We start from the raw sequence: 55,782 nt of genomic DNA on the forward strand, positions 1-55,782 counted from the left end.
AGTGACCACCCTCTATACCGGAGCTCCGCTGCTTTACGCCTCAGACACGCCTTGACGATCCGCCCAACCGCTTAACTGAACGGCGTTGGTACTAGCCCACCTGGCTGCCTCTGGATACCGACGCCGGGGGCGCCAACCGCGCCACGGGCGGGAGCGGCGAGACATCCGGGGAGGCTCGGAGGGCCGCGATGGCGAGCGCGGCGAAGCGCCGGGAGGCGCTGACCTGAGCAGTCGGCGAGGTCACGCGGATACCGCTGTTGGCCATCAGCACGAGGATGACGTCGTCCAGGACGAAGTCGGGGCGAAGTCGACCCGCTTCCTTGGCGCGGCGAGCAAGTTCGTCGATCGCTCTGAGCGCGTATTCGCGGCGCGCCTCGAAATCAACTGCATGGGGAAAGGTCGACATGAGAGCTGCGGTAAAGCCTCGGTCGCGTGCGTGCAGTTCACACATTTTCTCGATCACGAGACAGAAACCGTGCCACGGATCCGGATCGGCAAGGCCCTCGTCGACAACGCCGCGACACGCGTACATCTGTTCTGCGAATGCCTCGGTGACCAGCATCTCCTTGGTCGGGAACCGGCGGTACAGGGTGGCGGGTGCAACCCCGGCGCGCCGGGCAACCTCCCTCATCGGCACGTCCAGGCCGTCAACGGCGAAGACCGCGCGGGCGGCCTCGAGGATGCGCTCGCGGTTGTCCAGGGCGTCGGAGCGAAGAGCGTGAGGCAAACGATCGGTCACCACTCTCACTTTAGCGAGGCGGACAGCGGCGTGCGTTAGCGTCCGGATGCATGAGGGCTTTGCAATTTTCGAAGTACGGTCCCGCGAGTGTCCTTGAGGTATCGGAGAAACCGGAACCCCACGCCGGACCCGGCCAGATACGGGTGGCGGTTCGGGCGTCGGGTGTCAATCCGGCCGACACGTACGTTCGCGCCGGTCGATTCCAGGAGTGGATTCCGCTCCGCCTGCCGCACGTGCCCGGTGTCGACGCTGCCGGCGTGGTGGATGAGATCGGTGACGGGGTGACCACAGCTCGGGTAGGCGATGAGGTTTTCGGGATCACGGACTACGCCCAGATGGGCGGAGCGAACGCCGAATACGCCGTTCTGGCCGCGTGGGCACGGAAGCCGACCACCCTGACCTGGGAGCAGGCCGGGGGCGCGGCGGGCAACATCGAGACGGCCACCCGGGTGCTCGACCGGTTGGGCGTCAAGGACGGCACCACGCTGTTGATCGAGGGCGCGGCCGGCGGGGTCGGTACGACCGCGATCCAGCTCGCTGTCGCTCGCGGGGCGGCCGTCATCGGCACGGCCAGCGACCGCAACCATGAGTTCGTCGCCTCGCTCGGGGCGATCCCGACCACCTACGGCCCCAGGCTGGCCGAGCGTGTCCACACACTGGTGCCCGGCGGGGTGGATGTCGTACTCGACTGTGCCGGCTCTGGCTCCATGCCAGACCTGGTCGGCCTGGTCGCGAGCCCGGACAGGGTGGTGAGCATCGCCGACATCAACGCCGCGGCCTACGGCGTGCACCTGTCGCGCGGCTCTGGCCCCGGCGCGGACACACCGGCTCTCGAAGGAATCGCCGCCGCCAGCGAACTCGCCGAGCGGAGTCGTTTCACAGTGCCGGTCGCGGCCGTGTTCTCTCTGGAAGAGGCGGCCGCCGCCCACGAGTTGAGTGAGTCCCACCATGCGCGAGGCAAGATCGTGCTGAAGCCGTAGGTGCCCCACCCAACATCTGTCCACCTGACCCGAGCACGCGCGGCCGACCATCCGGTGTGGTGGGCGAGCGCCACGCAGGCGCGGTCCGTGGGACGGGTGCTCAGCGGGCGGCCAGGAAGGCCAGCACGCGTGGCCAGGCCGCCGCTGTGGCGTTCGGCGAGTACTCGGCCAGTTCCGGGTCGCTGAACAGATGGCCCACGCCCGGATAGCGGAAGACCGTCAGGTCGGCACCGGCGTCGGTCAGCGCCTGCTGCCACTCGTCGACCTCGTCCGGCGCGTCGTACGGGTCCGGGTCGGCGAGGTGCAGCTGCACCGGCAACCCGGGTCGGACCGCGTCCGGGGCGCCACCGGTGCCGTGCAGCAACAGCAGACCGGCGGCGTCGGGGCGCTCGGCCAGCAGCGCGCCAGCCACCCCGGCGCCCATCGAGAAGCCGGCGAGCACCGTCTCCGGTGGCAGGTCACGCAGCGCGGCCCGGGCCCGGTCCAGAACCACCTCGTGGCCGATCTTGTCGAGCAGCGCGAAGCCCTCCTCGACGGTGTCGGTGGCCGGGACGCCGTACAGGTCGGGGGCGCTGACCTGGTGCCCGGCGGCGCGCAACCGGTCGGCGGCGGCGCGCACGGCGGGCCGCAGCCCGTACACGGAGTGGAACAGCACGACGTGTCGCATCCGGTCATCCTGCCGCAGCCGATCGGCCGTCCGGTGTGGCCACGCGGGGTGGGACCATGATCATGGTCGAGTCATCGGGTCCGACCGGGTTGCGTGAGTCCGACTGTTTGCGGCTATGGCCGATTCAGTCGAGTCAGCGTCCCAGTCAGTAGGCGGCTGAGCTGCTCGACGGGGACAGAACGCTCGGAGGCAGGTCGTCATCGCGTCCGTTCTGGGGTAGCCCAGCCGAAGCGGCGATGGCGTTGACGGCCTCGTTCAGTCCGGTGGTCTCGGGTAGGACGAGTTCGTCGGGCCAGTCCAGGACGTCATGGGCGGCGTACCAGCCGCTCATGACCTCGGCGGTGAACTCACCGGCCTGCGGGCGGGTGAGGTGCCGGCGCAGGGTCTCGGCCAGGGACACGTCGAGGTAGCAGAACAGGGACCGCCCTCGGTGGCTCTCCCGCAGGGCGGTCAGCATGCCCCGATAGCGGCTGGTGTGCATGATGCCCTCCAGCACGACGTGATAGCCGTGGTCCAGCGCGAACCGGACGGTCTGCCCGATCAACGCCGGTGCCGCACCGCCGGGATTGTCCCGCTCGCGCAGCAGGATGCGGCGCAGGTAGTCCTGCTCGACCAGGGCGCAGCCTCGGCCGTGCCGGCGTCGTAGCTCGCGGGCGATGCTGCTCTTGCCGGAGCCGGAGTTGCCCCGGACGCAGACGAGAACCGTGTCCGAGCTGCCAGTGGGTTCAGCGAGCACGACGCCTCCTCGGCTTCAGTCGTTGCGCACGGTGAGGTCGAGGGCGGCGACGATCAGCCGGGTGAGGTCAGGAAGTTGGTCCTCGCCGAGGGTGACGCCGCGCAGGTTGTCCAGCGGCGTCTTGAGTCCCTGGAGCCGGCTACCCCGCAGGTCGACGCCGTCGAGGTGGCAGGAGACCAATTCCAGTCCGGCGAGGTCACATGACCGCATCGCGACCCGCGGTAGTCGGCAGGAGGACCACGCGCCGTCGGTGAAAGTGCAGTCGGTGAAAGCGACCGAGCCGGCGACGGCGACGCGTTGGAGGGTGGCGTAGTCGAAGCGGCAGCCGTCGAACAGGACGTCCTTGAGGCGTACGTCGGTGAGTCTTGTGCCGGTGAACCGGGAACCGGTGATGGCGCAGCGTTCGATGGTGATGCCGGTCAGGGTCGCGCCGGAGAAGTCGGTGCGGGTGATCTCGCAGCCGTAGAGGCTGCCGGCCTCCCAGGTGCTCTCGCTCACGTCCACGCCGGTGATCAGACTGCTGCGGATGCGGGCATCATCCAGGTGCGAGCCTTGCCACGCCGCGCCCTCGACCAGGGCCTCGGTGAGGCCGCCGTCAAGGTCCGACGTGGTGTCGAGGTCGTCCGGTTCGAGGTCCGGTAGCAGAATCTTCACGTCGCCGATCGTGGTGGTGCGCATGTGTCCTCAACCTGTGTGGGCGCGGGGCGGGCACGCCATCCCTGCGATCCGTCGTCAGGACGTGACCCGCCGATCAAAAGTCAGACCAGCGCCGCCAGCCGCGCGACCAGGTCGGTCGGTGCCGGCATCGCGGCGATCTCGCGGCTGACCTGCGCGGCAGCGGTCCGCAGGCGTTCGTCGGTGAGCAGCTGGGTCAGTGCCCGCGCGGTGATGTCCCGGGGGCGCAGCGCCAGGCCGGCACCCCGGCGGGCCACCAGCTCGGCGTTGTGCCGCCGGTCCCCGGGACCCGTGGTGGCCAGCTGGGGCCGGCCTGCGGCGAGGGCGCCGAAGGCACTGCCCGCACCACCGTGGTGCACCAGCGCCGCGCTCGCCGGCAACGCCTCGTCGAGCGGGATCCAGTCGACCACCCGCACGTTGCCGGGCACCGAACGGGCCGACCGCTTGTCGGGGCGAACCAGCACGATCTCGGCGTCCACCTGGGCGGCGGCGGCCACCACGGCGGGCATCGGCCCCCTGTCGCCGGGGCCGGTGAGGGTGCTGCGGGTGACCAGGATCCGGGGGCGCTCACCCGGCTCGCGCAGCCAGGCCGGCAGCTCGCCACCGCCGACATAGGACATGTAGCGCATCGGCCAGCCGCCCTGGTTGGCGACGCTGGGTGGGGCCACGGCGAGGGCGGCGGCCGGCGCGGGCAGCTCGGTGAGGCCGTGCCGGCGCAGCGCCGCGCCGAGTCGGGCGACGGTGGCGCGGACCAGGTCCCGGCCGTCGAAGAGGGCGTTCTCCTGACGTACGGCCGGCACGTCGAGGCGCGCGGCGGCCACCGCACCGGCGACCGCGAACGGTTCGTACAGCACCAGATCCGGCCGCCACTGGGTGGCCAGCGCGACCACCGGATCGGTGAGCTGGTCGTTGAGCGCGCCGAACAGCAGGCCGGCGCCCCGGGTGCCGGCGGTGCCGGCCATCTCCGCCCGCGCGATCAACGGATGGCGGGGAAAGACCCGCAGCGCGATCCGGCCGAACTCGAAGCCCGGCGCGATGTCGTGCACCGGCAGACCGGCATCGGCGGCGGCCAGGGCACCACCGCCGGTGGCCACCAGCACGTCGTGGCCGGCGTCGCGGAGCGCGACAGCGAGCGGCACCAGCGGGAAGACGTGCCCGACGAGCGGGGCGGAGACCACCAGCACGCGCATGGACCCGATCCTATGTCGACCACTGCCACACCTGGGGGGCCTGCTCGCTGCCCTTCGGCGTCACCTACCGGTCGTCAGCTCACCAGGCGTAGGACTGCGGGGCTTCTCCCGGCCCGGGCCAGATCTGGTCGAGTCGCTCCATGACCTCGTCGTCGAGCCGCACGGACAGGGCATCGAGGTCGAGTCGCAGCTCGTCGACCGACGTCGCGCCGACGATGGTGGTGCAGACGACCGGGTTGCGCAGCAGCCAGGCCACGGCCACGGCCGCCGGCTGTGCGCCAAACTCCCGGCACAGCCCCTCGTAGGCCGTGAGCTGGTCGCGGTGCGCCTCGACGCGTTGCCGCGTCGAGGGGTCGGTGGTGCGGCAGTGGTCAACGGCGTCGAGCGCGCCAGCGAGCAGGCCAGCGTGCAGAGGGCTGTAGGGAATCAGTCCGACGCCGAGGTGACGCAGGGCGGGGACGAGTTCCTGTTCGACGGCGCGCACGGCAAGGTTGTAGAGGCTCTGCTCGCTGGTCAGGCCGAGAAAGTGGCGTGCCGAGGCGGCGGCCTGGGCGAGTGCCACGTCCCAGCCGGCGAAGTTGCTGCTGCCGACATAGGTGATCTTGCCTTCGCGGACGAGCTGCTCCATCGCCTGCCAGATCTCCTCCCACGGCGTGGCCCGGTCCACGTGGTGCATCTGGTACAGGTCGATGTGGTCGGTCTGGAGTCGCCGCAGGCTGGCCTCGCACGCACGGCGGATGTGGTAGGCGGACAACCGGCGGTCGTTCGGGCCCAGCCCCATCGGCTGGTACACCTTCGTGGCCAGGACGATGTCGTCACGGTGCCCACTGCGCCGTAGCCACCGGCCGACGGTCTCCTCCGCGATGCCATAGCCCTTCCGCATCCCCGGAGACTGTGGCCCGCCGTAGACGTCGGCGGTGTCGAAGATGTTGATGCCGGCGTCGACGGCGGCGTCCATGACAGCGAAACTGGTCGCCTCGTCCACCGTGTACCCGACGTTCATGGTGCCGAGGCCGATCCGGCTGACCAGCAGACCGGAGCGGCCCAGGCGCCCGTACGTCATGGTGTCCACCAGCCGAGGGTAGGGGACGTGGGTACGTCGGGCAGCGGTCAGGCGGACGGTCGCTGGTCGACGATGCGGCGCATCTTGCCCATCGACCGTTCCACGGTGTCCGGGGCGAGGACGTCGACCGCCACGCTCACCCCGATGGTGTTCTTGACCAACTGGACCAGCGCGTCGCCGGCCCGCTCGGCGGCGTCCACGTCGATGTCGGCTCGCCGCTCCACCCGCACCGTCAGGGAGTCCAGCCGGCCGTGCCGATCGAGGACGCACTGGAAGTGCGGCGAGAGCTGCGGGGTGCGCAGGATCAGCTCCTCGATCTGGGTGGGGAAGATGTTCACCCCACGCAGGATCATCATGTCGTCGGTGCGGCCGGTGATCTTCTCGATCCGGCGCATCGGCCGGGCGGTGCCGGGCAGCAGCCGGGTCAGGTCGCGGGTGCGGTAGCGCACCACCGGCATCGCCTCCTTGGTCAGGGAGGTCAACACCAGCTCACCCCGCTCGCCGTCGGGCAGCACCGCCCCGGTGACCGGGTCGATGATCTCCGGGTAGAAGTGGTCCTCCCAAAGGTGCAGCCCGTCCTTGGTCTCGACGCACTCGGTCGCCACGCCGGGGCCCATCACCTCGGAGAGCCCGTAGATGTCGACGGCGTGGATGTCCAACTGCTGCTCGATCTCTCGGCGCATGTCCTCGGTCCACGGCTCGGCGCCGAAGATGCCCACCTGCAGTGAGGTGGCCCGCGGGTCGATGCCCTGGCGGCGCATCTCGTCGACGATGGCCAGCAGGTAGCTGGGCGTGACCATGATGACCTCGGGCTCGAAGTCGCGGATCAGCATGACCTGACGCTCGGTCATGCCTCCGGAGACCGGGATGACGGTGCAGCCCAGCTCCTCGGCCCCGTAGTGCGCGCCGAGGCCGCCGGTGAAGAGCCCGTAGCCGTACGCGACGTGCACCCGGTCGCCGGGGCGGCCGCCGGAGGCGCGGATCGAGCGGGCCATCAGCCGCGCCCAGGTGCGCAGGTCGTCGCGGGTGTAGCCGACCACAGTCGGCCGGCCGGTGGTGCCGGAGGAGGCGTGCAGGCGGGCCACCCGCTCCCGGGGTACGGCGAACATGCCGAACGGGTAGTTCTCCCGCAGCTCCGCCTTGCCGGTGAACGGGAAGCGTGCCAGGTCGTCGAGATCCCGGCAGTCGTCGGGGTGCACGCCGGCCGCGTCGAACGCCCGCCGGTAGTGCGGCACGTTGTCGTACGCGTGCCGCAACGACCAGCGCAGTCGGTCGCGTTGCAGGGCGCGCAGCTCGTCGAGGCTGGCGCGCTCGATCGGCTCCAGCTCCTCGGGACGAGGGGTGCGGTCCTGCATCGGCTGCCTCCTTGGCGCGGCGGTCCCGGTGGGGCTGCGGGTACCGTACGCCCGCTGTCGCCGGGGCCGGCGGGGCGGTCAGCGGGTGGCCGGCAGCCGGTGCAGGGCGTCGACCAGCGGCGCCAGCTCGGGGGTGGCCTCCGCCTGGGCGAGCGCGTCGGTGAGCACCCGGTCGTGGGTGGGTCGGGTCTGGGCGAGCAGCTCGGAGCCGGCCGGGGTCAGCTCGGTGTAGATGCCGCGCCGGTCGTCGGCGCAGAGGATGCGGGTGAGCAGCCCCCGCTGTTCGAGGCGGGTGACCAGTCGGGTGGTGGCGCTGCCGGAGAGCGCGGCGGCGCGGGCGAGCTGGCTCATCCGCATGTGCCAGCCGTCCTGGCGCGAGAGGGCGTCGAGCACCGTGTATTCGACGACGGAGAGATCGTGACCGGCCTGTAGGGCCCGCTCCAGGGACGTCTCGATCAGCCCGTGCAGGGCGGCGAGGGTGCGCCAGCCCTGCGCGCGGATCTCGACCGCGTCGTCGGCGATGCCCATGCCGGCCTCCTCGGTGTGATCTGAACGGACCCCAGGTTACCACGCTTGCGCCGATATAAAGCGCGTGCAAGTATTTCGTTGCCAGCGCGCGTAGTTGCACGCGCCGCATATCTGACCCCTCCCGATGGGAAGACCATGTCCGTACGCCACAAGTCCCTGCCGCCCGGCCTGATCGCGCTGGCAATCGGCGCCTTCGGCATCGGACTCACCGAGTTCGTGATCATGGGGCTGCTGCCCGAGGTGGCCGCCGACTTCGCGGTCACCGAGCCGGTGGCCGGCTGGTTGATCTCCGGCTACGCGCTCAGCGTGGCCGTCGGCGGCGTCGCTCTCACCGCGGCGGTCACCCGCCTGCCGCGCAAACCCGTGCTGCTCGGCCTGATGGTGCTGTTCATCATCGGCAACCTGCTCTCCGCCGTCGCCGGCGACTACGCCGTGATGATGGCCGGTCGGATCGTCGCCGCGCTCTGCCACGGCGCGTTCTTCGGCATCGGCGCCGTGGTCGCCGCCGGCCTGGTCGCACCGGCCCGCCGGGCGGGCGCCATCGCCATGATGTTCGCCGGCCTGACCATCGCCAACGTGCTCGGTGTGCCGTTCGGCACCTTCCTCGGGCAGCACTTCGGCTGGCGGTCGACGTTCTGGGCGATCACCGCCATCGGGGTGGTCGCCCTGATCGGGTTGGCCCTGCTGATCCCGGCTGCCGACACCGCCAACGCCGACCGCCCGGCCGGAGGGCTGCGCGGCGAGTTGCGGGCCTTCACACACCCGCAGGTCTGGCTCTCCCTGGTGATCACCGTCCTGGGCTTCGGTGGGATGTTCGGCGCGTTCACCTACATCGCCTACACGTTGACCGAGGTCAGCGGCTTCGCCACCAGCACCGTGCCGTGGCTGCTCGTCCTCTTCGGCGTGGGGCTCTTCGCGGGCAACCTGCTCGGCGGCCGGGCGGCGGACAGGTCACTGTCGCGCACGCTGGTCACCGTCCTGGCGGTGCTCACAGTGGTGCTCGTCGGCTTCGCGCTGACCGCCACGAATCCGGTGCTGACCATCGTCGCGCTGGTGCTGATGGGCGGCTTCGGCTTCGCGACGGTGCCGCCGCTGCAAATGCGGATCATGCGGTACGCGCACCAGGCGCCGACCCTGGCGTCCGGGGCGAACATCGCCGCGTTCAACCTCGGCAACGCGTTGGGCGCGTGGATCGGCGGGGTGACGATCGCCGCCGGACTCGGCTACACCTCGCCGATCTGGGCCGGCGCCGCACTCACCCTCATCGGTCTGGGCGTACTCCTCGGCGCGCTGCGGCTGGCCCGCCGCGACGAGCCGGCTCGGGCCGACGCGAGCCTGGTGGACGCCCCGGTCTGACGTCGTCGGAAGGGGGACGCCGGGCCGGGCGGATGCCCGGCCCGGCGTCACTCTGATCATCGCCCTGCCATCTTCTCGCAATTGCAAAAGATGTGCAACAAGGTCTGGACAACACGCTCGTGCCGTAACTAGCCTGATCGCTATGAGTCCTTACATTGTGGATCCCTGGGCCTGGCAGGAGAGCTGGGACCGTCAGCAGGAGGCCTACCTCCCGGACCGGGAACACCGATTCACCGCCATGCTCGACACCGTCGACGCGGTCCTCGACGGCCGGCCGCCGCGCGTGCTCGACCTGGCCGGCGGCACCGGCACCATCTCGCTGCGTACGCTGGCGCGCTTCCCCACCGCCGAGACGACACTTGTCGACCTCGACCCGGCGCTGCTCGCCATCGCCGACGCCTCGCTGGCCGACCGGGCCACCATCATCACGGCCGACCTCGGCACCCCCGAGTGGCGCTCCACGCTGCCACACCAGGAGTACGACGCCGTGCTCACCGCCACCGCCCTGCACTGGTTGCCGGCCGACCGGCTCGGGCAGCTCTACGCCGAACTGCGTGACGTGCTGCGACCGGGCGGCGTCTTCGTCAACGCCGATCACATGCCCGACGACACAGTGCCGGAGCTGACCAAGCGGCTGATGGACCGGGCCCGGGACCGGCGCAACGCCCGGTACGCCGCCGGCTCGGTGCTGTCCTGGTCGGACTGGTGGGAGCGGGCCGGCGCCGACCCGGCGCTCGCCCCGCTGGTCGCTCAGCGACACGCCATCTACCCGACCGGGCACAGCCCCGAATGGAACCCGCCGGTCTCCTGGCACCTGGCCGCGCTCACCGCGGCGGGCTTCAGCGAGGTCGGCACGGTCTGGAGAGGCGGCCCGGACGCCGCCGTCGCGGCGGTGCGCTGACGCGACCCTCGCCGACAGTGCGCTGACGCCGCTGTGGCGGCACTGCGCTGACGCCGCCCCCGCCGGCACTACGCTGGGGAGCCGTGCCAGAGTCGTTCGAGCCGCGTACCGACCCCGACGTCGACCTGCGCGTCCCCGCCGACCGCCGCGAACTGACCGCGCGCCCCGCGACGGTCCTCGCCGCCATCGCGGCCGGCGGGGTGCTCGGCGCGCTGGCCCGGGCCGGCCTGCAACACGCCGTTCCGCATCCACCGGCCGGCTTCGGTTGGGCCACGTTCACCATCAACACGTCCGGCTGCCTGCTGATCGGCGTGCTGATGGCGGTGCTCGGGCACCTCGACGGTGGACCTCCGCTGGCTCGCCCGTTCCTCGGGGTCGGGGTGCTCGGCGGGTTCACCACCTTCTCCACCTACGCGGTCGATGTTCAGCAGGCGATCGTCGTGGGCGCACCGGGCACGGCGCTGGTGTACCTCGCCGCGACGGTGCTCGGGGCGCTCGTCGCGGTCGCCCTGGGCGACGCCGTCACCGCCGGGCTGCTGCGTCGGGTGACCCGATGACCGCGCTGCTCATCGCCCTGGGCGCGGCCGTCGGCGCGCCGTTGCGCTACCTCACCGACCGGGCCGTGCAGTCCCGGCACGGCTCCGCGTTCCCCTGGGGCACGCTGCTCGTCAACGTGGCCGGGTCGCTGCTGCTGGGCGTCCTGGTCGGGTGGCCGGCCGGCCCTGCGGTCAGCGCGTTGCTCGGCACCGGGTTCTGTGGCGCGCTGACCACCTACTCCACCTTCAGCTACGAGACGCTGCGGCTGGCCACTGACGGTCATCGACTCCTCGCGCTGGCCAACGTGCTCGGCAGCGTGGCCGCCGGGCTCGCCGCGGCCACCGCCGGCTACGCGGTGGCCCGCGCCCTGACCGGCTGACCGCACACCAGCCGCGCCGCGCCCGACTTCATCCCCAGCAACGCCTGAACCACTGCCGATCCACCACACACCGAGGGTATATACGCGGGGTATACCCTCGGTGTAGTCTGCTGGCATGAGCGTGCCACTGACCCTCCTCGGACTCCTCGAACGCGAGCCCAGCCACGGTTACGACCTGAAGCGCGACTACGACGCCTTCTTCGGCCGCGGCAAGCCACTGCCGTTCGGCCAGGTCTACTCCACCCTCAGCCGGCTGGCCCGCGACGGCAAGGTGGTGATCAGCGACGTCGCCCCGGGCTCCGGCCCGGACCGCAAGCGCTACATCATCACCGACGTCGGCGCGACCGAGGTCGAGCAGTGGCTGACCCAACCGGTCGACCCGGAACCGCACCTGCAGACGGTGCTCTTCGCCAAGGTCGTGCTCGCGCTGATGCTCGACCGTCCCGCCGACGAATACCTCGACACCCAGCGCAGCGCGCACCTGCACCGGATGCGTGAGCTGACCGAGATCAAGCGCGCCGGCAGCCTGGTCGACGCGCTGCTCGCCGACCACGGCCTCTACCACCTCGAGGCGGACCTCCGATGGATCGAGATGACCGGCGCCCGCCTGGACGCCCTGCGGAAAGAGGTACGGCAGTGAACGCCGTGATCGAAGCGCGCGACGTCGAGTTCTCCTTCGGTCAGACCCCCGCCCTGCGCGGCGCCAGCGTCGCCGTGGAGGCGGGCGAGATCCTCGCCGTCATGGGCCCCAGCGGCTCGGGCAAGTCCACCCTGCTGCACTGCCTGGCCGGCATCCTGGTGCCCGACTCCGGCGAGATCCTCTTCGACGGGGCCCACGTGCACGCCATGGCCGAGACCGAACGCAGCAGCCTGCGCCGGGACCGGTTCGGTTTCGTGTTCCAGTTCGGTCAACTCGTCCCCGAGCTGACCGCTGTGGAGAACGTCGCGCTGCCGCTGCTGCTCAGCGGCGTACACCGCAAGCAGGCGCTGCCCCGGGCGCGGGCCTGGTTCGCGCGCCTCGGGTTGGACGGCCTGGAGCAGCGGCGTTCGGGTGAGCTCTCCGGCGGGCAGGCGCAACGGGTCGCCCTGGCTCGCGGCCTGGTCGCCGAGCCGCAGGTGCTCTTCGCCGACGAGCCGACCGGCGCGCTCGACTCGCTCACCGGCGAGCAGGTGATGGACCTGCTGGTCGGCGCCGCCCGCGAGCAGGGCACCACTGTCATCCTGGTCACCCACGAGCCGAGGATCGCAGCATACGCCGACCGCGAGGTCATGGTCCGCGACGGGCGCGTGAACGCGCCGGACCGGATCGCCTCGTGATCCGCTTCGGGCTCCGCCTCGCCGTGGCCGGCGGCCGTGAGGCGCTGACCCGCCTTGTCGTCATCGCCGCCGCCGTCGCAGTCGGCAGCGGGCTGCTGCTGACCACCCTCGCCGGGGTCAACGCGGTAAACGCCCAGCTCACCCGATACGCGTCGATGTATCCCAGCGCCTCGGCCGGCGACGCCGACCCGCTGTGGTGGTCGAACCGGCAGGACTTCTTCCACGGTGAGCAGATCATTCGGATCGACGTCGCCGCGACCGGCTCGACAGCGCCCACCCCGGTCGGCATCCCGACCACCCCGGGCCCCGGCGAGTACTACGCCTCGCCCGCGTTTCGCGAACTGCTGGCCGCCCACCCGACCGACCAGCTGGCGGACCGCTACCCGGGGCGTGACCTGGGCACCGTTGGTCCGGCCGCGCTGACCTCGCCGGACACCCTGCTCGTCATCGCCGGCGGCGCCCCCGACCAGGTCGCCAAACTGCCCAACGCGCAGAAGGTCACCAGCGTCGGCGAGACCCCCGCCCTCCCCGAGGCCACTGTGAACCTGATCCTGGGCGTGATCGCCGGCGGTTTGCTGTTTCCGGTGCTGATCTTCATCGGCACCGCCACCCGGCTCAGCGCCGCCCGCCGGGAGCAGCGCTTCGCCGCGATGCGCCTGGTCGGCGCGACGCCCCGGCAGATCTCGATGGTCGCCGCCGTGGAGGCGGCAGCCGCCGCCGTCGCCGGCACCACCGTCGGCTTCGGCCTGTTCTACGCCTTCCGCGACCCGCTCGCGGCCATCCCGTTCACCGGCATGCCGTTCTTCCCCAGCGACATGTCCCTGGGCGTGCTGGACGTCCTGCTGGTGGCGCTCGGCGTCCCGGCCGGCGCGGCGCTGGCGGCCCAGGTCTCGCTGCGCCGGGTCCGGATCTCACCGCTGGGCGTCACCCGGCGGGTCACTCCCAAGGCTCCGCGCGCGTACCGGCTGATCCCGATGGTGCTCGGCGTCGCCGTGCTGGTCTTCGCCATCGGCTTCCGGCCCGAGACGTCCGACGGTCAGGCCGCTGTGTTCCTGCCCGGGCTGCTGCTCATCATGGCCGGCCTGGTCTTCGCCGGCCCGTGGTTGACGATGGTCGGCGCCCGGGTGATGGCCCGGTACGCCAACCGCCCGGCCACGCTCATCGCCGCGCGACGCCTCGCCGACAACCCGAAGGCCGGCTTCCGGGCGATCAGCGGCATCATGCTGGCGCTCTTCGTCACGAGCGTGTCCGTCGGAGTGATCACCACGATCGTCGCCAACCGCGGCCCGTCACCCACCGGCTCGACCGACGCGGGCACTGTGACCACCGTCTTCGACGAGCAGACATCGTCGGTGCCCGGCACGCTCTTCGCCGAGCTGCGGGCGATCAACGGGGTGCGCTCCGCGACCGCCATCCGCGAGAACCCGGTGGTGACCGACTCCGGCGAGGTCGGGGTGATCGCGTGCACCGACCTGCCGAGCGCGTACGGCCGGTGCGCGGACGGCGCGAGCGTCATCGAGGTGCCGTTCGGCCTCAGCCGCTGGCGGGAGTCGGCATCGCCCGCGACGGTCTGGCCCGCCGCGTCGCTCACCCTCGACGAACTCCAACGGCTACCGGTCGGGGCGATGGTCGTCGGCACGGACGGCTCCGCAGCCGCCGTCGAGGGCACCCGCACCGTGCTGGAGGTTGCCTTCCCCACCTTCTGGGTGGGGCCGAACGTGCCCGGTGACTTCGAGTCGGACTTCGCGAACACGCTGCGGGGCTGGGAGCAACTGGCCAACGTCGTCATCATCGCCAGCCTCGCGCTCGGTGGGTGCAGCCTCGCGGTCAGCGTCATCGGCGGTCTCACCGAACGCCGACGTCCGTTCAGCCTGCTGCGCCTCAGCGGCGCTCCGGTGCGGATTCTGCGTCGGGTGGTGGCGTTGGAGAGCGCCGTGCCGATGCTCGCCGTCGCCGCCGTCGCCATCGGCATGGGCCTCCTCGCCGCCCATCTGTTCCTCAGGGCGCAGATGGACTACACCCTCGTCGCGCCGGAGCCGGGCTTCTACGTGATCGTCGTGGTCGGGTTGGCAGCCTGCCTCGGCGTCATCGCCTCCACCCTGCCGCTACTGGAACGCATCACCGGCCCGGAGACCGCCCGCAGCGAGTAGTCGTCACCCGGTCGGCCCGGTGGTGGCGAGAGCCACCACCGGGCCAAGGACGAAGACGGCGGGTGGGCCGACGCCCTCCCGGGTGGCGACGGCGCCGATCTCGTCCAACCGGGCGGGGACCGATCGCTGGTCGGGCAGCCCGGCGTCCTGCACAGCCAGCACCGGGGTCTCCGGGGCACGACCGTGCTCGATCAGCACGGTCGCGATCTTGGCGATGGTGTCGACTGCCATCAGCAGCACGACGGTGCCCCGGGCCCGGGCCAGCGCCGCCCAGTCGACGAGCGAGTCGGGGTGCCCGGGCGGCAGGTGCCCCGACACGACTGTGACGTCGTGCGCCACGCCCCGGTGCGTCACCGGCACGCCGGCGAGGGCCGGTGCGGCGAGCGCGCTGCTCACCCCCGGCACCACAGTCACCGGCACGCCAGCCGCCACGCAGGCCTGCACCTCCTCGTGGCCGCGCCCGAAGACGTACGGGTCACCACCCTTGAGCCGGACCACCCGGCGACCGGCGCGGGCGTGCGACACCAGTGCCTCGTTGATCGCCTCCTGGGCCATCGACGGACCACGGGGCACCTTCGCGGCGTCGACAACCAGCACGTCGGGACGCAGCCCGGCGAGCAGCCCCTGCGGGGCGAGGCGGTCCACCACCACGACGTCCGCCGCGTCGAGCAGCGCCTTTCCCCGTACCGTGATCAGGTCGTCGGGCCCCGGCCCGCCGCCGACCACGGCGACCGAGCCGTGGTCGTGCCCATGGTGTGCGTGCCCGTGGTCGTGGTGGTCGTGCCCGTGATGGTGGTGGCCGACCGGGTCGTCGGGGTGGTCGTGCGGGCGCTGCGGGCGACCCACCTTGTCCGCGAAGCCGGGCATCAAGACCCGGTACGCGCAGGTGTCGCAGTTCATCCGGATGTCACCGCCCAGCGCCTCGGCGTACCGCTCCAGGACGAGGTCGGCGAGGGCGTCACAGTCGCCGATCACCTCGGCGACGCGGACATCCAGGTCGGGGTGGGCGGCGGCGAACTCCGCCGACTGGGCGACGATCCGGTCCGGCAGCACCCCGGCGAACAGGAAGTACGGCGCCACCACGATCCGCCGCGCGCCGAGGCGGCGCAGGCGCTCCAGCACGGCCGGCACCGACGGCTGCGCCAGGGAGATGAACCCCGGCTCCACACCCGCGTAGCCGCGTCCCTCCCAGAGCAGCCGGGCGACCTTGGCGACCTCGGCGTTGGCGTCCGGGTCGGTGGACCCCCGACCGATCAACGCCACCCACGTGTCGGCCCGGTCGGCGCCGGACAGCTCCGTGTCGGCCCGGCCGGCGCCGGCCAGCGTGTCGGCCCGGTCGGCGCCGGCCAGTGCGGCGTCGATGCGCTGTTCGAGGGCCTCATGCAGCAGCGGGTGGGGGCCGAGCGGGCGGCCGTAGCGGTAGCTCAGCCCGGGATGGCGCTGCTGCTCCCGGGCCATCGCGGCGGGGATGTCGCCCTTGCCGTGACCGGCGCCGGTGAGCACCAGCGGCAGCGCCACCAGCGCCCGGTGCCCACGGGCGACGAGCGCGCCGACCGCGTCGGTCAGCGGTGGGCGGGACAGCTCGATGAAGCCGCCCTCGACGTCGCCGATGTCGCCGCGATCGCGGACCCGCTCGACGAGAGCGGCGAACTGCTCGACCCCGGCCGCGCTGCGCGTGCCGTGCCCGACGATGACCAACCCGGTCATGACTTCTCCTCGGCGTAGAGCAGGGCGTTGAGGGCGGCCGCGGCGACCGCCGAGCCACCCTTCTCCCCCACGTTGGACACGGCGGGCAGGCCGCTGGCCCGCAGCGCCGCCTTCGACTCGGCGGCGCCCACGAAGCCGACCGGCAGGCCGACGACGAGCGCCGGTGCGGCGTCCACTGTGAGCAGTTCGACAAGCGCGGTGGGCGCGCAGCCGACCACCCAGACCGCTCCGGCCCCGACCCGCTCCAGTGCGATCCGGACGGCCGCCGCCGAGCGGGTGATCCCGGCCGAGCGGCCCAGCGCGGCGGCGGCCGGCTCGGCGACCGGGCAGACCAGCTCCAGGCCGGCGCGGGTGATCCCGGCGGCGACCATGGCCACGTCGGTGACCACTGGCGCCCCGGCGCGCAGCGCCGCCAGCCCCGACTCCAGGGCGGCCTCGTCGCAGACCAGCTCGTCGACGTACGCGAGGTCGGCGCTGGCGTGCACCACCCGCTCGGTCACCGCGCGGCTCAGCGGCGGCAGGTGCGACAGGTCGACGCGCTCGCGCAGGATGCGGTACGACTCGGCCTCGATGGGGTGCACTACCCGGCTCATCGGGCTCCTTCACAGGGGTCGGGCTCGACGACGCGGATCGCGTCGACCGGGCAGATCTCCAGGCACTCCAGGCAGCCGGTGCACCTGTCGGCGCGGACCGTGAGGCCACCGGCGACCGGTCGGATCGCGTGCGTGGGGCAGGTGAGCAGGCAGGCGCCGCAGCCCTGGCAGGCGTCGATCGTCACGAGCGCCACCGGTACCCCCGGGGTGTGACCATCCGGCCGGCGACCAGCCGCGTGTCGCTGCTGCCGACGACCACGACGCTGTACATGTCGACGATGGCCGGGTCGAGCGTGGCCACCGTGGCGAGGTGCACCTGTTCGCCCTGGCGGCTGGCGTTGCGCACCACGCCCACCGGGGTGTCCGGTGGACGGTGTGCGGCGAGGATGCCGAGCGCCTTGCCGAGTTGCCAGTCGCGGGCCCGGCTGCGCGGGTTGTAGAACAGCGTCACGAAGTCGCCCTCGGCGGCGGCGGTCACCCGCCGCTCGATGACGTCCCACGGGGTGTGCAGGTCGGACAGGCTCAGGTAGGCGTGGTCGTGCCCGAGCGGCGCGCCGAGCAGCGCCCCGGCGGCGAGGGCGGCGGTGACGCCGGGCACGCCCACCACGTCGATGCGCTCGTCGGCGTACTCCAGGGCGGGGCTGGCCATCGCGTACACCCCGGCGTCGCCGGAGCCGATCAGCGCGACCGCCCGGCCGGCGGCGGCCTCGGTGACGGCGGCGCGCGCCCGCGCCTCCTCCGCGCCCAGCCCGCTGGAGAGCACCCGGGTGCCGGGGCGGAGCACGTCGCGGACCTGCTCCAGGTACTGGTCGAGGCCGACCACCACCGCGGCGCGACGTAGCTCCGCCACCGCGCGGGGGGTGCGCAGGTCGGCGGCGCCCGGCCCGAGGCCGACGACGGCCAGCCGGCCGCGTGGCGCGTGCCGGGCCACCGCCACTGTGGCCATGGCCGTCGCTGTCTTGCCCACCAGCAGCGTCGCGTCGTCGGCCCGGCCGTCCGGGCCGAGCAGGGCCGCGGCCTCCGCCACGCTCGGCGTGCCGACCGCGGCGCGGACCACCTCGCTGGGGTGCGGCACGTCGACCGCCGCCAGCCGCGTCGCCGGCCAGGTCACCAGGGGTACGCCGAGCGCGTCGACGGTGCTGCGGATGCCCGCCTCGTCGGCCTTGATGTCGGCGGTGGCCAGGCAGCGCAGGCTCGCCGGGTCGAGGCCGGCCTCGGCCAGCACCCGGTGCAGCAGCTCCGCCACCTCGGCGGCGGGTACGCCCCGACTCGCGCCCACGCCGGCGACCAGCGACGGCGGCCGCAGCACGGCGGTCCGTTCGTCGGGTGACACCACCCGGTCGGTGACCAGCAGCCGGTACCCGTCGTCCGTCGGGTCCTCGTCAGCCTCGCGCACGTTCGGGGGCAGGGCGGGCAGCGGCCAGTCGGCGTCGGCGATCAGCCGGACCGGCTCGCCGTCCAGGATGGCCCGGGACAGCGCGGCGACAGCGCCCTGCACGGGCCAGCCGAGGGTGTCCAGCCCCGGCAGGTCGACAGCGTCGGTGGCGGTGGTGATCACCGGTCGGGCGTCCAGCAGGGCGGCGACCTGCTCGGCGAGCGCGTTGCCCCCGGCGGCGTGCCCACCGAGCAGCGCCACGGCGTGCCGGGCCGCCTCGTCGACGACCACCACCGCCGGGTCGGTGCGCTTGTCGTCGAGGAGCGGCGCGACGATCCGCACCACCGCCCCGGTGGCCAGGAACGCGATCACGGCGTCGCACCCGGCCCAGGCGGTCCGCAGCGCGTCGGCGACGGTCTCCCCCTCGACCAGCCGGGCGTGCGGCCAGGCGGCGGTCAGGGTGCCGGCGTGCCGGCGGCCGGCGGCGGTGGCCGCCACCAGGCCGATCCGGGCGGGCGGATTCTGGTCGGTCACTGGCGCTCCCCGGTGAGGACGACCACCGGGTTGGTGGCCGCGAGGCGGATCGACCCGCCGGGCAGGTCGGCGAGGCGGGCGGCGGAGAGCTGGCTGCCCTCGACCGTGTAGCCGGCGGCGCGCAGCAGACCCACTGCCGGTGCGACCCGGTCGAGTGCGGCCAGTGTGAGCACCACCCGCTCGGGTTGGCGGGCAACCACGGCGGTGAGGACGTCGACGCCGCCACCGCCGACGAAGACCGCGTCGGGCTCGGGGAGGTCGGCCAGCGCCGCCGGGGCACGTCCGGTAACGAGCCGGACGTGCACGGCGTGCGCGGCGGCGTTGGCCTGGACGGTCGCGCCGGCCTCGGAGTCCTGTTCGACGGCGAGCACTGCCGCGCCGAGCAGTGCGCACTCGATGCCGACCGAGCCGCTGCCCGCCCCGATGTCCCAGATCAGCCGGCCCAGTCGGGGCCGCAGCCGGGCGACGACGAGGGCACGCACCTCCGACTTCGTGATCATGGAGTCGCGGTGGGCGTACCGGTCCTCCGGCAGCGCCCAGCCGCCGGCCGGCGCGGCGGCGGGCTGGTTGTCGGCGCGCATCCCGCCGGGTGCGACCGGATCGGGCGCGGCATCGGTGGGCGCGGCGTCCGCAGACCCGACGGGTACGACGTCGGCGTCGGCGGGCGCGGCCGGTACGGGGTCGGCGAGGCTGAGCAGGACGTGCGGGTCGGCCCAGGTCCCGGCGGAGGCCTGCTCGGGGGTGACCGCGCGGATCCGTTCGGCGGCGGTGCCCAGGTGCTCGGCGACCAGCAGGCGGCGGGACCAGCCGATCAGGCCGGCGCCCAGCTCGGCCGCGCCGGCGCCGGGCGCGGTGAGCACCGCGACCAGTGGCAGCGCCCGGCAGGCGTTCACTGCGGCTCGGGGGTCGCGCCCGTGCGCGGTGACCACTGCGGCGCCGTCCCAGGGCAGGCCGGCGCTGGCGAACGCGGCGGCCACACTGGACACCGCCGGCACCACCCGCAGCGGCAGCCCGGCCGCGCGCAGCCGCCGGACGATGCCGAACAGGCCGGGATCGCCGCTGGCCAGCACCACGGCCGGCACCCCGGCGTCGACGGCCTCGGCGAGGCGGCGCAGGGCGGGGGCGAGCGGCCCGAGGGTGACGGTGTCCGCGACGGCCGGTACGGGCACCGCGGCCAAGTGCCGGGCGGCCCCGACCACCAGCCCCGCGGTGGCCAGCACCGGTGCGAGCGTGGGGTGCGGCGGTGCGCCCGTCGCGTCCAGGCCGACCACTGTCACGGGGGTCACCGGCGTCATCGGGGCCATCCGCGTCATCGGGGCCACCGGCCGGACGAGGCGACGACGTGCGCTCCGGCGAAGTCGACCATCGCCACGTCGACTGTGACCGTCGGCCCGGCGAAGCGCCGCAGCACCTGGCGGACCCGCTGGCAGAGCAGGTCGCCGGCCGGGCCGAGCAGCCCGGCGGCCTCCCACAGCTCGTACGCGTGCCGCCCGGTGTTCGCCTCGGTCACGGCGGCGACGAGCGAGGGGTCGCCGCCGGCCTCGGCAGTCACGGCACCGAGCAGGGATAGGTCCACAGTAGAGCGGGTGTAGTGGGTCATCAGGATGCCGGCCGCGAGTTTGGCGAGCTTGCCGGCCATGCCGACGAAGACCACACCGGTCATCGCGTCACCCACGGCGGCAGTCACCGCGGCGCCGGTGAAGTCGCCGACCTCGACGAAACAGACCTCGGGCAGGTCGGGCAGGAGCGCGCGGGCGGCCCGCTCGGTACGCCCGCCGGTGCAGAGCACCACTGTCGGCTCGCCCTGGGCGGCCATCACGTGCACGGCCTGCACGACGCTGGCCCGCCACGACGCGGTGGAGAAGGGGCGGACGATCCCGGTGGTGCCGAGGATCGAGATGCCGCCGAGGATGCCGAGCCGCCGGTTGGTGGTCTTGCGGGCCATGATCTCTCCCCGGGGCACGCTGATGACCACCCCGACTCCGACCTCGCTGAGGTCGACCACCTCGGCGACCGCTTCGCCGATCATCCGGCGGGGGGTGTCGTTGATCGCCGGGCCGCCGACCGCGAGCCCGAGGCCGGGCTTGGTGACGGTGCCGACGCCGGCACCGCCGGCCAGCCGCAGCCCGGGGACGTCGGTCCAGTTCACGGTGGCGGTCAGCTCGGCGCCGTGGGTGACGTCGGGGTCGTCCCCGGCGTCCTTGACCACCACCGCCTCGGCCCGGACCGGTGGGGTGCCGGTCACCTCGCAGCGCTCCACCGGGAAGCGCACCCGGCGTCCGGCGGGCAGCCCGATCTCCACCTCCTGCTGGGTGGTTCCGGTGACCAGCGCGGTGACCGCGGCCTTCGCCGCCGCCGTGGCGCACGCGCCGGTGGTCCAGCCGGTGCGCAGCGCGGTGGGCCGGACCTTCGCGGTACGCGGCAGGTCCGGCTCGCGCAGCGGCGGCTCGGCGTACGTCATGGTGTGTGCCCCGGTGTGGCTGTCCCCCCGGTGCGGGCGCCGGCCTGGCGGCGCAGCTCGGCGCGGGCGGTCGGCTCGGCCCGGCGGAAGGTGTGGAAGTGCCCGGGGTGGTAGAGGTGCGAGCGGGTGCCCTCGGCGGCCAGGGCCGAGCCGACCAGGAAGAGGGTGTGCTTCCACAGCTTGTGCTGCTTGACAGTCGCCTCCAGGGTGCCCACGGTGCAGCGCACCACCAGTTCGTCGGGCCAGGTCGCCTGGTACGCCACCACGGCCGGGGTGTCCTCCGGGTAGCCGCCGGCCAGCAGCTCGGCCTGCACCTGCCCGGAGCGGGCGGCGGAGAGGAACAGCGCCATCGTGGTGCCGTGCCGGGCGAAGTCGCGGACCCGCTCGCCGGGCGGCATCGGGGTCTTGCCGCCTTCGAGGCGGGTGAGGATGACCGACTGGGCCACCTCGGGCACTGTCAGCTCGCGCCCGACGATCGCCGCGACGGCGGTGAACGAGGACACCCCGGGCACGATCTCGACGGCCAGGTCGAGCGCCCGGCACACGTCCAGTTGCTCCTGCACCGCACCCCACAGCCCCGGGTCTCCGGAGTGGATCCGGGCCACGCTCAGCCCCTGTTCTGCGGCGCGCTGGTAGAGCGGCAGCACACCCTCGATGGGTAGCTGCGACGAGTCGACGATCTCCGCGCCCGCTCGGGCGTGGTCGAGCACGTCGGCGTGCACCAGGCTGGCCGCCCAGATCACGATGTCCGCCTCGGCGATGACCCGGGCGGCCCGCAGTGTCAGCAGATCCGCCGCCCCGGGGCCGGCTCCGACGAACCACACCTTGCCGTCGCTGGTCACAGCTTTCCTCCTCGGTGCTCGCGGCGGGCCGGGACCAGCAGCGTCGACAGGTACGGCAGGTCGTGCTCGGTGTCGTCGATCGGCCCGATGCGTTCACCGGGCAGCCCCAGGCTGCGTCCGAGCACGGCGTCGTCGAGGCGGCCCTGCCGGCGCAGTTCGGCGAGCAGTTCCGGGTGCCGTCGCCAGCCCTTGTAGGCGACGACGGTGCCCGGCCCGGCTAGGGCGTCAGCGAAGAGCGCCAGGCCGGCGGTGGCCGGCAACAGGGTGAGCGGTTCGCGTCCCTCACAGAGCGGGGTGCCGCTGCGGGCCGCCAGCTCCTGCATCGCGGTGACGCCGGGAACTGTCGCCACCCGCACCGCCGGGCGCAGCGCGCGGACGCTCTGGGCCAGGTAACCGAAGGTGGAGTAGATGTTCGGGTCGCCGATGGTGGCGAACGCGAGGGACCGCGCGCCCGCGTCGATCGCCTCGACCACCATCCGGGCGGCGTCGTCCCAGGCTGCCGCCCGGCGCGCGGTCACCCCACCCCGGTCGTCCAGCGCGAACGGCAGTCGGCGCAGCCGCTCCGCCGCGACGTGGGAGCGCACAGTCGCCTCGGCCCGCCCGGCGTCCACACCCGGCGGCGTCGCACCGGCGGTCGCTGTGGGCGCGACCCGGTCCGCCATCACGGGTACGAAGACCAGGTCGGCCTCGCGCAGCAGCCGCACCGCCTTGACGGTGAGCAGTTCCGGGTCGCCCGGGCCGACGCCGACCCCGGTGAGCGTGGCGTCGGCGCTCATCGGCACGCCTCGACCAGTCGACGGGCCGCGTCCGGGTGGCCGGCCCAGTGGGTGTGCAGGTAGGACGCGTGCACCCGGCCGGCGACGAAGCCGTGCTCGGTGTCGTTCCAGCGCCACGCCGGTGCGTCGCCGTGCCCCGGGTCGGTGGTGGTGCGGTGGAACTCGTGGCCGCGTACCGGCTCGCCGGCGCGCGCCACCGGGGAGTCGGTGACGGCCAGTGCCTCGCGGTAGCCGAGGGTGAGCCGGTCGGTCATCCGGGCGGTCAGGTCCAGTCGACCGCACATCGGTACGCCGTCCAGGGACCGCCCGAGGTAGAGCAGCCCGGCGCACTCGGCCACGATCGGCCCGTCGAAGTCGGCCAACTCGGCGCGGAGCGCCGTGTTGTCGGCCAGCGTCTGCGCGTACGCCTCGGGGAAGCCGCCGCCGATCACCACCGCCCGGGTGCCGGTGGGCAGCGCCGGGTCACGCAGCGGGTCGACGGTGACGACGTCCGCGCCGGCCGCGGTGAGCAGTTCGGCGGTCTCCGCGTACGAGAAGGTGAAGGCCGGACCACCGGCGAGGGCGACCCGTGGCCGCTCGACGCCGGCCGGCCCGCCGACGGCGGCGACCGGGTCCCACGCCGGGGTGGTCAGCGGCGGGGCGGTCCGGGCCAGGGCGAGCATGGCGTCGAGGTCCACAGTGGCCTCGACGAGTTCGGCGAGCGCGGTGACGATCGCTACGGATTCGGGTGCCCGCTCGGCGACCGGTACCAGCCCGAGGTGCCGGGCCGGCGCGGTCACCTCGGCGGCACGGGTGACCGCCCCGAGCACCGGTACGCCGACCTCGGCGAGGGCGTCGCGCAGCAGCGTCTCGTGTCGGGGTGAGCCGACCCGGTTGAGGATCACCCCGCCGATCCGTACCGCCGGATCGAACGTGGCCATGCCGAGGGTGAGTGCGGCGGCCGACCGGCCCTGCGCGGTGGTGTCCAGCACCAGCAGCACGGGTGCCTCGATCAGCCGGGCGACGTGCGCGGTGGAGGCGTAGTCGCGGCGGCCCACAGCGCCGTCGTGCAGGCCCATGACGCCCTCGACCACGGCGATGTCGGCGGGCGTGGGGACGCTGGCGCCGTGTCGCAGCAGGGGGGCGACCCGGTCGGCTCCGACCAGGAACGGGTCGAGGTTGCGCCCTGCTCGCCCGGCGGCGAGGGCGTGGTAGCCGGGGTCGATGTAGTCGGGGCCGACCTTGTGCGGACTGACCGTCAGGCCCCGTCGGCGCAGCGCGGCGAGCAGCCCGGTCGCCACAGTGGTCTTGCCGTGGCCGCTGGCCGGCGCGGCGACCACCACCCGGGGCAGCGCCCACTGCGCGCTCACCACTCGATGCCCTTCTGGCCCTTCTGGCCGGCGTCCATCGGGTGCTTGACCTTCGTCAGCTCGGCGACCAGGTCGGCGGCGGCGACCAGGCGCGGGTCGGCGTCCCGGCCGGTGATCACGACGTGTTGGAAGCCGGGGCGGTCGGCCAGCGTGGCGACCACCTCGTCCACGTCCACCCAGCCCCATTTCATCGGGTAGGTGAACTCGTCCAGCACGTACAGCCCGTAGCGCTCGGTGGCCAGGTCACGCTGGATCTGCCGCCAGCCCTCCAGGGCGTCGGCGGCGTGGTCGGCGTCGCCGCCGCGCTGGATCCAGGACCAGCCCTCGCCCATCTTGTGCCAGGCCACCGGCGCACCCTGGCCGGTGCGCTCGTGGACCTCGCCGAGCGCCCGGAAGGCGTTCTCCTCCCCCACCCGCCACTTGGCGCTCTTGACGAACTGGAACACCCCGACCGGGAGCCCAGCGGTCCAGGCCCGCAGCGCCAGCCCGAAGGCCGCAGTGGACTTCCCCTTCATTTCTCCGGTGTGAACGATCAACAATGGCCGATGCCGCCGCTGCCGGGTCGTCAACCCGTCAGCGGGCACCGAACTCGGTTGTCCCTGCGGCATCAGCCCGTCCCCCGTCCCGCGAGCACTCCCGCGCCCGCCTCTCCCGCGATCTTGCGGTTTCGGTTGGTCATACGTGCGTTTGGTCCCTTATGCCGCGACAGGAAGTGCAAGATCGCGGGGGTGGGTGAGGGCTTCCACTGGGGTTCGGGGGGCCTTCAGCTGGGTGGCCAGGCGGGCGGCAAGGTGCAGGCGGACCGGGCCGGATTCGCAGTCGACGACCACGCACGGTGCGCCGGTGGCGGCCAGGACCGCCGCCCCTGCCGCCGCTCGATCGAGGGGACGAGTGCCAGCGGTGGCTCTCCCGTCGGTGACGATGAGGACCAGTGGGCGGCGCTTCGGGTCGCGCAGGCGCTCCACCCGCAACAGGTCCGCGGCGGCGAGCAGCCCCTCGGCCAGCGGCGTACGCCCGCCGGTGGGTAGCTCGGCCAGCCGGGTCGAGGCGGCCAGCACCGACGAGGTAGCCGGCAGCAGGGTCCGGGCGCCGGCGCCCCGGAACGCGATGACCGCGACCTTGTCCCGCCGCTGGTACGCGTCGGTGAGCAGGGCAAGCACCGCGTCCTTCACTGTTGCCATCCGCTGTCGGGCGCCCATCGATCCGCTCGCGTCCACCACGAACAGCACCAGGTTGCCCTCGCGCCCCTCACGAACCGCCTCGCGCAGGTCGTCGCGGCGCAGCCGCAGCGGACCGGTGAGCCGGCCCCGGGCCGCCTGGTGCGGAGCGGCGGCGCGGATCGTGGCCGGCAGGTGCAGCGCACCGACCCGACCCGCCGGTACCCGGGCACCGGTGGTGCGGCCGCGCCCGGTACGGGCCCGCGACCGTCTGCCCGGCACCCCGTCACCCAGGCCGGGCGCGGTGAGCACCCGCGCTTTCAGCCCGCCCCGGGGTACGGCCACCGGCTGGGACTTCCCGCCGCCGTTCGGGTCGTCGTCACCGGTCGCCGAAGGCCGGCCACCGCGCGGGCGCGAGTTCTGGCCGTCGCCGCCCCGGTCGCCCTGCTGGTGCTGCGGCCAGCCGTCGTCGTCACCCCGGGCGCCCTGCTGGTGCTGCGGCCAGCCGTCGGGGCCGTCGGTGCGCCCGTCCGGGCCAGCGCCGTTCCGCGCCGTCGAGTGCTCCGTCGACCCGGGCTCACAATCGTCGAAGCCGTTGCCGCCCTGCGGTCCGCCGCCACTCGGGCCGCCCTCGTTTGGTCCGCCACCGGCCGGGCCAGCACCGGCCGGGCCACCGCCGTCCGGACCGCCGCCCTGCGGTCCGCCGCCGTCCGGGCCACTGTCGTCGGGGCCGGCGTCGTCCGGGTCGTCGGGGTGGGCGTCCTGGGCCCGCTGCAACGCCTCGTCGAGGCGCTTCTCGTCCAGCCCCGGGGTGTCGAACGGGTCGCGGCGGCGGCGGTGCGGCAGGGCCAGCCGGGCCGCCACCCGGACGTCGTCGATGGTGACCCGGTCCCGGCCGTGCCAGGCGGCGTGGGCGAGGGCGGTCCGGGCGGTGACGATGTCGGCCCGCATCCCGTCCACGTCGAACGCCGCGCACACCTCGGCGATCTGCCGCAACGCGGCGTCCGGCAGTCGTACCTCGGGAAGTCGGCGGCGGGCGGCGGCCACCTGGCCGGCGATCTCCGCGTCGGCATCGGCCCAGCGGGCGGCGAAGCCGACCGGGTCCGCGTCGGCGGCCAGCCGGCGGCGGACCACCTCGACGCGGACCTCCGGGTCCCGGCTGGCGCCCACCTCCACTGTGAGCCCGAACCGGTCGAGCAGCTGCGGGCGCAGCTCCCCCTCCTCCGGGTTCATCGTGCCGACCAGCAGGAAGCGGGCCGCGTGGCTGACCGAGACGCCCTCCCGCTCGACGTGGCTGCGGCCCATCGCCGCCGCGTCGAGCAGCAGGTCGACGAGGTGGTCGTGCAGCAGGTTGACCTCGTCGACGTAGAGCACGCCCCGGTGCGCGGCGGCGAGCAGGCCCGGCTCGAAGGCGCGTACCCCCTCGCCGATCGCCTTCTCCAGGTCCAGCGCGCCGACCACCCGGTCCTCGGCGGCGCCCACCGGCAGCTCCACGAGGCGGGCCGGACGGGTCTCGGCGGCGGCGTCGGTCGGGTGCGGGCCGTCCGGGCAGGCCGGGTCGGGCTCGGCCGGATCACAGCCGAAGCGGCAGCCCACCACCCGGCGCACCGGGGGTAGCAGCGCGGCGAGGGCCCGCACGGCGGTGGACTTGGCGGTGCCCTTCTCGCCCCGGACCAGCACCCCGCCGATCGCCGGGGAGACCGCGTTGAGCAGCAACGCCAGCCGCATGTCGGCCATGCCGAGCACCGCGCTGAACGGGTAGGTCGCGGTCATGCCCGGTCCTCCAGATCGCCCTCACTGGCCAGGTACGTGTCGCGAAGCCGGTCGAGGGTGGCCGGCTCCGGCTTGGCCCACAGCCCCCGGTCGGCGGCCTCCAACAGCCGCTCGGTGATGCCACGCAACGCCCACGGGTTGGACTTCTCCAGGAACTCCCGGGTGGTCTCGTCGAAGAGGTACGCGGCGGCCAGGTGCTCGTACATCCAGTCGTCGACCACGCCGGCTGTGGCGTCGTAGCCGAACAGGTAGTCCACTGTGGCCGCCAGCTCGAACGCGCCCTTGTAGCCGTGCCGGCGCATCGCGGCGATCCACTTCGGGTTGACCACCCGGGCCCGGAACACCCGCCGGGTCTCCTCGCCCAGCGTGCGGGTACGCACGTCGTGCGGCATCGCCGAGTCACCCACGTACGCCTGCGGTGAGGTGCCGGTGAGGTGGCGGACCATCGCCACCATCCCGCCGTGGTACTGGAAGTAGTCGTCGGAGTCGACGATGTCGTGCTCGCGGGTGTCCTGGTTCTTCACCGCAACCGCGATCCGGGCGAACGAGCGCTCCATGTCGGCGCGCGCCTCCCGGCCGTCCAGGCCCCGGCCGTACGCGTAGCCGCCCCACACCGCGTACACCTCGGCCAGGTCGGCGTCGCTGCGCCAGGTCCGTGCGTCGATCAGGGGCAGCAGCCCCGCACCGTACGCGCCGGGCTTGGAGCCGAAGATCCGGGCGGTGGCCCGCCGCTCGTCGCCGTGCTCGGCGAGGTCGGCGGCGACGTGCGCCCGCAGATAGTTCTCCTCGTCCGGCTCGTCAAGGGCGGCGACGCGCCGGATGGCGTCGTCGAGAAGCGCCACCACGTGCGGAAACGCGTCGCGGAAGAAGCCGGAGATGCGCACCGTGACGTCGACGCGGGGCCGGCCCAGCTCGGCGGTCGGCACCACCTCGACGCCGGTCACCCGCCGGGACCTGTCGTCCCAGACCGGCCGGCAGCCCAGCAGCGCGAGCACCTCGGCGATGTCGTCGCCCTGGGTCCGCATCGCGCTGGTGCCCCACACTGTCAACCCCACCGAGCGGGGGTACGCCCCGGTGTCGGCGAGGTGCCGGGCCAGCAGCGAGTCGGCGAGGGCCACCCCGACGTCCCAGGCGTTGCGGCTGGGGATGGCCTTCGGGTCGACGGAGTAGAAGTTGCGGCCGGTCGGCAGCACGTTGACCAGGCCCCGGGTGGGTGAGCCGGACGGGCCGGGCGGCACGAACCGTCCGTCCAGCGCGCCGAGGGTGTTTGTCAGCTCGTCGGTGGTCCGGTCCAGTCTGGGCACCAGCTCGGTGGCGGCGAAGTGCAGCACCGCGGCGACGTCCGGGATCGAGCGACCGGTCACCTCGGCCACTACGGCGTCGACAGTGTCCACGGCCCAGTCCAGGGTCTCCATGCCGATGACCAGCCGCCGCGCGAGGGCCTCGATGAGGTCGATCGCGTCGGCGGCGGTGCCGGCCGGCCCGTCCACCACGTCGGTCAGCGCCGCGGGCAACGCCAGCCGTTGTCCCGGTGACGCGAGCAGTTCCTGCTCGTCGAGGGAGTACGCGACGGCGAGTGCCTGTCGCAGGCCGGGCAGGGCCCGGGCGCCGCCCCAGATCTGCGGGGCGCGCAGCACCGCCAGGACCAGGTTGACCCGGGGTTCGCCGGTGGGAGCGTCGGCGAGGATGTGCAGCCCGTCGCGGATCTGGACGTCCTTGACCTCGCACAGGTACCCGTCGAGGTGCAGCACGAAGTCGTCGAAGTCGTCCGCGTCGGGCATCGCCTCGGCGTGCAGGTCGTGGTGCAGTTCGGCGGCGCGCACCAGGTCCCAGATCTGGGCTCGCACTGTGGGCACCTTGGCCGGGTCGAGGGCCTGCACTGTCGCGTACTCGTCGAGCAGTTGTTCCAGTTTGGCCAGGTCGCCGTAGGTCTCGGCACGGGCCATCGGCGGGACCAGGTGGTCGACGACCACGGCGTGCGCCCGCCGCTTGGCCTGGGTGCCCTCGCCGGGGTCGTTGACGATGAACGGGTACACCAGCGGCAGGTCGCCGAGGACCGCGTCGGGCGCACAGCCGGCGGCCAGACCGAGGCCCTTGCCGGGCAGCCACTCCAGGGTGCCGTGCTTGCCCAGGTGCACCACGGCGTCCGCGCCGAAGCCGCCGTCCGCGGCCGGCGAGGCCAGCCAGCGGTACGCGGCCAGGTAGTGGTGACTCGGCGGCAGGTCCGGGTCGTGGTAGATGGCGATCGGGTTCTCCCCGAAGCCGCGGGGTGGCTGGATCAGCAGCACCACGTTGCCGAAGCGCAGCCCGGCGAGCACGATGTCGCCGCCCTCGGTGTACAGCTCGCCCGGTGGCTCACCCCAGTGCTCCCGCATCCGCTCGCGCAGCTCGGCCGGGACCTGGTCGAACCAGCGCCGGTACGTCGGCCCCGGTATCCGGGCCTCGGCGGCGGCCAACTGCTCCGGGGTGAGCCACTCCACGTCGTGACCACCGGCGGCGATCAGCGCGTGGATCAGCGCGTCGCCGTCGTCCGGCGGTGGCGTGTCACCCAGGTCGTAGCCGGCCTCGGCCAGCGCGGCGAACAGCCGGACCGCCGAGGCCGGGGTGTCCAACCCGACGGCGTTACCGACCCGGGAGTGCTTGGTGGGGTACGAGCTGAGCACCACGGCGACGCGCTTGTCGGCGTGCGGCACGTACCGCAGCCGGGCGTGGCGCACCGCGATCCCGGCGACCCGGGCGGCCCGCTCGGGGTCGGCGGCGTAGACCGAGAGGCCGTCGGCGTCGATCTGCTTGAACGAGAACGGCACTGTGACGATCCGGCCGTCGAACTCGGGGATGGCCACCTGCATGGCGGCGTCCAGGGGGGACAGACCGGCGTCGCTGTCGGCCCACTGCGCGCGGGTGCTGGTGAGGCAGAGGGCCTGGATGACCGGCACGTCCAGGGCGGCCAGGGCGCCCACGTCCCAGGCGTCCTCGTCGCCGCCACCGGAGGCGTCGGCGGCGACCGCGCCGCCGGCCGCGAGGACCGTGACCAGCAGCGCGTCACAGCGGGCGAAGAGCCCGAGTGGGCCGGTGCCCGCGGTCAGCCCGCGCAGCGAGCCGCAGAAGATCGGCAGCGGGTTGCCGCCAGCTCTGTGGACCGCGTCCGCGAGCACGTCGACGAAGTCGGTGTTGCCGGCCAGCGCATGCGCCCGGTAGAAGACGATCCCCACTGTGGGCCGGTCCGGAGCGGCGGGGTGTTCGCCGTGTACCCCGTACGCAGGGGTGGGCGTGGGTGCGGCGAACCCCTCGCCGGTGAGCAGCACCGTGTCGGAGAGGAACCGGGCCAACTGCCCGAGGTTGTCCGGGCCGCCCTCCGTCAGATACGCCAGCGACTGGCTGACGACCCCGGATGGCACTGTGGAGATGGCCATCAGCTCCGCGTCGGGTAGCGCCTCACCGCCGAGGACCACCGTCGGCACGCCGGTGGCGAGCACCGCAGCGAGGCCGTCCGGCCACGCCTGCCGACCGCCGAGCAGGCGTACGACGACGAGGGCGACCTCGTCGAGCAGGGCGGGCACCTCCTCGGCGGTAACTCGGGCGGGGTTGGCCAACCGGTAGTCGGCGCCGCTGGCGCGGGCGGCCAGCAGGTCGGTGTCGGCGGTGGACAGCAGCAGGATGCGCACGGCAGGCTCCGGAAAGTGACGCCCTGGGCCCTCACTGAGGCGACCGGGGCGATACGGGTGGGTACGGCGTCAGCCGGTACGACGGCCCGAGCGAACGGCGCACCGACGCATGGGTCGGGGCCGGTCAGCGCCGGGCGATCAGCTCAGCGGTGCCGGTGGCCGGTGCCCTTGGAATGCACTGCCTGGAGCGCGATACGACGATAATCGTCGATGAATGAGACGCCGTGCGTCATCGGGTCCTCCTCGGGTGTCCACGCCCTGGGGTACGTCCGACGGCCGAAGTATCCTGGCTTCCGGATCGACGCTCTCCCCCGGCCTTCCAACCGCAGACACACGGCCGTGACTCACGAGGGGGGATCGCTCCCCGGTGACAGTGGCGGGACCGCGTCGGAATCGCACCGACTTCCTTCACTGCCGTCAGGCCGCGAATGCTGCCACACCGCCGCGTCGCCGGTCAACGCGGACCCCGCCGTCGCACGCCCGTTCTCACCACATTGACCTGCGGAAATATCGGCGCGCGAGGTTGTCGTCCGCCGCTGCGGCGGGCTGCTGGGCTGGTTGGTCGTTGGCGGCGTGGTCCCCTGCCGGGGGCAGTGCGGGTGCGACGCCCTTTGGAGCTGATGTCGTGGACGATTCAGTCCGCCCCGGTCAGCCCTGGGCTACTCGTGCCCAAATCGGCGCGGGTGGCGGGTCAGCGACAGCCAGCCGAGAAGACGGCTGTGCATCATGGCAAGGTCGGGACGACCGGCGTCTACGACGAGCCCGTTCGCGCCAACGTGCTTTGATCGATGACCGGCTCTGCGTTGTTCAGCACTACCTACCGCAGATGCGGGGCGTCGACTGCCCGGCGACGGTCATCGAGCGCAGCACTGACCCCTCCGGCCTCTCCCCGATATTCGACGAGATGTTCAGCTCGCTCTGGGATCGCAGCCGCCAGCTATGACCGACCACGCCCGCCTCCTCCCCCTCGCACAGGAGGCCGTCGACCTGGCGCAGAACCTCATGCTGACACTCCAGCCCGGCGCGCTGACCTTCAAGGGTGACTGCGATGCTTCTACCCGCCGCCGGCACATCTGCGCCGGCCGGAGGACGGCCTCGGCCGTCGAGGGCGCCTGATCCAGGCCCTCCCGGTACCGAGTGCGGGCAGCATGGGCCGACACGCCGGGTCCCGTCAGAACGATAAGGCCCCGGCCACCAGCGTCCGGGCCGCATCCGTCCACCAGTAGAGGACCTCCCGGCCCGACCTGCGCTTCTGGAGCAGACCGGCATCCGTCAGCACGCGCAGGTGACCACCGACGGTACCGAGCGGCAGCCCGGTCGCGGCGACCACGGCCGTGGTGCTGATCGGCTCAGCCGCCTGCACCAGAATCGTGCTCCGTGCGTTTCCGAGCAGGCGGCGCAGTGGATCCGGGGTGGTGAGAGCCGCCTCCGTGAAGACCCCGGTCACCGGGTAGACGATCCCGAAGCGGTCGGGCAACCTCCAGGAGATCCAGCCTCCCCGGCAGTGGGCCGCGAAGAACGTCAGCGTCCCGCCGCGCACGTCGGACGGTGGGTAGGGCCGCTCCTCGACCTGCAGCCGGCCGTTGCCCAGCCAGCGCATGCCCGGCCGCATGTCGTTGATGACCCCGGACCATCCGTCCCGGCCCAGCCGGGAGATCCGGGACACCACGTCGGCACGCAGCACCGACTGCCGGCGCGGCCAGTCCGCCTCGATCGTGTGGTGCCAGACCCAGCGCACCAGAGCGGCCGTCCGACTCGCCAACCCCGAAGCGCGCAGTTCCGGGGCCAGCGGGGAACGTACGTGGGCCAGATCGGCACGGATTCGGTCATCCGGCAGCGACTCGAGCTCCACGAGTTCGTCGTCCAGCGTCATGTCCGGACGGGCGGGCGGCACCGTCAGGAAGTCGGCCATCCAGGAGGACGACATGGCGTGCGCCAGGATGGCCCGGGTCACCGGGTCACCGTCGAGATAGCCCTGGAAGGCATCGACATGCTGGTCCCGCCAGACCCGATGCCACGGAAGCGGCTGGGCCCTGCGCAGGATATTCAGCGCCCCCAACGTCTCGGTGAGCTGCGAGGTGCCGAAACGCGCCTGCGCCATCACTTCGGCGTCGACCAGGAACACCGCCATGTTTCGCCTCCAGTCGAAACTCTAGGGCGGCGCCGCGGGATGTCGCAAGCTCCTGGCCATGCACAGCGATGCTCAGCCAGGCGACCCGACGACAGTGAGCACGCGGAACTTCAACGCTCTGTGGGCCGGTGCCGCCATCACCAACCTGGCTGACGGCGTCGTCAAGCTGACACTGCCTCTGGCGGCCCTCTCGATGACGGACTCCCCTGCGCTGGTCGCCGGCGCCACCCTGGCCAACACCCTGCCCTGGTTACTGTTCTCACTGCCCGCCGGTGCCCTCGCCGACCGGGTTGACCGCCGGCGCCTGATCATGGCGATGGCCGCCGCGCGCGCCCTGGTCCTCGCCGTGCTCGTGGGCGCCATCCTCGTGGACGTCCTCCCACCGGCCGGCCTGTACGCGGGGGCGCTGCTCCTCGGCACCGCCGAGGTGTTCGCCGACACCACCCGGATGTCGGTAGTGCCGATGGTCATACCCCGCAATCGCATGGAATCCGCGTTCGCGAAGTTGACAGCGACCGAGACCGCGGCCAACGAGTTCATCGGGCCCCCGCTGGGTGGCCTGCTGGCCGCCGCCGGACTGGCCGTGGCGCTCGGCGCTGGCGGCGTCGGCTACGCAGGCGCCCTGCTCGCACTGGCAGTCATGACCGGTCACTACCGCAGCAGCGGTCATCCCGGACCAGCAGCGAACGCTCCGGGCCTCCGCGCCGACATCCGGGAGGGCATCCGGTACGTGTGGCAGGCAAGGATTCTGCGGTCTCTGCTGCTGGTGGCCGGTGCGGCGAGCGGGTGCTGGGCGGCCTGGATGGCGGTCATCGCCGTCTACGCGATCGCACCCGGACCGATGAACCTGAGCCACGCGGAATACGGCCTGCTGATCGGAGCCCTGGGAGTGGGCGGCGTCATGGGAGCCTCCGCCGCGCCCGCTCTCACCCGCCGCTTAGGACGGCGGGTCGTCCTCGCCGCGTCGATGGCGAGCTTCGCCGTACTGCTGGCGGCACCGGCGATCACCTCGTCGCCCCGGCTGGTCGCCGCGGCGACCGTCCTGGGCGGCGCCGGCTCCGGCGCGTGGAACGTCACCTACAGCTCGCTGCGCGCACTCGTCGTGCCCGACGAGATGATGGGGCGCTACAGCGGGGTCAGCCGCCTGACCAGTTGGGGTTCGATGCCGCTCGGGGCTCTGGTCGCCGGCCTCACCGCGGAACTGGTCAGCGTCAGAGCGGTCTTCTGGGGCGGAGCAGGTCTCTGCGTCCTGGTGCTCGCCGTGACGTTACGAACTGTCACCTCGCCCGAATTCCGACTGGCGCAGGCCCGCGCTACCGCCCTCCACGAACCCGTGCCGGCCCAGCCGCACTGACCTGGCCTCAGCGGGCATGGCGTTCCGGGTGGGCCCGGCTCCAGGTCCGCATCCGCTCCGGGTAGCCGGTGCGCGCCGCCTCGTACAGCGGCACCGCGTGCTTGCGGGCGATGGACCCGGCCGCGCGGGGCGTTCCGGTACGACGACGGATCCACTCGCCGTCGTGGGCGATCGCCATCACTGTGGTGTCCGTAGCGGTCGTCTCCGGTTCCAGGTAGAACTCCACCCCGCGCCGGGTGGCCACGAACTCCTCCAGCGCCGCGAGGTCGTCGCGGGTCGCCTCCCGGTCCAGCTTCGTCGGGGTCGCCTCGGCACCCCGTGACCGGCGGTTGAACCAGCTCATGCCCCGCCCCTCTCCTCGACGTCCCTCCAGTGCAGCACCGGTTCCTGGCAATACGCTGCACGCCGGATGGGAGAGAGCTGACCTGCATCGAGAAGTCCGTGTGGAACCCGCAGCGGGTGGGCGGTGTCATGAGTGTGATCCGAACGGAGGCCCCCCTGGACGACGAGGCACTCGTCACCCGCGCTCGGGCAGGTGACCTGGAGGCGTACAACCTCCTGGTCGCCCGGCACACCGCGTCCGCGTACCGGACCGCGGTGCTGCTCGGCGCGGGCTCGGACTCCGAGGACGTCATCCAGGAGGCGTTCGTGAAGGCGTACCGGAAGCTGTCCCGTTACCGGGGTGACGCGTCCTTCCGGTCGTGGCTGCTCGCGATCGTCGCCAACGAGACCCGTAACCTGCACCGCTCCCGTGGCCGGCGCGACGGGCTCGTCCTGCGGGCGGCGGCAGCGGACCCGACGTCCGAGGTCGCCGAGGACGACGCTGTCGGCGCGGTCCTCGCCGGGGAGCGCCGGGCATCGCTGGTGCAGGCCCTGCGACAGCTGCCGGTACGGGACCGTGAGGTGATCGTCTGCCGGTTCTTCCTCGATCTCACCGAGGAGGAGACGGTGGCGGCTCTGGGCTGGCCCCGAGGCACTGTGAAGTCGCGTACGTCCCGGGCTCTGGCGAAGCTTCGCGGCCTACTCGACGGTGCGGAGGTCCGGCATGGGTGACCTCGAACGGGAACTGCGCGACCTGTCCACCTGGCTGGACACCCCCGATCCGCCCGACGTGACCGCCCGCGTCCGCGTACGACTCGGCACGCCCGCGCCCCGACGGCGCCGGTGGCGGTCGCTCGCCGCGGTGGCGCTCGTCGCCCTGCTCGTGGCGATGTTGCCGCCGACGCGGGCCGCGATCGCCGACGCCGTCACGGGGCTGCTGCGCTTCGCCGGGGTCAGCATCGCCACCTCGCCCGCCCCGACGCCGCCCAGCGGCACCGCGTCGCCGCTGCCCGGGCAGCGGGCCGTCGCCCTGGGCGAGGCCCAACGGACGGTGCGGTTTCCGATCCGCCTGCCGGCGAGGCTGGGCACGCCCGAGCAGGTGCTGGTCGCCGACCCGGACGCCACTGGCCAGTACCGGGTGGCGACGCTGCTCTACGACGGGGGCGCACTGCGCGTCGACGCGTTCGACGGTCACCTCGACCTGGCCTTCCACAAGGAGGTGACTCCGCCGGGCGCGAACTGGGTCCAGGTGAACGGCGACTTCGCCGTCTGGGTCGACGGCCCACACGCGTTGTCCTACGTGGACCGGACGGGCGAGATCCGCAGGGAGACCGCCCGACTGGCCGCCTCGACCCTGATCTGGCAGGACGACGACGTGAGCTACCGGATTGAGGGCACCCTCACCAAGGCCGAGGCGATCGAGATCGCCCGCTCACTGGGCTAGGAACCCGGCGGGCGTGGGCGGTGTCGGAAGGGTGGACGAGTCGTCGACGCGTACCGGAAGGGGCGAGATGGTTTCCTGGGGCAGGTTGACGCTGGCATCCTCGGTGGTCCTGCTGGCGGGGTGCACGACCACGACCAGCGGAGCGCCGCCGACGGCGGGTGCGGCCACCACGGCGAGCACCGCGACCGCCTGCGCGGCGCGGATCGAAACGGGGTCCCTGCCGGACTGGGCGGACGCCGGGTTCAGCGGGGACGCCCGGGTTCCGCACGTCTTCGGCGCGAAGGGTGACATCGTGGCGGTGCTGTTCGCCCACCCACTGCGGCAGGTCCGGACGGACGGGTCGAACAACAAGATCCTTTGGGTGGCCAGCGCCGCCACGACCTCGCCCGACCCGACCGCACCGGCAACCCTGGTGATCACAGCGAGGCTGGACGGCACGGACACCCGGGTGATCCGGGAGGTCCCCGGCGGCCCCGGTCCGTCGATCATCGACCTGCCCGAGGCCGGTTGCTGGCGCCTCGACCTGCGCTGGTCCGGGCACACCGACACGATGGACCTGGTCTACGCCCCCTGACAGCACCTCGGGCCGCCTAGGCTGCCGATCATGCCCATGGACGCGCGGGTGGCAGCGGCCCGCAACAACGCCGAATGGTGCGACATCGTCTGCGGCAGCCACGGGCTGGCCGGTCGTACCGACGCCGACGCCTGGTCGGTCCCCCACCGTTCGCCACAGTGGTACCCGGACGCGGTCACAGTGCGGCCGGGCGTCGACGCCGAGGCCGTGCTGGCCCGCATCGACGCGGGGCCCGGCGCGTCGGTGAAGGACAGCTTCGCCGACCTCGACCTGTCCGGGTACGGGTTCCGGGTGCTCTTCGACGCCCAGTGGATCCACCGGCCACCGTCGCCACCACCTGTCGACACGCCGCTGGCCCCGGTCACCACACCCGACGAGCTGGTGGCCTGGGCGGCGGCTCAAGGTGGTGGGGACCTGTTCCGCCCCGCGCTCCTGGCCGACCCCCGCGTACGGGTGCTCGCTCGCCACGACGACCGGGGCGTGATCACCGGTGGAGCGGTGCTCAGTGGCGACGGCCCGTACGGCGTCTCCAACCTGTTCACCCGCACCGACAACCCCCGGGACATCTGGCGCGCGGTGTGCGCCACAGTGCCCAACGCGCCGCTGGTCGGCTACGAAAGCACAGCGGACCTGACGTCGGCGCTCTCCGCTGGCTTCACCACCACCGGCCCTCTCCGCATCTGGCTGCACGCCTAGCGCTCTGGCCACTGGCCCCACGCACGGACAGCTATGCTGGGCGGCATCGGCACCGATCCGGCCATCACCGGGGAGCCTCCGGAAGAACAGGCAGCTTCGCCGCCCCAGTAGAACCGGACGTCGCGGCACGTCACGCCGCGAAATCGAGCGGCGCCTGCATCATCGAGGCGCAAGCGGGGTGGTACCGCGGAGTCCTGGCCATACGCCCGGCGCTTCGTCCCCGCGTGGGCAGTGAGCTGCTGCCCGTGCGAGCGGACGTGAAGTGTAGGGAGAACGTCGGTGCCGGACGGTCCGTCGAAGTCACCATTCGTGCCACTGCCCACCAAGATCGACCTTGGTGGGATGGACCGTGCGGTCATCGAGTGGTGGCAGGCAAACAACGTGTTCAACCGGAGTCTGGAGCAGACGGCCGACGGTCCGCCGTGGGTGTTCTACGAGGGTCCGCCGACCGCCAACGGCACGCCGGGCACCCACCACATCGAGGCGAGGGTCTTCAAGGACCTCTTTCCCCGGTACCGGACGATGCGGGGCTTCTCGGTGCCACGCCGTGCCGGGTGGGACTGCCACGGCCTGCCTGTGGAACTCGCGGTGGAGAAAGAACTGGGGCTCAGCGGCAAGCCCGACATCGAGAGGATGGGCGTCGCGGAGTTCAACGCCCTGTGCCGCACCTCGGTGCTGCGGCACGTGGACGAGTTCGTCCAGCTCAGCGAGCGGATGGGTTACTGGATCGACCTGGAGCATCCGTACCAGACCATGTCCCCGGAGTACGTGGACAGCGTCTGGTGGTCACTGAAGCAGATCCACGACGGCGGGCGACTGGTGGAGGACTTCCGGGTCGCTCCGTACTGCACCCGCGACGGCACGACCCTGTCCGACCACGAGGTGGCCCAGGGGTACGAGACCGTCACCGACCCCTCCGTGTACGTGCGGTTTCCGGTGCGCGGGGACGTGGCCGGACACAGCGGTGTCGACCTGCTGATCTGGACCACCACCCCGTGGACCCTGGTGTCCAACACCGCCGTCGCCGTCCACCCCACAGTGACGTACGCCCTGGCCCGCACCGGCGAGGGCACATTCGTCGTCGCCGAACCACTGACCCAGCGGGTCCTCGGCGACGAGGCGGAGATCCTGGCGACAGTGCCGGGGTCGGCCCTTGAGGGTTTGCGGTACGAGCGGCCGTTCGACCTGGTGGACATCCCGGACGCGCACCGGGTGGTCCTCGCGGAGTACGTGACGACCGAGGACGGCACCGGTCTGGTGCACCAGGCGCCGGCCTTCGGCGCGGACGACCTCGCCGTCTGCCGCGCCTACGGGTTGCCGCTGGTCAACCCGGTCGCCCCGAACGGGAGGTTCGACGACGGCATCGACCTGGTCGGTGGTGTGTTCTTCAAGGACGCCGACGCGTTGCTCATCGACCGTCTCAGGCAGTCTGGTCGGTTGTTCCGGCATGAGCCGTTCGAGCACCCGTACCCGCATTGCTGGCGGTGTCACACGCCGCTGATGTACTACGCGCAGCCGTCCTGGTACATCCGGACGACCGAGGTCCGTGACGAGCTGACGCGGGAGAACGAGAACACCAACTGGTTCCCGGAGCACATCAAACACGGCCGCTACGGCGACTGGCTGAAGAACAACATCGACTGGGCGGTGTCCCGCTCCCGGTACTGGGGCACCCCGCTGCCGCTGTGGCGATGCCCTGACAACCACATCACCGCTGTTGGTTCCCGTACGGAGCTCGGGGAGCTGACCGGCGCCGACCTGTCCGAGCTGGATCCGCACCGCCCGTATGTCGACGAGATCACCTTCGCCTGCCCGGACTGCGGTCTGATCGCCACCCGGGTCCCCGAGGTGATCGACGCCTGGTACGACTCCGGGGCGATGCCGTTCGCGTCGTTGGGCTACCCCCACGTGCCGGGTAGCAAGGAGATCTTCGAGCGCACCTACCCGGCTCAGTACATCTGCGAGGCGATCGACCAGACGCGGGGGTGGTTCTACACGCTGATGGCGGTGGGCACGCTGGTCTTCGACCGGTCCCCGTACGAGAACGTCGTCTGCCTCGGGCACATCCTGGCCGAGGACGGCCGCAAGATGAGCAAGCACCTGGGCAACATCCTGCTGCCGATCCCGTTGATGGACACGCACGGCGCGGACGCGGTGCGCTGGTTCATGGCCTGCTCCGGCTCACCGTGGTCGCCGCGCCGGATCGGGCCCGGCCCACTCGACGAGATCGTCCGCAAGGTGTTGATGACCTACTGGAACACCGCGGCGTTCTTCTCCCTCTACGCGGCGAACTCGACGTGGGCGCCGCATCTGGCGCAGCCGGTCGCCCAGCGACCGGTGTTGGACCGGTGGATCGTCGGCGAGGTCCACGCCCTCGCGGCCGCCGTCGACGAACGGATGCAGAACTACGACACGGCGCGCGCCGGCCGACTGCTCGCCGACTTCATCGACGACCTGTCGAACTGGTACGTACGGCGGTCGCGGCAGCGTTTCTGGGAGGGCGACCCCGATGCCCTCACCACCCTGTACGAGTGCCTCGACATCCTCACCCGGCTACTGGCGCCGTTCATCCCCTTCGTCACGGAGGAGGTGTGGCAGCAGGTCGTCCGGCGCGGTGCCGAGTCGGCCCCCGAGTCGGTGCACCTGGCGACCTGGCCCACAGCCGACACGACAGTGATCAGCACGGAGTTGTCGTCCCAGGTGGCCACGGCGCGGGCATTGGCCGAGGCGGGCCGGTCCGCGCGTAAGGCGAGCAGCCTGCGGATCCGCCAGCCGTTGAGCCGGGCGCTCGTGGGGCTGCCGGCCGGCACCGTCCTCCCGCAGGCGTTGCTGGACGACATCGGCGACGAGTTGAACGTCAAGGTCCTCCAGCCGCTCGATGCACAGAGCGGGGTCATCGACGTGCAGGTCAAAGCCAACTTCCGGACCCTGGGCCGCCGGTTCGGCAACCGCACCCAGCACGTCGCGAAGGCGATCGCCGCCGTGACCCCCCGGGACCTGGTCGACGGGGTCCGGGCGAACGGGACGTATCCACTGTCGGTCGACGGTGCGCAGGTCGAGGTGGGCCTGGACGACATCCTGATCACGGAGGTGCCGCGCACTGGTTGGGTAGTGGAGTCCCAGCGCGGCGCGACGATCGCGTTGGACACCGAGATCACGCCCGAGTTGGCAGCCGAGGGCGTCGCACGCGACGTCGTCCGCATCATCCAGCAGGCCCGCCGCGACGCCGACTTCGAGGTCTCCGACCGGATCACGGTGTCGATCGCCGCGCCTCCGGATGTCGCGGCGGCGATCTCCACGCATCAGAAGCTCATCGCGCACGAGACTCTCGCGCTCCAGCTGACGATCGTGAACGCGTTGTCGGAGGGGTTCTCCGGCACGGTGGGCGACGGTCAGGAGATCGTCGTGCACGTCGTGCGGGCCTGAGACGGCGACCGTAACCAGTGCGGGTGCGCGGCGCAGTCGGCCGCGCACCCGCACCGCCCCGGCGGCGAGGTGGGTTAGTTCTTAGCTACCGACGGAGCAGTTTCAGCGGAGTGCGGCGGGCGCAGCACCGGCACCAGCAGCAGGGTCGGCAGCAGCAGCAGCGGCACCGCCAGCAGCGCGCGTAGGGTGCCGACCTCGTCGCCGACCAGCCCCAGCAGCGGCGGGCCACCGAGGAACGCGGTGTAGCCGATCACCGCGACCACGCTCACCCGCACCGCCGCGTGGGCCTCGTCGTCGGCCGCCGCGCTCATCCCGACCGGGAAGCCCAGCGACGCACCCAGGCCCCACAGTGCGACGCCGATGACGGCCACCGGCCCGGAGCCCGCCAACACGGCCAGGCCGGCGCCGACCACAGCGAGGCCGATGGTGCCGCTGAGCACCGGCACCCGACCCCACCGGTCCAGCGCGATGGTGCCGACGGTGCGTCCGACGGTCATGCCCACCACGAAGACCGCGAAGACCGCCGCGCCGGCGGCCTCGCTCAGGTCCCGCCCATCGATGAAAGCCACGGCCAGCCAGTCGTTTGCGGCGCCCTCGGTGAACGCCGCCACCAGCACGAACAGCCCGATCAGCAGGGTGCGCGGCTCACGCCAGGCGGCGAGTTGCGCCCGGCGGCGGGCGGCGGGGGTGGCGTCCGCAGGGTCGCCGGTGTGATCACTGCCCACGGGCAGGAACGTCCGGGCGGCGAGTGCGGTGCCGGCCAACACGACCACCGCCACCGCGACGAGATGCGCGCCGACCGACACGTCGAACCGGGCCGCCCCGGCACCCAGCGCCGCTCCGGCCACCGAACCGAGGCTCCACCCGGCGTGGAAGCGGGGCATGATCGTACGGCCCAGCCGCCGTTCCACAGCCGCGCCCTCGACGTTCATCGCCACGTCGCAGGCGCCGGAGCCGTAGCCGAGAGCGACCAGTCCCAGGGCGACGATGGCGAACGACCCGGTCATCGTGGCGCCCAGCCCCGCCACGCTCAGGCCGACCGCGACCAGAACTGTGGCCATGGTGACGGTGCGGGCCGCACCGAACCGTTGGGCGAGCAGGCCGGAGGTGGGCATGGCGAGCAGCGCGCCGACGCTCATCGCCAGCAGCAGCAACCCGAGTCGGCCGGCGGAGAGGTCCAACGCCTCACGGACCGCCGGGACGCGGGAGAACCAGCTGCCGACGGCCAGCCCGTTGAGGGTGAAGGTGACGGCGACGCCGTTGCGGGCGAGCCGCACCGTCCGCAGAGTCGGCGATGCGGTGTCCGGGGCTACGGGTCGACTGGTGGGGGCGCTCACGGGGGTAGGTCCTCTTTCTCGGGGTGATCTCCTGGCACGATCGCACACCTGAGAGCGCTACCACCACAACCGGGAACCGCCCCTTACCGCTGCTGGTCCGGCCGGGGCATGATGTGAGCAGGCGTTGGTCCGACCGGACGGGCCGCCGCGGGAGGCGACGATGACGACAGCGGCACACCGAGCGGCCACCCTCGAGGACGTGGCCCGGGTCGCCGGGGTGTCCCGGTCCACGGCGTCGCGGGTGATCGCCGGCACGGGGTTCGCCTCGCCGGCCGCCCGCAAGCAGGTCACGGCAGCCGTCGACCAGCTCGGCTACGTGCCCAATCCCGCAGCCCGCGCGTTGGTCAGCGGCGGCGGCGTACGCCTGGTGGTGGCCGTTCTGGGCACCAGCGCCGCGGTGCTGGACGACCCGTACGTGCACCAGGTGGTCGGCGCGGCCGCCCGGGTGTGCACGCCCGCCGGTGTCGGGGTGGCGCTGTACTGGCTGCCGTTCGGCGACCCCCGCAGCCTCGACCAACTCGACGGGGATCGCAGCGTGTGCGGGGTGATCCTGGTCAACACCACCGAGGAGTTGCTGGCTGCGGTGCCCCGGTCGCTACGCGGTCGGGTGGTCTCGATCGGCGTCGGCTCGGCGACAGTGCCGTCGTTCGACGTCGACAACGCCGCCGGCTCCGAAGAGGTGCTTCGCCATCTGTACGCCTCGGGTCGCCGCCGGATCGCCATGGTGACCGGCCCCCGGTGGCTGCCCTGCGCGCAACGCCCGGTGCAGACGTACCGCCGACTCATGGCCGAGGCCGGCCTACCGGAGCGGATACTGCCCGGGGACTTCCGGGCGGCGCGCGGCCGGACGGCGGCCGGCGAGGCGCTGCGCCGCTGGCCGGACATCGACGCGATCTACGCGATCAGCGACGACACAGCGCTCGGGGTGATCGCGGGCCTGCGCGACGCCGGTGCGCGGGTGCCCGGCGACGTAGCGGTGGCCGGCTTCGACGACATTCCGTTGGCCGGGATGACCGCCCCGGCGCTGACCACGGCGAGTCACCCGGTGGGGCGGATCGCCGTCGCCGCGGCCACCGCCCTGCTGGACGGGCGCCCGGCGGCGCCGGTGACCCTGTTCCCGTCCGCCCTGGTGGCGCGGGCCAGCGCCTGAGTCGACGCTCGATCGAGCACGCTGACGGTTAACCCCGTACGGGCCGGGTAACCGCGTCGGACCTTTCGTCCACCGTGAGGAGCGCCGACCCGTGTCCGACTCCGCGCCGTCGCACTGGGACCCGGCGCCGAGCCCCCGGGACGGCCGGTTGACCGCCCGCCGCCACCCGCCGGTGGCGCCGGGCCGCACCGGGCTGGTGCCGATGACCGGCCCCGACGGTGACCGACTGGCCCTGGGGTACGCCCCGGAGCGCGCGACCGACCGTTCGGCGTACCGGTTGGTGTTGCTCCTGCACGGTGCGGGCGGTTCGGCGCGACAGGGGCTGGACCTGCTGCTGCCGGTAGCGGACGCGCAGCACCTGCTGCTGGTCGCGCCGGACTCGTCGGCGGCCAGTTGGGACCTGATCGCCGGCGGCTTCGGGGCGGACGTGGGGCGCATCGACGGGCTGTTGGCGACCGTCTTCGACACCTACCCGGTGGCCGACGTGACGGTCGGCGGCTTCTCCGACGGCGCCTCGTACGCGCTGTCGCTGGGCCTGGCGAACGGGGATCTGGTCGACGCGGTGCTGGCCTTCTCCCCCGGTTTCGCCGCGCCACCGGTCACCCACGGCCGGCCACGGATCTTCATCTCACACGGCGTCGACGACCGGGTGCTGCCCATCGACGTGTGCAGCCGCCGTCTCGTCCCGCACCTGCACGACCTCGGCTACGACGTGACCTACCAGGAGTTCCCCGGCGGCCACGAGATCCCCGCCCCGATCCGCGATTCCGCCATCGCCTGGCTCACCGCCCATCCTCCACGGGCTGAGAACCACCGTTGAGCGGTGCGGACGTCAGACCGGCGGGAGGCCGAGGGCGTCGTCGACGCGGGCGAGGACGGCGGCGTCGTCCTCCGGGTTGACGCCGCGCAGCAGGTCGATGGCCGTGGCCCGAACCTGACCGATGATCATCGCTAGAGGAAGGGTCTGCGTGGGACCGAAGAGCTGCCCGGCGGCGTGCACCGCTGCCAACGCCGACTCGTCGGCCCGGGTGGCGTGTCGGTCGGCGGTCTCCTCCTGCCCGTTCAGGTCCGCGGCGAGGGCGGCGCCGGCCTGACGGACCGCCTCGGCCAGTGACCGCAGGGCGGCGCCCAGCTCGGGTGGGGCCGGAGTGTGCAGCCGGCTGAGGGTCACGCCCGCACGGGCCAGCACCCGGACGTTGCGAACCGCGTAGTCGATCTGCCGGATCGACTCGTCCACCGAGCGCAGCCGACCGATGTGCCGACGTCGACGGACGTTGAGCCGCAGCGCCTCACCGGCGGCCAGCACACCGTCGCGCAGCCCGTCCACCCGGGCGTCCATCCCCCGCGCCTGCCGCAGCGCGGCGACCGCAGCCGGCTCGTCGCGGCCGTCCAGCGCGTCGGCGATCCCGCCGAGCAGCCCGGCCAACTCGTCGAAGGTCCGCCGCACCTCGGCGACCAGCGGCGCGAGGGGATGCCGGGCGTCGACCAGCAGGCTGGCCGCGAGGGCTACCGCGCCGCCGACCAGCGCGTCGACGAAGCGGAACGGCACCAACGAGCCGTCCGGTGGTGCGACCACCACCAGGTAGAGCGCGGAGACCGCCGCCTGCACCAGCGTCACGCCGGTGGCGCCGAAGGCCACCGCGAGGAGGACGGTGAGCAGGATGACTGTGAACACCGTCCAGGTGCTGCCCGGGCCGAGCGCCTGCACCACCAGGTCGGCGACGAGCACCCCGGCGGCGACCCCGAGGATGACCTCGACGGCCCGGCGAATGCGCTGCCCCCGGGCCTGCCCGAGGACGATCAACGCGGCGGCCGGCGCGAAGAAGGGCTGCGGGTGCCCGAGCAGCCGGGTGGCCAGCAGCCAGGCCACGGTCGCCGCGACGGTCGCCTCCAGCACCGGCCGCCAGCCGTGCCGCAACCGCCCGCCGGCAGTCCGCAGGCCCCTGAACCGCACCATCGCCCAACCTCCCCCACCCACCCACCCACGCCGCCCGGCCCGCCGCCACGGCCCCGACCCCGACCCCGGCCCCGGCCCCGGCCCCGGCCCCAGCTCACCACACCCGCCACCAGCTCACCCCGGCACACCGCCAGCTCACCGCAGCACCCTGTCCGCTCGCCCTTTGGAGCTGATGCCGTAGACGAATCAGGCGCGATGTCGTAAACGATTCAGCTCCAAAGGGCCGGCCCACGACACCATGCCGGCGGCCCACGGCATCAGGCGCGATGTCGCAAACAGTTCAGCTCCAAAGGGCCGGCCCACGACGCCATGCCGGCGGCCCACGGCATCTCGGGGCGATCGTCTCCCATCACGCGGCGGACCTGATCACCGGGCTGCTCGCGACCCGCCCGGGTGCCAGCGCGCAGACGGGCCCGCACCCAGCCAGGCCCGCACATCACCAGGCCCACACACCGTCGGGTCCGCACGCAGCCAGGCCCACACACCGTCAGGCCCACACACCGTCAGGCCTGACGGCCCACCCGCCGACCGGCGCCGGGCGGGTCAGCTTCCGGTGAGGGCTCGCAGCAGCGTACGGACGGCGGCGCTCAGGTCGGCGCGGCTGGCCGTGGTGCCGGGCTGTGGGGCGCTGAGCGCGCCCGCGCCGGCCAGCCGGTCGAAGAGCAGCCCGTCCACGAACGCCACGAACTGGTCGCCCTGCCGGTCGGGGTCGGTGGCTCCGGCCCGGGTCAGCAGATCCCGGGCCTGCACCCGAAGGCCGGTGCCGTGTTGCAGGATGCCGCGCAGCTCGGGCCGGTGCACCGCCTCCAGCAGGCAGGCGTAGCGGGCGAGGCTCCGGCTGCGTCCGGTGCTCAACCAGCGGTCGAGCACCTCGGCGACACCGGCCGCGAGGGCGTCGAGGTCGCCGCTGTCGAGCCGGGGGGCGGACGTCGGGGTTGGCGGGCCGGTCGGCAGGTCGTACGCGGCAAGGTCGGCCCGGTCCCGTTCGGCGAGCCGTCCGACGACCGCCTCGATCAGCGCCTGCCGGGTCCGCAGGTACGCGGAGGTGGTGCCTGGCGGCATACCGGCGCGGCCGTCGACCGCCCGGTGGGTCAGGGCTCGCATGCCACCGTCGGCGATCAGTTCGATGGCCGCGTCGGACAGTGTCGCGATCCGGTTCACCCGCGCCGTCATGGCACTTCTCCCTCCTGGTGGTCCGGAGGTAGTATCACTCTTCTACAGGTGTAGAAGGAGGATCGACATGGACGACTCACACGCGGTGGTGGTGGGCGCCGGCATCGGCGGGCTGAGCGCGGCGCTCGCCCTGCACCGGCACGGGTGGCGGGTCACAGTGCTGGAGCGCGCCCCCGAGATGCGCGAGGTCGGCGCCGGCCTGAGCCTGATGGCCAACGCCGTGCGCGCGCTGGACGCCCTCGACCTCGGTCCGGCCCTGCGCCGCGGTGGGCACGGTGAGGCGCCCGGCGGGATCCGCAACCGGCACGGGCGCTGGTTGTCCCGGGTGGACGCCTCGGAGATGATCAGGCAGCTGGGCACCACGGCGCTCGGCGTGCACCGGGCCACGCTGCACCGCATCCTGCGCGAGGCTCTGCCGGCGTCGTCCCTGCACACCAACGCCGTGGTGGAGCACGTCGAGTCCGGCCCGGACCACGCCGAGGTGCGCTACCAGGGGCCGGACGGCCCCCACACCCTCACCGCCGATCTGGTGGTCGGCGCCGACGGCCTGCGCAGCCGGGTCCGCGCCCAGCTCTGGCCGCAACACCCCGGCCCGGTGTACGCCGGATCGACGACGTGGCGGGCGGCCATCGCGTTCCCCGATCCGATCCCGGCCGCCATCACCTGGGGGCCGGGAGCCGAGTTCGGCATGGTGCCGATCGGCGACGGCCAGCTCTACTGGTACGGCGCGCTGAACGCCCCGCCCGGCGGCCACGCCCCCAACGAGCTGGCGGCAGTGCGGGAGCGCTTCGGCGGATGGCACGACCCCATCCCGGCGCTTCTCGCGGCAACCCCACCCGACGTCGTGCTGCGCAACGACATCCACTACCTGGCCGAGCCGCTGCCCTCGTACGTGCGGGGCCGGGTGGCGCTGCTCGGCGACGCCGCCCATCCGATGACACCCAACCTCGGGCAGGGCGCCGGCCAGGCGATCGAGGACGCGGTGGTGCTCGGCGCGGTCTGCGCCAGCGGCGCCGAGGAAGTGCCGGCCGCCTTGGCCGCGTACGACGAGCAGCGTCGAGGGCGCAGTCAGTCCGTCGCCCGTGCCTCCTACATCGCTGGGCGGTTCGGACAGCAGCTGCACAACCCGATTGCCTTCGCGATGCGGACCATCGCGTTGCGACTCACCCCGGGCAGGGTCGCCCTGCGCAGCATGGCCCGCTACGCGGACTGGCGACCACCGGCGGGCTGAGCCGGCCCAGCGATCCGGCCGGTGGCCAGTGCGGCGTACTCCGCGGAGGCGAGAAACTCGGTCAGCACCTCCACTGTGCCCGGCGTCCACTGACGACCGTCGAGCACTTCGGCACCGGGGACGAAGAGCATCGCGGCGCCCTCGCCGAGCACCACGTCCTCCTGCCGGGCCCTGGTGCTTCCGAGGAAGTAGTGCTTGACCCGGGCAAGCTCGGGCAGCGATTGCACGGCGACCGGTTGCAGTGGCCCGTCGGCCCGCAGGCCGGTCTCCTCCAACAACTCCCGCTCGGCGGTCTGCTCCGGCGTCTCCCCCGGCTCGCCGTGGCCGCCGGGCAGCCCCCACACGTTCGGGTGGTGCGTCGCGTCGCCGTCGCGCAGCTGCAACAGCAGCTGCCCGTCGGGATCTACCAGCAGGACGCACGCGACAATTCTCATCCGACCAGACTACGGCCGGCGAGGAACCGTCGTGACCCCAAAGCTCCAGAATAGTCAATCGGGTCGTCGTCGGGGCTAATCAAAGGCGACAGTGCGCCGGTACAATCGGCGACTTCGTTGTGACCGATCGCTGACTGCTGATAGTGAAAGCGATCACACACACTGACCCCATGAACAGGAGAGTCAACCGCGGTAGGGCACTCCGCGTCGCGGTGTGCCTCCTTCTTCTCGCCGCGCTGAGCGGCTGCATGCAACTCAACATGGGGTTGACCGTCAACGCCGACGACACTGTCGACGGGCAGCTCCTGCTGACGGCCCAGAAGTCGGTGCTGAGCGGCCGCAACAAGAACCTCCCGGTCGCCTTCGCGGAGTTGCGGCAGAATATCCCCGCCCTACCGGCCGGCGAGGAAACCCTCTACCAGGACGACACTTTCTACGGCTCCCAGATCAGTTATCGCAAGGCGCCGCTGGCCGGTTTCGACACCGAGAGCGTGAAACTGGTCCGGGACGGTGATCTTTACCGCTTCACGCTGCCGCTCGATCCCAAGAAATATGGCGGAAAGGTTGCGGAGCAGAATCCGCAAAACCAACAGGCGTTCCTCAAGCTCATGTCGTTCGAGATCTCGGTGACATTTCCCGGCCGGGTGATCGACAGCAATGGCACCGTCAACGGCCGTTCGGTCAGTTGGAAGGTCGATCCCAACCAGGAGAAGCCAGCCGAGCTGCGGGCCGTGGCCGAGGCGCCACCACGACCGTCCACCTCGCCGGTTGCCGCCGGCGAGGAGGATGACGGCGGATTCCCCTGGCTGCTGGTCGTCGGCGGTGTCCTCCTCCTGCTGCTGCTCGCCGCTGTGGGCGTACTCCTGGTTCGTCGCCGTCACCCCGCGGCGCCGGCTGCGCCCGGTCCGACCCCGCCGCCGGGCCCGCCCGCCGGCGCTCCGGGGCCTGGCTGATCCATCTGGTGGCCGGCTGAGCCGGCCACGCCCGGCTCCGGCCGCCCCCCGAAACGACGGCGACCGGCCCCGGTGCTCCCGCGCGGGGGCACCGGACCTCACCACCACCACATCCCGGTCGCACCATCGCAGAAGGGGGATCGTCATGAACGATCTCTTCACCTGGGCAGCCCTGGGGACCATCGCCGGCGCGAGCGCCGCCACCCTGCTGGCCACCAACGTCATCGGCGGGCTGATCGGCCCGAGCGGCGACAAGCTCCGTAAGTGGATCGCCATCGCCATCGCGCTGCTGCTGTCCTACGTGACAGCGGCGTTCGCCGACGACGCCGGCGGCGAGAAGTGGGTCATCGCGTTCTTCAACGCGCTGGTCATCTTCTCCGCCGCGCTCGGCGTCAACCAGTTCCCGCCCGGCAACCGACAGGCGACGCCGACCCAGGTCGCGAGCGGTCGTGAGCCCCGAGTCTTCCGTTCCTGGGTCTGAGGGGTGTCGTCATGGTCTTCGGAATTCTCAGCGCAGCCATCCAGGTCGGCTTCGCCGCCCTGCTCGGCTTCCTCGCCGGTGGCTCGATCGGGCTGCTGATCGGCGCCGTCGTGGGCCTGGTGGTCGGCGCGGTCTTCGGCTGGTCGGTGGCCTCCGCCGGGGTGTACGGCTCGGACGCCCGCGGCATCTTCCTCTTCGTCGTCGACCACACCTGGAGTCTGCTCAACACTGTCGTCGGCGCCATCTACCTCACCGTGCACCTGGTCTTCGGGCACTCACTGGACCGGCCCACCTCACTGGGCAGCGGTCGGGTCAGCGTGGTGGAGGGGGTCTCGCCCCGCTACGCCACCACCATCGGCACCGTCTGCGCCGGCTCCAGCTCAGGCATCCAGCGGCACGAGGACGTGCACATCTTCCAGGGTCGCCTGCTCGGGCCGCTCTACATCCCCCTCGTGCTGGCCAACTACGTCCTGTTCACCATCGCGCCGGTGTGGCTGCTCTACCACGACCACACAAACGCGCCGATCAACCGCTTCACCCGGTACTTCGAGATCGGCGTCTACCCGCACGTGTGGAACGAGGCCATCGCGTACCGGATCCAGGGGACGCCGCCGCGATGACCACCCACGGGCGCGGACCGATCGAGAGCGCCACCGCCGAGCTGGTCGCCTGGGTGGCCAGCGCGGCGGGGGAACCGGTCCCGATCGGCCCGCCCCGCGCGTGCGACGACGCCGATGGGCTCACCCTCTGGCCGATGGAGCTGCGCCCGGCCCGGCAGACCCGCTCCAGCGGCGCGGTCCGCGAACCGTACCGGTTCACTGTCCGCCACCTGCTCTGCGTCACCGGGCCGGCCGGGTTGCCCCGGCTGGACCGGGTGCTCACCGCCGCGACCAGCGACGGCAGTTACCCGGTAGTGCTGGAGGCCGGCGACCCAGCACTGTGGACGGCGTTCGGTACGGCACCCCGACCGGCGCTGCTGATCGACGTGGCGGCGCAGGTGGACCACCCGACTCCGGCGGCGCCGCCGGTTCTGCATCCGTTGCGGTTGCGGCAACTCGACGTGCGCAGCCTCGGTGGGCGGGTGCTCGGCCCCCAGGAGCAGCCACTGGCCGCGATGCGGGTCGAGCTGCCCGCCACCGGGTCCGCCACCCACACCGACACCGAGGGCCGTTTCCTGATCGTCGGCGTCCCGCACGACCCCGAGCACCCGGGCCCGGTCCGGCTGCGGCTGACCGGCCGCGGGCTCGTCCTCACCGCCGACGTCGACCCGGCCGAGGACGACATCGTCATCGTCTGCGCGCCACCGACCCACTGACACCCACAGGCACAGGAGGACCGATGCCCAGTTACTTCTCCCCCGGCATCTATGTCGAGGAGGTCCCCAGCGGCGCCCGACCGATCGGGCCGGCGAGCACCAGCATCGCCGCCTTCGTCGGCGTCGCCCCGGACCGCTCCGCCCACCTGGGCAAGGCGGTGCCGGTCAACAACTGGACGGAGTTCCTGCGGCTCTTCGCCGGTGGGGAGCGGGTGGAGAGCACCCCGCTGGCCCGGGCGGTCTTCGGCTTCCTGGACAACGGGGGCGCCCGCTGCTGGGTGGTCAACGTCGGCGAGGGTGGCGCGATCACCGGCTCCGGGCAGCGGCGTGGCGGTCTGCAACTGCTGGAGGCCGTCGACGAGATCTCCATCATCGCCGCGCCCGGCTTCCACGACGTGGTGTCCCACGAGGCGCTGCTCAGCATGGCCGAGCGCACCCGCACCATGGTGGCGATCTGCGACCCGGCGCCGGACATCGACGACATCTCCGCGTTGACAAGGGTGGCCACGCCGTCCTCCGGCAAACCCCCCAAACCCGCCGAGGGTACGAGCGGCGGCGCCCCCGGCGGTCCCGGCAGCGGTCCGACCCAGCCGGGCGGCTCCGGCGGCCACGAGGGGGCCGCCTACCGGCCGCGACAGTCCGAGTTCGGCGCGTTCTACTACCCCTGGCTGCGGGTGCGCGACCCGATCAGCGGCGAGTTGGAACTCACCCCGCCGAGCGGGCACCTGGCCGGCATCTGGGCCCGCACCGACGCCCTGCGCGGGGTGCACAAGGCGCCGGCCAACGAGCCGGTCCGCGGCGCCGTCGACCTGGGCTACCTGGTCACCCGGCCGGAGCACGACGTGCTCAACCCCAAGGGTGTCAACGTGATCCGCTACTTCGCCGGCGAGGGCATCCGCGTCTGGGGCGCCCGTACGCTCGCCGCCGAGGCCAGCGAGTGGCGCTACCTCAACGTCCGACGCCTCAGCATCGCCATCGAGCAGGCCATCGCCAACGGCACCCGGTGGATGGTGTTCGAGCCCAACGACTTCACCCTCTGGCGTTCGATCCGACGCGACATCGGGGCGTTTCTCACCCGGGTGTGGCGCGACGGCGCGCTGCTGGGGCGCAGCCCGGAGGAGGCGTTCTTCGTCAAGTGCGACGAGGAGACCAACCCGCCGGACGTCCGCGACGCGGGCATGGTGATCGCCCACATCGGCATCGCTGTCGTCAAGCCCGCCGAATTCGTGGTGTTCAAGCTGAGCCAGTGGGCCGGCGGCACCGAGACCGAGACGATCGGAGGCTGACATGCCCACCACCGCCACCCCGCAACCCGGGGCCCCGGTCGACCCGTACCGGGCGTACAACTTCCGACTGCTCATCAACGGCGTCACCAACGGCCACTTCACCGAGATGACCGGGTTGGAGGTGAACATTCCTGGGCAGCCGTACCGGGAGCACGGCCTGGGTCGGATGCGGATGGTGCCCGGTCAGGCCGAGTACGAGCCGGTGACGCTGCACTTCGGCCTCACCGCCTCCCGCGAGTTGTGGGACTGGGTGAACGCCACCGCCCAGGGCACCCTCAATCGGCGCAACGTCTCGGTGGTGCTGCTCGACTCGGTCGGGACGGCCGAGGTGCTGCGCTGGAACCTGATCGACGCCTGGCCGACCCGGTGGCGCGGGGCGCACCTCAACACCCTCAGCCACGAGATCGCCATCGCCTCGCTGACCCTGCGCTACGAGGGCCTGGAGCTGGAGACCGGCGGTGCCACCGCGCCGACGCCCGCGTAGCTGGCTGGCCGGCCGGCTGCGCTCGGCGGCCGGGGCGGTGCAGCGCCTCGCCGGGCGGGTCGAGGCCGCCGGTCACCTTCCGCCGCCGTCGCAGACGCCCGTGGTGGCCCCACGCCGTTTCGGGGAGCCTCCGCGACACTGGCTGGACCTGGTCGCTGCCCACGCGCCCGGCCTGCTGCACGACCTGGACCTCGACCCGTCCCCGAACGGCACCGCCGAGGCCGAGGTCCGGGACGGCGGGCAGGGCGAATCGACCGGTCGGGTCGACGCCGAGGGTGCGGACCCGGTCGTTGACGGCAGGTCCGACGAGTCCAGCAGGCTCGGCAGGCCCGGCAGGTCCAGCAGGATCGACGGCCAAGCCGACGTGGGCGGTCCCGGTGCGAGCGGGGACGAGAGGTCGACCAGGTCGCGGGCCGAGAGCCGAACCGGCAGGTCGGCCTGCCCGTCGCGGGCCGGCGGCCAGCCGGACGGTACGGGGAGCAGTGCCGCCGCCCCATCCGGCGGCGGGACACCGTCGTCCAGCTCGGACCTGACCACCCCACCGGCCGGATCCACCTGGCCGGACGCGTCGACCCCGCCAGCCGGCTCGACCTGGCCGGGGGGACCGGACGCGACGGTGCCTCCGGTACGGCGGGCGGTCCGGGCCGACACCACGGCCCTCGACACCACGGCCCTCGACACCACGACCGTCGACAGCACGGCCCTCCACAGCACGGCCCTCGAGGCAAGGGGGTTGCCCCGGGCGGATGGACCCCGACAGTCGGTCCCCTCCATGGTCTTCGGGCCGCCCAGTTCGCCGAGCGGCCGCCCGCACCGGGCAGAGGCCGAAGCCACCCGAACCACCTCACACCCGCCCCTGGACGCACAGTGGTCCGGCGAGGTCGACCACTGGCGTTCCACCGGCTCGTCGATCGCCCGACCCACCGCCGACCGGCTTCCGGGTGGTCGCGGCGGCTTCCGGGGCGACTCGGACGCTCAGCCCTCGCCCACTGAGAACCAGAGCGGGCACCCGCGTGGTGACGCACCGAGTACGGCCACGACGTCCCGAGTGGACGCAATGGCTGCGCGCCGCCTCCTGAACGAGCCGAACCGGGGCGGGGTCGGTGCATCCTGGACCAGCTCGACGGCGACGAGCGCCGGAAACCGACCGACCTCCGGGCGCGCTGACCTGGTGCGCGTCGTGGACGGTGGACCCTGGCCGGCCCTGCCCGGCGAACCAGCGCCACCCGGGCACCCTGCCGCGGTGGGCATCCCCGGTACGGAAACGTCCGGCGGCGGACGAGTGACCGGCATCGACGGTCCGCTCCCCGGCGCGGCGGCGCGGAGTGTCGACCCGTGGCCGGCACTGCCCGACGACACCGCACTCTGGTCGGTCGCCGGCGCGGCGGTGGACACCGCGCAGCTGACCCGACTGGACCGGGAACAGGCGGGTGACTGATGGAACGCGTCGCCTTCCTCATCGACTCCTCAGGCGTTCGGGTGGACTGCCTGCTCAACCCGGAGACCGTGCAGGTGACCCGACTCGCCGGCGTACGGCAGCGGGGTGCCGGCGGTGGGCAGCTCACCGGATCCGGTCTGGCCGACGACCCGCTGGTCTTCACCGGCGGTGGCCGTACCGAGCTGGTGTTGGACCTGCTCTTCGACGTCGACTTCGTGGAGGCGCAACTGCGTCCGGCCGACGTTCGGGTGCTCACCCGTCCGCTGTGGATGCTGGCGGAGAATTCCACGGCCGAGCATGGTTGGCTGCGACCGCCGTTGGTCCGGTTGGTCTGGGGCAAGACCTGGAACGTGCCCGGTGTGATCATCTCGGTGGCGGAACGGTTCGACGCGTTCACCGGCACCGGGTCGCCGCGACGGTCCTGGCTGCGGCTGAAGCTGGTCCGCGCCGCCGAGACGGCCGATCAGGCCGAGGCCGGCTTCGCCGAGGAGTTGGCCGCCGCGAGCACCCCTACCGCCGCGCCGGGCAGCGCGGTGATCGCCGCCGGTGACGGCGCTGCCGAGCCGGGTCGCTCCGGTGTGCGTTTCGACCTGCTGGCCAACGACGCGCTGGGCTCGCCGCTGCGCTGGCGGCTGTTGGCCGAGCACAACCGGATCACCGATCCCCTCGCCGTGCCGGCCGGCACCACGCTCGCCGTCCCACCACCAGGCGCGCCGAGCGGTGGATCGGTGGTGGGCGCGGTGACCGGCGCCGCGCGGGCGTTGGCCGGCGCGGTGGGTGCCGGCGCGTCGTTCGTCGGCGCCTCGATCGCCACCGCGCCCGCCGCCTGGGGTCCGTCGGGCCCCACGGCCACCAGCACCAACCCGGGGGGTACGTCGTGACCAGCGTCGCGCCCCGGGCGTTGATCGTCCTGCTGGACGGCGTCGAGTTGGTCGGCGCGGCTCGTCAGCGGGTCCGCTCACTGCGGGTCGCGGCCCGGCTCGATCAGCCCACCCAGGCCGAGCTGGTGCTCGCCACCACCGCCGGGACCGGCGCGTTCGACCCGGCGGTTCGCCCCGGCACGGCGCTCGACGTACGGCTCGCCGACCACGCGGACGCCCTGTTCACCGGTGAGGTCACCTGCGTGGAGGTGGAGTACGCCGCCGACGGGGCGGCGGTGCTGCGGCTGCGGGCGTACGACCCGCTGCACCGGCTGCGCAAGCGGCAGGGGTTGCGGGTGTTCACCTCGGTGACCGCCGTCGAGCTGGCCCGGGAGCTGTGCGGCGCTGTGGGTCTGGCGGTGACCGCCGAGATCGACGGCCCTCGGTTGGAGCGGCTTCTCCAGCACCGGCACAGCGACCTGGAGCTGCTGCGCGAGGTGACCGGCCGGGCCGGGCTGCACCTGGCCGCCGACGGTGACGGCGTCCGGCTGGTCACCCTCGCCGGCTACGGGGAGCCGGTCGCGTTGACGCTCGGCGCGGGGGTGCACACAGTGCGGCTGTCCACCAATACCGACCAGGCCAGCGGTGCCAGTGCGGCACTGGGCTGGCACCCACAGCGGGCCGAGGTGATCAGCCAACAGGTCGACGAGGCGCGCTGCGGCCGACCCGCCGACGACCGTCCGGACCCGACCGACGTGGGTGCCGACGGCGTTCGCACCGCCGTGGACCAGCCCGGCCGCAGCGCCGACGAGTTGGCGGCGCTGGCCCAGGCCCGGCTGGACACCCGGGCGGCGGCGCTGGTCACGGCCGAGGGGGTGGCCGAGGGCGATCCGGCACTGCGGCCGGGCCGCCGCGTCGACATCGGCGGGGTG

At 72.8% G+C, this 55,782-nt stretch carries 54 protein-coding genes and 1 riboswitch (1 of these 55 only partly in view); of the genes, 27 read left to right on the forward strand and 27 right to left on the reverse strand.

Annotated elements, in window-relative coordinates:
* Positions 1 to 91: 91 nt before the first annotated feature.
* Complete coding sequence (locus AB0C19_RS21880) at positions 92 to 739, reverse strand: helix-turn-helix domain-containing protein (protein WP_357188079.1); 648 nt, start codon at positions 737 to 739, stop codon at positions 92 to 94.
* Between the two features lie 50 nt (positions 740 to 789).
* On the opposite strand from AB0C19_RS21880, the gene AB0C19_RS21885 reads away from it, so the two are divergent.
* Positions 790 to 1,719, forward strand: coding sequence for an NADP-dependent oxidoreductase (locus AB0C19_RS21885; protein WP_357188081.1), 930 nt, complete (start codon positions 790 to 792; stop codon positions 1,717 to 1,719).
* A 100-nt stretch (positions 1,720 to 1,819) separates the two neighbouring features.
* Here the strand turns inward: AB0C19_RS21885 and AB0C19_RS21890 are convergent, their stop codons facing one another.
* The 7 genes from AB0C19_RS21890 to AB0C19_RS21920 all read right to left on the reverse strand — a co-directional run bounded on the left by AB0C19_RS21890 (position 1,820) and on the right by AB0C19_RS21920 (position 7,933).
* Entirely contained in the window at positions 1,820 to 2,386 is a 567-nt protein-coding gene (locus AB0C19_RS21890) for a dienelactone hydrolase family protein (protein WP_357188083.1), read from the reverse strand.
* Positions 2,387 to 2,531: 145 nt separating this feature from the next.
* The gene (locus AB0C19_RS21895) at positions 2,532 to 3,122 is read right to left on the reverse strand and encodes a kinase (RefSeq protein ID WP_357188085.1); all 591 of its coding nucleotides are present in this window, start codon (positions 3,120 to 3,122) and stop codon (positions 2,532 to 2,534) included.
* 15 nt (positions 3,123 to 3,137) lie between these two features.
* Complete coding sequence (locus tag AB0C19_RS21900) at positions 3,138 to 3,800, reverse strand: pentapeptide repeat-containing protein (protein ID WP_357188087.1); 663 nt, start codon at positions 3,798 to 3,800, stop codon at positions 3,138 to 3,140.
* Between the two features lie 80 nt (positions 3,801 to 3,880).
* Positions 3,881 to 4,987: a nucleotide disphospho-sugar-binding domain-containing protein gene (locus tag AB0C19_RS21905; RefSeq protein WP_357188089.1), complete on the reverse strand. Its 1,107-nt coding sequence runs from the start codon at positions 4,985 to 4,987 to the stop codon at positions 3,881 to 3,883.
* A gap of 79 nt (positions 4,988 to 5,066) precedes the next feature.
* Positions 5,067 to 6,050: an aldo/keto reductase gene (locus tag AB0C19_RS21910; RefSeq protein ID WP_357188309.1), complete on the reverse strand. Its 984-nt coding sequence runs from the start codon at positions 6,048 to 6,050 to the stop codon at positions 5,067 to 5,069.
* Positions 6,051 to 6,097: 47 nt separating this feature from the next.
* Complete coding sequence (gene paaK / locus AB0C19_RS21915) at positions 6,098 to 7,405, reverse strand: phenylacetate--CoA ligase PaaK (RefSeq protein WP_357188091.1); 1,308 nt, start codon at positions 7,403 to 7,405, stop codon at positions 6,098 to 6,100.
* Positions 7,406 to 7,483: 78 nt separating this feature from the next.
* Positions 7,484 to 7,933 carry a MarR family transcriptional regulator gene (locus AB0C19_RS21920; RefSeq protein ID WP_091398381.1) on the reverse strand — a complete coding sequence of 150 codons (450 nt, stop codon included), beginning with the start codon at positions 7,931 to 7,933 and terminating at the stop codon, positions 7,484 to 7,486.
* Positions 7,934 to 8,068: 135 nt separating this feature from the next.
* Here AB0C19_RS21920 and AB0C19_RS21925 point away from each other — a divergent pair, with 135 nt between their 5' ends.
* From AB0C19_RS21925 to AB0C19_RS21955, 7 genes are all read left to right on the forward strand, one after another.
* Positions 8,069 to 9,289, forward strand: a complete 1,221-nt coding sequence (locus AB0C19_RS21925) for an MFS transporter (protein WP_357188094.1) — start codon at positions 8,069 to 8,071, stop codon at positions 9,287 to 9,289.
* Positions 9,290 to 9,431: 142 nt separating this feature from the next.
* Positions 9,432 to 10,190 (forward strand): class I SAM-dependent methyltransferase, encoded by a 759-nt coding sequence (locus AB0C19_RS21930; protein WP_357188096.1) that lies wholly within the window; start codon positions 9,432 to 9,434, stop codon positions 10,188 to 10,190.
* Between the two features lie 83 nt (positions 10,191 to 10,273).
* Positions 10,274 to 10,747 carry a CrcB family protein gene (locus AB0C19_RS21935; protein WP_357188098.1) on the forward strand — a complete coding sequence of 158 codons (474 nt, stop codon included), beginning with the start codon at positions 10,274 to 10,276 and terminating at the stop codon, positions 10,745 to 10,747.
* Positions 10,744 to 11,106 (forward strand): fluoride efflux transporter CrcB, encoded by a 363-nt coding sequence (crcB, locus tag AB0C19_RS21940; protein WP_357188100.1) that lies wholly within the window; start codon positions 10,744 to 10,746, stop codon positions 11,104 to 11,106. Before AB0C19_RS21935 ends, crcB begins: the two co-directional genes overlap by 4 nt.
* Positions 11,107 to 11,221: 115 nt before the next feature.
* Positions 11,222 to 11,746, forward strand: a complete 525-nt coding sequence (locus AB0C19_RS21945) for a PadR family transcriptional regulator (protein ID WP_357188102.1) — start codon at positions 11,222 to 11,224, stop codon at positions 11,744 to 11,746.
* Positions 11,743 to 12,423 carry an ABC transporter ATP-binding protein gene (locus AB0C19_RS21950; protein WP_357188104.1) on the forward strand — a complete coding sequence of 227 codons (681 nt, stop codon included), beginning with the start codon at positions 11,743 to 11,745 and terminating at the stop codon, positions 12,421 to 12,423. Before AB0C19_RS21945 ends, AB0C19_RS21950 begins: the two co-directional genes overlap by 4 nt.
* The gene (locus AB0C19_RS21955; RefSeq protein ID WP_357188106.1) at positions 12,420 to 14,573 is read left to right on the forward strand and encodes an FtsX-like permease family protein; all 2,154 of its coding nucleotides are present in this window, start codon (positions 12,420 to 12,422) and stop codon (positions 14,571 to 14,573) included. The genes AB0C19_RS21950 and AB0C19_RS21955 overlap by 4 nt, the downstream gene beginning before the upstream one ends.
* A 3-nt stretch (positions 14,574 to 14,576) precedes the next feature.
* Here the strand turns inward: AB0C19_RS21955 and cobA are convergent, their stop codons facing one another.
* From cobA to cobN, 12 genes are all read right to left on the reverse strand, one after another.
* The gene (gene cobA / locus AB0C19_RS21960) at positions 14,577 to 16,280 is read right to left on the reverse strand and encodes a uroporphyrinogen-III C-methyltransferase (RefSeq protein ID WP_357188108.1); all 1,704 of its coding nucleotides are present in this window, start codon (positions 16,278 to 16,280) and stop codon (positions 14,577 to 14,579) included.
* Entirely contained in the window at positions 16,277 to 16,873 is a 597-nt protein-coding gene (locus AB0C19_RS21965; RefSeq protein WP_357188110.1) for a precorrin-8X methylmutase, read from the reverse strand. Before AB0C19_RS21965 ends, cobA begins: the two co-directional genes overlap by 4 nt.
* Positions 16,870 to 17,067, reverse strand: coding sequence for a 4Fe-4S binding protein (locus tag AB0C19_RS21970; protein ID WP_112588067.1), 198 nt, complete (start codon positions 17,065 to 17,067; stop codon positions 16,870 to 16,872). The genes AB0C19_RS21965 and AB0C19_RS21970 overlap by 4 nt, the downstream gene beginning before the upstream one ends.
* Entirely contained in the window at positions 17,055 to 18,782 is a 1,728-nt protein-coding gene (cobJ, locus tag AB0C19_RS21975) for a precorrin-3B C(17)-methyltransferase (protein WP_357188112.1), read from the reverse strand. The genes AB0C19_RS21970 and cobJ overlap by 13 nt, the downstream gene beginning before the upstream one ends.
* Complete coding sequence (gene cbiE / locus AB0C19_RS21980; protein WP_357188114.1) at positions 18,779 to 20,095, reverse strand: precorrin-6y C5,15-methyltransferase (decarboxylating) subunit CbiE; 1,317 nt, start codon at positions 20,093 to 20,095, stop codon at positions 18,779 to 18,781. The genes cobJ and cbiE overlap by 4 nt, the downstream gene beginning before the upstream one ends.
* Complete coding sequence (locus AB0C19_RS21985) at positions 20,092 to 21,243, reverse strand: cobalt-precorrin-5B (C(1))-methyltransferase (protein ID WP_357188116.1); 1,152 nt, start codon at positions 21,241 to 21,243, stop codon at positions 20,092 to 20,094. The genes cbiE and AB0C19_RS21985 overlap by 4 nt, the downstream gene beginning before the upstream one ends.
* Complete coding sequence (gene cobM / locus AB0C19_RS21990) at positions 21,240 to 22,085, reverse strand: precorrin-4 C(11)-methyltransferase (RefSeq protein WP_357188118.1); 846 nt, start codon at positions 22,083 to 22,085, stop codon at positions 21,240 to 21,242. Before cobM ends, AB0C19_RS21985 begins: the two co-directional genes overlap by 4 nt.
* Positions 22,082 to 22,861 carry a precorrin-2 C(20)-methyltransferase gene (gene cobI, locus AB0C19_RS21995; protein ID WP_357188120.1) on the reverse strand — a complete coding sequence of 260 codons (780 nt, stop codon included), beginning with the start codon at positions 22,859 to 22,861 and terminating at the stop codon, positions 22,082 to 22,084. The genes cobM and cobI overlap by 4 nt, the downstream gene beginning before the upstream one ends.
* Positions 22,858 to 24,213, reverse strand: a complete 1,356-nt coding sequence (locus AB0C19_RS22000; RefSeq protein ID WP_357188122.1) for a cobyrinate a,c-diamide synthase — start codon at positions 24,211 to 24,213, stop codon at positions 22,858 to 22,860. Before AB0C19_RS22000 ends, cobI begins: the two co-directional genes overlap by 4 nt.
* Positions 24,207 to 24,818, reverse strand: a complete 612-nt coding sequence (gene cobO, locus AB0C19_RS22005; RefSeq protein WP_357188124.1) for a cob(I)yrinic acid a,c-diamide adenosyltransferase — start codon at positions 24,816 to 24,818, stop codon at positions 24,207 to 24,209. The genes AB0C19_RS22000 and cobO overlap by 7 nt, the downstream gene beginning before the upstream one ends.
* Before the next feature lie 87 nt (positions 24,819 to 24,905).
* The gene (locus AB0C19_RS22010) at positions 24,906 to 27,140 is read right to left on the reverse strand and encodes a magnesium chelatase subunit D family protein (protein ID WP_357188126.1); all 2,235 of its coding nucleotides are present in this window, start codon (positions 27,138 to 27,140) and stop codon (positions 24,906 to 24,908) included.
* Positions 27,137 to 30,805, reverse strand: coding sequence for a cobaltochelatase subunit CobN (gene cobN / locus AB0C19_RS22015; protein ID WP_357188128.1), 3,669 nt, complete (start codon positions 30,803 to 30,805; stop codon positions 27,137 to 27,139). Before cobN ends, AB0C19_RS22010 begins: the two co-directional genes overlap by 4 nt.
* 279 nt (positions 30,806 to 31,084) lie before the next feature.
* Positions 31,085 to 31,214, reverse strand: a riboswitch (cobalamin riboswitch).
* 530 nt (positions 31,215 to 31,744) lie between these two features.
* On the opposite strand from cobN, the gene AB0C19_RS22020 reads away from it, so the two are divergent.
* Positions 31,745 to 31,921 carry a hypothetical protein gene (locus AB0C19_RS22020; RefSeq protein ID WP_357188130.1) on the forward strand — a complete coding sequence of 59 codons (177 nt, stop codon included), beginning with the start codon at positions 31,745 to 31,747 and terminating at the stop codon, positions 31,919 to 31,921.
* 55 nt (positions 31,922 to 31,976) lie between these two features.
* On the opposite strand, the gene AB0C19_RS22025 is transcribed toward AB0C19_RS22020, so the two are convergent.
* Entirely contained in the window at positions 31,977 to 32,936 is a 960-nt protein-coding gene (locus AB0C19_RS22025) for a helix-turn-helix domain-containing protein (protein ID WP_357188132.1), read from the reverse strand.
* Between the two features lie 58 nt (positions 32,937 to 32,994).
* Here AB0C19_RS22025 and AB0C19_RS22030 point away from each other — a divergent pair, with 58 nt between their 5' ends.
* Positions 32,995 to 34,290, forward strand: coding sequence for an MFS transporter (locus AB0C19_RS22030; RefSeq protein WP_357188134.1), 1,296 nt, complete (start codon positions 32,995 to 32,997; stop codon positions 34,288 to 34,290).
* Positions 34,291 to 34,297: 7 nt separating this feature from the next.
* On the opposite strand, the gene AB0C19_RS22035 is transcribed toward AB0C19_RS22030, so the two are convergent.
* Entirely contained in the window at positions 34,298 to 34,633 is a 336-nt protein-coding gene (locus AB0C19_RS22035) for a hypothetical protein (protein ID WP_357188136.1), read from the reverse strand.
* Between the two features lie 128 nt (positions 34,634 to 34,761).
* Here AB0C19_RS22035 and AB0C19_RS22040 point away from each other — a divergent pair, with 128 nt between their 5' ends.
* Complete coding sequence (locus AB0C19_RS22040; protein WP_357188138.1) at positions 34,762 to 35,343, forward strand: RNA polymerase sigma factor; 582 nt, start codon at positions 34,762 to 34,764, stop codon at positions 35,341 to 35,343.
* The gene (locus AB0C19_RS22045) at positions 35,336 to 36,055 is read left to right on the forward strand and encodes a hypothetical protein (protein WP_357188140.1); all 720 of its coding nucleotides are present in this window, start codon (positions 35,336 to 35,338) and stop codon (positions 36,053 to 36,055) included. The genes AB0C19_RS22040 and AB0C19_RS22045 overlap by 8 nt, the downstream gene beginning before the upstream one ends.
* Here AB0C19_RS22045 and AB0C19_RS22050 read toward each other — a convergent pair.
* Positions 36,044 to 36,346 carry a hypothetical protein gene (locus tag AB0C19_RS22050; protein ID WP_357188142.1) on the reverse strand — a complete coding sequence of 101 codons (303 nt, stop codon included), beginning with the start codon at positions 36,344 to 36,346 and terminating at the stop codon, positions 36,044 to 36,046. The genes AB0C19_RS22045 and AB0C19_RS22050 overlap by 12 nt on opposite strands.
* 1 nt (position 36,347) lies before the next feature.
* Here AB0C19_RS22050 and AB0C19_RS22055 point away from each other — a divergent pair, with 1 nt between their 5' ends.
* The 3 genes from AB0C19_RS22055 (at position 36,348) to ileS (ending at position 40,751) form a co-directional block, all read left to right on the forward strand.
* Positions 36,348 to 36,629, forward strand: coding sequence for a hypothetical protein (locus AB0C19_RS22055; protein WP_357188144.1), 282 nt, complete (start codon positions 36,348 to 36,350; stop codon positions 36,627 to 36,629).
* 30 nt (positions 36,630 to 36,659) lie between these two features.
* Positions 36,660 to 37,325 (forward strand): hypothetical protein, encoded by a 666-nt coding sequence (locus tag AB0C19_RS22060; RefSeq protein WP_357188146.1) that lies wholly within the window; start codon positions 36,660 to 36,662, stop codon positions 37,323 to 37,325.
* 279 nt (positions 37,326 to 37,604) lie between these two features.
* Positions 37,605 to 40,751, forward strand: coding sequence for an isoleucine--tRNA ligase (gene ileS, locus AB0C19_RS22065; protein WP_357188148.1), 3,147 nt, complete (start codon positions 37,605 to 37,607; stop codon positions 40,749 to 40,751).
* A 74-nt stretch (positions 40,752 to 40,825) separates the two neighbouring features.
* Here ileS and AB0C19_RS22070 read toward each other — a convergent pair whose 3' ends face one another.
* Positions 40,826 to 42,088 (reverse strand): MFS transporter, encoded by a 1,263-nt coding sequence (locus AB0C19_RS22070; protein ID WP_357188150.1) that lies wholly within the window; start codon positions 42,086 to 42,088, stop codon positions 40,826 to 40,828.
* Positions 42,089 to 42,248: 160 nt separating this feature from the next.
* Here AB0C19_RS22070 and AB0C19_RS22075 point away from each other — a divergent pair, with 160 nt between their 5' ends.
* Together AB0C19_RS22075 and AB0C19_RS22080 are read left to right on the forward strand one after the other, a co-directional pair.
* Positions 42,249 to 43,238: a LacI family DNA-binding transcriptional regulator gene (locus AB0C19_RS22075; RefSeq protein WP_357188152.1), complete on the forward strand. Its 990-nt coding sequence runs from the start codon at positions 42,249 to 42,251 to the stop codon at positions 43,236 to 43,238.
* 91 nt (positions 43,239 to 43,329) lie between these two features.
* On the forward strand, positions 43,330 to 44,058 hold the full coding sequence (locus AB0C19_RS22080) for a phospholipase (RefSeq protein ID WP_357188154.1): 729 nt from the start codon (positions 43,330 to 43,332) through the stop codon (positions 44,056 to 44,058).
* Between the two features lie 12 nt (positions 44,059 to 44,070).
* Here AB0C19_RS22080 and AB0C19_RS22085 read toward each other — a convergent pair whose 3' ends face one another.
* Positions 44,071 to 45,195 (reverse strand): FUSC family protein, encoded by a 1,125-nt coding sequence (locus tag AB0C19_RS22085; RefSeq protein WP_357188156.1) that lies wholly within the window; start codon positions 45,193 to 45,195, stop codon positions 44,071 to 44,073.
* 543 nt (positions 45,196 to 45,738) lie between these two features.
* A complete protein-coding gene (locus AB0C19_RS22090) occupies positions 45,739 to 46,368 on the reverse strand; it encodes a TetR/AcrR family transcriptional regulator (protein ID WP_357188158.1) in 630 nt (209 codons plus the stop codon).
* A 67-nt stretch (positions 46,369 to 46,435) separates the two neighbouring features.
* Here AB0C19_RS22090 and AB0C19_RS22095 point away from each other — a divergent pair, with 67 nt between their 5' ends.
* Entirely contained in the window at positions 46,436 to 47,599 is a 1,164-nt protein-coding gene (locus AB0C19_RS22095; RefSeq protein WP_357188160.1) for an FAD-dependent oxidoreductase, read from the forward strand.
* Here AB0C19_RS22095 and AB0C19_RS22100 read toward each other — a convergent pair.
* Positions 47,569 to 48,033 carry an NUDIX domain-containing protein gene (locus AB0C19_RS22100; RefSeq protein ID WP_357188162.1) on the reverse strand — a complete coding sequence of 155 codons (465 nt, stop codon included), beginning with the start codon at positions 48,031 to 48,033 and terminating at the stop codon, positions 47,569 to 47,571. The genes AB0C19_RS22095 and AB0C19_RS22100 overlap by 31 nt on opposite strands.
* A gap of 170 nt (positions 48,034 to 48,203) precedes the next feature.
* Here AB0C19_RS22100 and AB0C19_RS22105 point away from each other — a divergent pair, with 170 nt between their 5' ends.
* The 9 genes from AB0C19_RS22105 to AB0C19_RS22145 form a co-directional block, all read left to right on the forward strand.
* Entirely contained in the window at positions 48,204 to 48,986 is a 783-nt protein-coding gene (locus AB0C19_RS22105; protein WP_357188164.1) for a DUF3153 domain-containing protein, read from the forward strand.
* Positions 48,987 to 49,131: 145 nt separating this feature from the next.
* The gene (locus AB0C19_RS22110) at positions 49,132 to 49,467 is read left to right on the forward strand and encodes a hypothetical protein (RefSeq protein ID WP_030327513.1); all 336 of its coding nucleotides are present in this window, start codon (positions 49,132 to 49,134) and stop codon (positions 49,465 to 49,467) included.
* A gap of 11 nt (positions 49,468 to 49,478) precedes the next feature.
* A complete protein-coding gene (locus tag AB0C19_RS22115; protein WP_357188166.1) occupies positions 49,479 to 50,087 on the forward strand; it encodes a glycine zipper family protein in 609 nt (202 codons plus the stop codon).
* The gene (locus AB0C19_RS22120) at positions 50,084 to 50,782 is read left to right on the forward strand and encodes a carboxypeptidase regulatory-like domain-containing protein (RefSeq protein WP_357188168.1); all 699 of its coding nucleotides are present in this window, start codon (positions 50,084 to 50,086) and stop codon (positions 50,780 to 50,782) included. The genes AB0C19_RS22115 and AB0C19_RS22120 overlap by 4 nt, the downstream gene beginning before the upstream one ends.
* Positions 50,783 to 50,805: 23 nt before the next feature.
* Positions 50,806 to 52,068, forward strand: coding sequence for a phage tail sheath subtilisin-like domain-containing protein (locus tag AB0C19_RS22125; protein ID WP_357188170.1), 1,263 nt, complete (start codon positions 50,806 to 50,808; stop codon positions 52,066 to 52,068).
* Between the two features lies 1 nt (position 52,069).
* Positions 52,070 to 52,552, forward strand: a complete 483-nt coding sequence (locus AB0C19_RS22130; RefSeq protein WP_030327509.1) for a phage tail protein — start codon at positions 52,070 to 52,072, stop codon at positions 52,550 to 52,552.
* Positions 52,527 to 53,990: a hypothetical protein gene (locus AB0C19_RS22135; protein WP_357188172.1), complete on the forward strand. Its 1,464-nt coding sequence runs from the start codon at positions 52,527 to 52,529 to the stop codon at positions 53,988 to 53,990. The genes AB0C19_RS22130 and AB0C19_RS22135 overlap by 26 nt, the downstream gene beginning before the upstream one ends.
* On the forward strand, positions 53,990 to 54,871 hold the full coding sequence (locus AB0C19_RS22140; protein WP_357188174.1) for a hypothetical protein: 882 nt from the start codon (positions 53,990 to 53,992) through the stop codon (positions 54,869 to 54,871). Before AB0C19_RS22135 ends, AB0C19_RS22140 begins: the two co-directional genes overlap by 1 nt.
* Positions 54,868 to 55,782: the 5' portion of a contractile injection system protein, VgrG/Pvc8 family gene (locus AB0C19_RS22145; protein WP_357188176.1), read on the forward strand. Its footprint extends 678 nt past the window's final position; only the first 915 of its 1,593 coding nucleotides appear in the window; the start codon lies at positions 54,868 to 54,870; its stop codon lies off the right edge, out of view. The genes AB0C19_RS22140 and AB0C19_RS22145 overlap by 4 nt, the downstream gene beginning before the upstream one ends.

This window comes from Micromonospora sp. NPDC048842, assembly GCF_040649935.1.
GTDB classification, from domain to species: Bacteria; Actinomycetota; Actinomycetes; order Mycobacteriales; family Micromonosporaceae; genus Micromonospora; species Micromonospora hortensis.

Coding starts and splice junctions, on each gene's coding strand:
- AB0C19_RS21945 (WP_357188102.1), top strand. CDS start 11,222: ATGAGCGTGCCACTGACCCTCCTCGGACTCCTCGAACGCGAGCCCAGC.
- AB0C19_RS22090 (WP_357188158.1), bottom strand. CDS start 46,368: ATGACGGCGCGGGTGAACCGGATCGCGACACTGTCCGACGCGGCCATC.
- AB0C19_RS22060 (WP_357188146.1), top strand. CDS start 36,660: ATGCCCATGGACGCGCGGGTGGCAGCGGCCCGCAACAACGCCGAATGG.
- AB0C19_RS22020 (WP_357188130.1), top strand. CDS start 31,745: ATGACCGACCACGCCCGCCTCCTCCCCCTCGCACAGGAGGCCGTCGAC.
- AB0C19_RS21965 (WP_357188110.1), bottom strand. CDS start 16,873: ATGAGCCGGGTAGTGCACCCCATCGAGGCCGAGTCGTACCGCATCCTG.
- AB0C19_RS21920 (WP_091398381.1), bottom strand. CDS start 7,933: ATGGGCATCGCCGACGACGCGGTCGAGATCCGCGCGCAGGGCTGGCGC.
- AB0C19_RS21900 (WP_357188087.1), bottom strand. CDS start 3,800: ATGCGCACCACCACGATCGGCGACGTGAAGATTCTGCTACCGGACCTC.
- AB0C19_RS22125 (WP_357188170.1), top strand. CDS start 50,806: ATGCCCAGTTACTTCTCCCCCGGCATCTATGTCGAGGAGGTCCCCAGC.
- AB0C19_RS22120 (WP_357188168.1), top strand. CDS start 50,084: ATGACCACCCACGGGCGCGGACCGATCGAGAGCGCCACCGCCGAGCTG.
- AB0C19_RS21885 (WP_357188081.1), top strand. CDS start 790: ATGAGGGCTTTGCAATTTTCGAAGTACGGTCCCGCGAGTGTCCTTGAG.
- AB0C19_RS21890 (WP_357188083.1), bottom strand. CDS start 2,386: ATGCGACACGTCGTGCTGTTCCACTCCGTGTACGGGCTGCGGCCCGCC.
- AB0C19_RS22030 (WP_357188134.1), top strand. CDS start 32,995: ATGCACAGCGATGCTCAGCCAGGCGACCCGACGACAGTGAGCACGCGG.
- AB0C19_RS22085 (WP_357188156.1), bottom strand. CDS start 45,195: ATGGTGCGGTTCAGGGGCCTGCGGACTGCCGGCGGGCGGTTGCGGCAC.
- AB0C19_RS22110 (WP_030327513.1), top strand. CDS start 49,132: ATGAACGATCTCTTCACCTGGGCAGCCCTGGGGACCATCGCCGGCGCG.
- AB0C19_RS22045 (WP_357188140.1), top strand. CDS start 35,336: ATGGGTGACCTCGAACGGGAACTGCGCGACCTGTCCACCTGGCTGGAC.
- cobO (WP_357188124.1), bottom strand. CDS start 24,818: ATGCCGCAGGGACAACCGAGTTCGGTGCCCGCTGACGGGTTGACGACC.
- cbiE (WP_357188114.1), bottom strand. CDS start 20,095: ATGACGCGGATGGCCCCGATGACGCCGGTGACCCCCGTGACAGTGGTC.
- AB0C19_RS22010 (WP_357188126.1), bottom strand. CDS start 27,140: ATGACCGCGACCTACCCGTTCAGCGCGGTGCTCGGCATGGCCGACATG.
- cobI (WP_357188120.1), bottom strand. CDS start 22,861: ATGAGCGCCGACGCCACGCTCACCGGGGTCGGCGTCGGCCCGGGCGAC.
- AB0C19_RS21905 (WP_357188089.1), bottom strand. CDS start 4,987: ATGCGCGTGCTGGTGGTCTCCGCCCCGCTCGTCGGGCACGTCTTCCCG.
- AB0C19_RS22130 (WP_030327509.1), top strand. CDS start 52,070: ATGCCCACCACCGCCACCCCGCAACCCGGGGCCCCGGTCGACCCGTAC.
- AB0C19_RS22115 (WP_357188166.1), top strand. CDS start 49,479: ATGGTCTTCGGAATTCTCAGCGCAGCCATCCAGGTCGGCTTCGCCGCC.
- crcB (WP_357188100.1), top strand. CDS start 10,744: ATGACCGCGCTGCTCATCGCCCTGGGCGCGGCCGTCGGCGCGCCGTTG.
- AB0C19_RS22095 (WP_357188160.1), top strand. CDS start 46,436: ATGGACGACTCACACGCGGTGGTGGTGGGCGCCGGCATCGGCGGGCTG.
- AB0C19_RS22025 (WP_357188132.1), bottom strand. CDS start 32,936: ATGGCGGTGTTCCTGGTCGACGCCGAAGTGATGGCGCAGGCGCGTTTC.
- AB0C19_RS21925 (WP_357188094.1), top strand. CDS start 8,069: ATGTCCGTACGCCACAAGTCCCTGCCGCCCGGCCTGATCGCGCTGGCA.
- cobA (WP_357188108.1), bottom strand. CDS start 16,280: ATGACCGGGTTGGTCATCGTCGGGCACGGCACGCGCAGCGCGGCCGGG.
- AB0C19_RS22035 (WP_357188136.1), bottom strand. CDS start 34,633: ATGAGCTGGTTCAACCGCCGGTCACGGGGTGCCGAGGCGACCCCGACG.
- AB0C19_RS21985 (WP_357188116.1), bottom strand. CDS start 21,243: ATGACGTACGCCGAGCCGCCGCTGCGCGAGCCGGACCTGCCGCGTACC.
- AB0C19_RS22100 (WP_357188162.1), bottom strand. CDS start 48,033: ATGAGAATTGTCGCGTGCGTCCTGCTGGTAGATCCCGACGGGCAGCTG.
- AB0C19_RS21930 (WP_357188096.1), top strand. CDS start 9,432: ATGAGTCCTTACATTGTGGATCCCTGGGCCTGGCAGGAGAGCTGGGAC.
- AB0C19_RS22140 (WP_357188174.1), top strand. CDS start 53,990: ATGGAACGCGTCGCCTTCCTCATCGACTCCTCAGGCGTTCGGGTGGAC.
- AB0C19_RS22040 (WP_357188138.1), top strand. CDS start 34,762: ATGAGTGTGATCCGAACGGAGGCCCCCCTGGACGACGAGGCACTCGTC.
- AB0C19_RS22105 (WP_357188164.1), top strand. CDS start 48,204: ATGAACAGGAGAGTCAACCGCGGTAGGGCACTCCGCGTCGCGGTGTGC.
- AB0C19_RS22075 (WP_357188152.1), top strand. CDS start 42,249: ATGACGACAGCGGCACACCGAGCGGCCACCCTCGAGGACGTGGCCCGG.
- paaK (WP_357188091.1), bottom strand. CDS start 7,405: ATGCAGGACCGCACCCCTCGTCCCGAGGAGCTGGAGCCGATCGAGCGC.
- AB0C19_RS22050 (WP_357188142.1), bottom strand. CDS start 36,346: ATGTCACCCTTCGCGCCGAAGACGTGCGGAACCCGGGCGTCCCCGCTG.
- AB0C19_RS21910 (WP_357188309.1), bottom strand. CDS start 6,050: ATGACGTACGGGCGCCTGGGCCGCTCCGGTCTGCTGGTCAGCCGGATC.